The 57327-nt window shown below is 65.7% G+C and carries 49 protein-coding genes, 2 tRNA genes and 2 riboswitches (2 of these 53 only partly in view); of the genes, 27 read left to right on the top strand and 24 right to left on the bottom strand.

Going from position 1 to position 57327, the window contains the following annotated elements; genetic code table 11:
* Both V6N07_RS06640 and V6N07_RS06635 read right to left on the bottom strand, forming a co-directional pair.
* On the bottom strand, window positions 1–1405 hold the 5' portion of the coding sequence (locus tag V6N07_RS06640) for a beta strand repeat-containing protein (RefSeq protein WP_371154972.1). 2465 nt of this gene lie to the left of the window's left edge; 1405 of the gene's 3870 nt are visible here — the first part of the coding sequence; its start codon is at window positions 1403–1405; its stop codon lies beyond the left edge, outside the window.
* A gap of 562 nt (window positions 1406–1967) precedes the next feature.
* Window positions 1968–2057, bottom strand: a tRNA-Ser gene (locus V6N07_RS06635).
* Window positions 2058–2283: 226 nt separating this feature from the next.
* A riboswitch (TPP riboswitch) is annotated at window positions 2284–2379 on the top strand.
* 49 nt (window positions 2380–2428) lie between these two features.
* Between V6N07_RS06635 and thiM the strand changes: the two genes are divergently transcribed.
* The 4 genes from thiM to V6N07_RS06615 are packed head-to-tail and all read left to right on the top strand — an operon-like array spanning window position 2429 to window position 5398.
* On the top strand, window positions 2429–3223 hold the full coding sequence (gene thiM / locus V6N07_RS06630; protein WP_371154970.1) for a hydroxyethylthiazole kinase: 795 nt from the start codon (window positions 2429–2431) through the stop codon (window positions 3221–3223).
* Complete coding sequence (gene thiE / locus V6N07_RS06625; protein WP_371154968.1) at window positions 3220–3828, top strand: thiamine phosphate synthase; 609 nt, start codon at window positions 3220–3222, stop codon at window positions 3826–3828. The genes thiM and thiE overlap by 4 nt, the downstream gene beginning before the upstream one ends.
* Complete coding sequence (gene thiD, locus V6N07_RS06620; protein WP_371154966.1) at window positions 3825–4637, top strand: bifunctional hydroxymethylpyrimidine kinase/phosphomethylpyrimidine kinase; 813 nt, start codon at window positions 3825–3827, stop codon at window positions 4635–4637. Before thiE ends, thiD begins: the two co-directional genes overlap by 4 nt.
* The gene (locus tag V6N07_RS06615) at window positions 4634–5398 is read left to right on the top strand and encodes a 3-oxoacyl-ACP reductase (RefSeq protein ID WP_371154964.1); all 765 of its coding nucleotides are present in this window, start codon (window positions 4634–4636) and stop codon (window positions 5396–5398) included. Before thiD ends, V6N07_RS06615 begins: the two co-directional genes overlap by 4 nt.
* Before the next feature lie 255 nt (window positions 5399–5653).
* Here the strand turns inward: V6N07_RS06615 and V6N07_RS06610 are convergent.
* Window positions 5654–5730 (bottom strand) — tRNA-Met (locus V6N07_RS06610).
* A 103-nt stretch (window positions 5731–5833) separates the two neighbouring features.
* Here V6N07_RS06610 and V6N07_RS06605 point away from each other — a divergent pair.
* Window positions 5834–7213, top strand: a complete 1380-nt coding sequence (locus V6N07_RS06605; protein ID WP_371154963.1) for an FAD-binding oxidoreductase — start codon at window positions 5834–5836, stop codon at window positions 7211–7213.
* A 20-nt stretch (window positions 7214–7233) separates the two neighbouring features.
* Here V6N07_RS06605 and V6N07_RS06600 read toward each other — a convergent pair whose 3' ends face one another.
* The 3 genes from V6N07_RS06600 to V6N07_RS06590 all read right to left on the bottom strand — a co-directional run bounded on the left by V6N07_RS06600 (window position 7234) and on the right by V6N07_RS06590 (window position 9391).
* The gene (locus tag V6N07_RS06600; RefSeq protein ID WP_371154962.1) at window positions 7234–7677 is read right to left on the bottom strand and encodes a DMT family transporter; all 444 of its coding nucleotides are present in this window, start codon (window positions 7675–7677) and stop codon (window positions 7234–7236) included.
* The gene (locus V6N07_RS06595; RefSeq protein WP_371154961.1) at window positions 7662–8378 is read right to left on the bottom strand and encodes an alpha/beta fold hydrolase; all 717 of its coding nucleotides are present in this window, start codon (window positions 8376–8378) and stop codon (window positions 7662–7664) included. Before V6N07_RS06595 ends, V6N07_RS06600 begins: the two co-directional genes overlap by 16 nt.
* 110 nt (window positions 8379–8488) lie before the next feature.
* Window positions 8489–9391 (bottom strand): rhodanese-related sulfurtransferase, encoded by a 903-nt coding sequence (locus V6N07_RS06590; RefSeq protein WP_371154960.1) that lies wholly within the window; start codon window positions 9389–9391, stop codon window positions 8489–8491.
* Between the two features lie 149 nt (window positions 9392–9540).
* On the opposite strand from V6N07_RS06590, the gene pncA reads away from it, so the two are divergent.
* The 5 genes from pncA to V6N07_RS06565 all read left to right on the top strand — a co-directional run bounded on the left by pncA (window position 9541) and on the right by V6N07_RS06565 (window position 15710).
* Window positions 9541–10149 carry a bifunctional nicotinamidase/pyrazinamidase gene (gene pncA, locus V6N07_RS06585; RefSeq protein WP_371154959.1) on the top strand — a complete coding sequence of 203 codons (609 nt, stop codon included), beginning with the start codon at window positions 9541–9543 and terminating at the stop codon, window positions 10147–10149.
* 116 nt (window positions 10150–10265) lie between these two features.
* Window positions 10266–11981: a BCCT family transporter gene (locus V6N07_RS06580; RefSeq protein ID WP_371154958.1), complete on the top strand. Its 1716-nt coding sequence runs from the start codon at window positions 10266–10268 to the stop codon at window positions 11979–11981.
* A gap of 168 nt (window positions 11982–12149) precedes the next feature.
* Window positions 12150–12893, top strand: coding sequence for a YkgJ family cysteine cluster protein (locus V6N07_RS06575; protein ID WP_371154956.1), 744 nt, complete (start codon window positions 12150–12152; stop codon window positions 12891–12893).
* 45 nt (window positions 12894–12938) lie between these two features.
* Window positions 12939–14231: a nicotinate phosphoribosyltransferase gene (gene pncB, locus V6N07_RS06570; protein WP_371154954.1), complete on the top strand. Its 1293-nt coding sequence runs from the start codon at window positions 12939–12941 to the stop codon at window positions 14229–14231.
* Between the two features lie 15 nt (window positions 14232–14246).
* Window positions 14247–15710: a P-loop ATPase, Sll1717 family gene (locus V6N07_RS06565; protein WP_371154952.1), complete on the top strand. Its 1464-nt coding sequence runs from the start codon at window positions 14247–14249 to the stop codon at window positions 15708–15710.
* Window positions 15711–15751: 41 nt separating this feature from the next.
* Here the strand turns inward: V6N07_RS06565 and arfB are convergent, their stop codons facing one another.
* The 3 genes from arfB to V6N07_RS06550 form a co-directional block, all read right to left on the bottom strand.
* Entirely contained in the window at window positions 15752–16171 is a 420-nt protein-coding gene (gene arfB, locus V6N07_RS06560; protein ID WP_371154950.1) for an alternative ribosome rescue aminoacyl-tRNA hydrolase ArfB, read from the bottom strand.
* Between the two features lie 309 nt (window positions 16172–16480).
* Window positions 16481–17077 carry a queuosine precursor transporter gene (locus tag V6N07_RS06555; protein WP_371154948.1) on the bottom strand — a complete coding sequence of 199 codons (597 nt, stop codon included), beginning with the start codon at window positions 17075–17077 and terminating at the stop codon, window positions 16481–16483.
* A gap of 66 nt (window positions 17078–17143) precedes the next feature.
* Window positions 17144–18190, bottom strand: a complete 1047-nt coding sequence (locus V6N07_RS06550; protein ID WP_371154946.1) for an NAD(P)/FAD-dependent oxidoreductase — start codon at window positions 18188–18190, stop codon at window positions 17144–17146.
* Between the two features lie 29 nt (window positions 18191–18219).
* Between V6N07_RS06550 and mnmD the strand changes: the two genes are divergently transcribed.
* Together mnmD and V6N07_RS06540 are read left to right on the top strand one after the other, a co-directional pair.
* Window positions 18220–18894: a tRNA (5-methylaminomethyl-2-thiouridine)(34)-methyltransferase MnmD gene (mnmD, locus tag V6N07_RS06545; RefSeq protein ID WP_371154945.1), complete on the top strand. Its 675-nt coding sequence runs from the start codon at window positions 18220–18222 to the stop codon at window positions 18892–18894.
* Window positions 18891–19763 carry a DMT family transporter gene (locus tag V6N07_RS06540; protein WP_371154944.1) on the top strand — a complete coding sequence of 291 codons (873 nt, stop codon included), beginning with the start codon at window positions 18891–18893 and terminating at the stop codon, window positions 19761–19763. The genes mnmD and V6N07_RS06540 overlap by 4 nt, the downstream gene beginning before the upstream one ends.
* A gap of 12 nt (window positions 19764–19775) precedes the next feature.
* Here V6N07_RS06540 and V6N07_RS06535 read toward each other — a convergent pair whose 3' ends face one another.
* Window positions 19776–21734 (bottom strand): lytic transglycosylase domain-containing protein, encoded by a 1959-nt coding sequence (locus tag V6N07_RS06535; RefSeq protein WP_371154942.1) that lies wholly within the window; start codon window positions 21732–21734, stop codon window positions 19776–19778.
* A 144-nt stretch (window positions 21735–21878) separates the two neighbouring features.
* On the opposite strand from V6N07_RS06535, the gene dapA reads away from it, so the two are divergent.
* From dapA to V6N07_RS06520, 3 genes are all read left to right on the top strand, one after another.
* Window positions 21879–22751 carry a 4-hydroxy-tetrahydrodipicolinate synthase gene (gene dapA, locus V6N07_RS06530; RefSeq protein WP_371154940.1) on the top strand — a complete coding sequence of 291 codons (873 nt, stop codon included), beginning with the start codon at window positions 21879–21881 and terminating at the stop codon, window positions 22749–22751.
* 80 nt (window positions 22752–22831) lie between these two features.
* Window positions 22832–23308, top strand: coding sequence for an SsrA-binding protein SmpB (gene smpB / locus V6N07_RS06525; protein ID WP_371154938.1), 477 nt, complete (start codon window positions 22832–22834; stop codon window positions 23306–23308).
* A 134-nt stretch (window positions 23309–23442) separates the two neighbouring features.
* Entirely contained in the window at window positions 23443–24585 is a 1143-nt protein-coding gene (locus tag V6N07_RS06520; RefSeq protein ID WP_371154936.1) for an MFS transporter, read from the top strand.
* On the opposite strand, the gene V6N07_RS06515 is transcribed toward V6N07_RS06520, so the two are convergent.
* A complete protein-coding gene (locus tag V6N07_RS06515) occupies window positions 24548–25732 on the bottom strand; it encodes an L-lactate dehydrogenase (protein ID WP_371154934.1) in 1185 nt (394 codons plus the stop codon). The genes V6N07_RS06520 and V6N07_RS06515 overlap by 38 nt on opposite strands.
* Before the next feature lie 206 nt (window positions 25733–25938).
* Window positions 25939–26709, bottom strand: coding sequence for a tRNA pseudouridine(38-40) synthase TruA (gene truA, locus V6N07_RS06510; RefSeq protein WP_371154933.1), 771 nt, complete (start codon window positions 26707–26709; stop codon window positions 25939–25941).
* Window positions 26710–26861: 152 nt separating this feature from the next.
* Here truA and V6N07_RS06505 point away from each other — a divergent pair, with 152 nt between their 5' ends.
* The gene (locus V6N07_RS06505; RefSeq protein WP_371154931.1) at window positions 26862–28259 is read left to right on the top strand and encodes a YcjX family protein; all 1398 of its coding nucleotides are present in this window, start codon (window positions 26862–26864) and stop codon (window positions 28257–28259) included.
* Window positions 28260–28274: 15 nt separating this feature from the next.
* Here the strand turns inward: V6N07_RS06505 and V6N07_RS06500 are convergent, their stop codons facing one another.
* Window positions 28275–29009, bottom strand: coding sequence for a hypothetical protein (locus tag V6N07_RS06500; RefSeq protein ID WP_371154930.1), 735 nt, complete (start codon window positions 29007–29009; stop codon window positions 28275–28277).
* Window positions 29010–29168: 159 nt separating this feature from the next.
* Here V6N07_RS06500 and V6N07_RS06495 point away from each other — a divergent pair, with 159 nt between their 5' ends.
* From V6N07_RS06495 to V6N07_RS06475, 5 genes are all read left to right on the top strand, one after another.
* Entirely contained in the window at window positions 29169–30239 is a 1071-nt protein-coding gene (locus tag V6N07_RS06495) for a YcjF family protein (protein WP_371154929.1), read from the top strand.
* On the top strand, window positions 30240–31880 hold the full coding sequence (locus V6N07_RS06490; RefSeq protein WP_371154927.1) for an FAD-dependent oxidoreductase: 1641 nt from the start codon (window positions 30240–30242) through the stop codon (window positions 31878–31880).
* A 67-nt stretch (window positions 31881–31947) separates the two neighbouring features.
* Window positions 31948–34554: a DUF2339 domain-containing protein gene (locus tag V6N07_RS06485; protein ID WP_371154925.1), complete on the top strand. Its 2607-nt coding sequence runs from the start codon at window positions 31948–31950 to the stop codon at window positions 34552–34554.
* 346 nt (window positions 34555–34900) lie between these two features.
* Window positions 34901–37903, top strand: coding sequence for an isoleucine--tRNA ligase (gene ileS / locus V6N07_RS06480; RefSeq protein WP_371154924.1), 3003 nt, complete (start codon window positions 34901–34903; stop codon window positions 37901–37903).
* Entirely contained in the window at window positions 37863–38195 is a 333-nt protein-coding gene (locus V6N07_RS06475) for a DUF3253 domain-containing protein (protein WP_371154922.1), read from the top strand. Before ileS ends, V6N07_RS06475 begins: the two co-directional genes overlap by 41 nt.
* Here V6N07_RS06475 and V6N07_RS06470 read toward each other — a convergent pair.
* Together V6N07_RS06470 and cobO are read right to left on the bottom strand one after the other, a co-directional pair.
* Window positions 38183–39898 (bottom strand): glycosyltransferase 61 family protein, encoded by a 1716-nt coding sequence (locus V6N07_RS06470; RefSeq protein ID WP_371154920.1) that lies wholly within the window; start codon window positions 39896–39898, stop codon window positions 38183–38185. The genes V6N07_RS06475 and V6N07_RS06470 overlap by 13 nt on opposite strands.
* 78 nt (window positions 39899–39976) lie before the next feature.
* Window positions 39977–40600 (bottom strand): cob(I)yrinic acid a,c-diamide adenosyltransferase, encoded by a 624-nt coding sequence (cobO, locus tag V6N07_RS06465; RefSeq protein WP_371154918.1) that lies wholly within the window; start codon window positions 40598–40600, stop codon window positions 39977–39979.
* A gap of 156 nt (window positions 40601–40756) precedes the next feature.
* On the opposite strand from cobO, the gene V6N07_RS06460 reads away from it, so the two are divergent.
* On the top strand, window positions 40757–41050 hold the full coding sequence (locus V6N07_RS06460) for a hypothetical protein (protein ID WP_371154916.1): 294 nt from the start codon (window positions 40757–40759) through the stop codon (window positions 41048–41050).
* 60 nt (window positions 41051–41110) lie between these two features.
* Here V6N07_RS06460 and cobN read toward each other — a convergent pair whose 3' ends face one another.
* Window positions 41111–44773 carry a cobaltochelatase subunit CobN gene (gene cobN / locus V6N07_RS06455; RefSeq protein ID WP_371154915.1) on the bottom strand — a complete coding sequence of 1221 codons (3663 nt, stop codon included), beginning with the start codon at window positions 44771–44773 and terminating at the stop codon, window positions 41111–41113.
* 88 nt (window positions 44774–44861) lie between these two features.
* Between cobN and V6N07_RS06450 the strand changes: the two genes are divergently transcribed.
* A complete protein-coding gene (locus V6N07_RS06450) occupies window positions 44862–45788 on the top strand; it encodes a pseudouridine-5'-phosphate glycosidase (RefSeq protein WP_371154914.1) in 927 nt (308 codons plus the stop codon).
* Here the strand turns inward: V6N07_RS06450 and V6N07_RS06445 are convergent.
* The 3 genes from V6N07_RS06445 to V6N07_RS06435 form a co-directional block, all read right to left on the bottom strand.
* Window positions 45785–46234, bottom strand: coding sequence for a GNAT family N-acetyltransferase (locus V6N07_RS06445; protein WP_371154912.1), 450 nt, complete (start codon window positions 46232–46234; stop codon window positions 45785–45787). The genes V6N07_RS06450 and V6N07_RS06445 overlap by 4 nt on opposite strands.
* Window positions 46231–47316: a cobalamin biosynthesis protein CobW gene (gene cobW, locus V6N07_RS06440; RefSeq protein WP_371154911.1), complete on the bottom strand. Its 1086-nt coding sequence runs from the start codon at window positions 47314–47316 to the stop codon at window positions 46231–46233. The genes V6N07_RS06445 and cobW overlap by 4 nt, the downstream gene beginning before the upstream one ends.
* 76 nt (window positions 47317–47392) lie before the next feature.
* The gene (locus V6N07_RS06435; protein WP_371154910.1) at window positions 47393–48070 is read right to left on the bottom strand and encodes an energy-coupling factor ABC transporter permease; all 678 of its coding nucleotides are present in this window, start codon (window positions 48068–48070) and stop codon (window positions 47393–47395) included.
* 36 nt (window positions 48071–48106) lie between these two features.
* Window positions 48107–48330, bottom strand: a riboswitch (cobalamin riboswitch).
* 220 nt (window positions 48331–48550) lie between these two features.
* Here V6N07_RS06435 and smc point away from each other — a divergent pair.
* From smc to V6N07_RS06420, 3 genes are read left to right on the top strand one after another with little or no spacing between them, the layout of a single operon-like run.
* A complete protein-coding gene (smc, locus tag V6N07_RS06430) occupies window positions 48551–52012 on the top strand; it encodes a chromosome segregation protein SMC (RefSeq protein ID WP_371154908.1) in 3462 nt (1153 codons plus the stop codon).
* 44 nt (window positions 52013–52056) lie between these two features.
* Entirely contained in the window at window positions 52057–52218 is a 162-nt protein-coding gene (locus V6N07_RS06425; RefSeq protein ID WP_371154907.1) for a hypothetical protein, read from the top strand.
* 51 nt (window positions 52219–52269) lie between these two features.
* On the top strand, window positions 52270–53055 hold the full coding sequence (locus V6N07_RS06420; protein ID WP_371154906.1) for a transglutaminase family protein: 786 nt from the start codon (window positions 52270–52272) through the stop codon (window positions 53053–53055).
* Here V6N07_RS06420 and V6N07_RS06415 read toward each other — a convergent pair.
* Genes V6N07_RS06415 through V6N07_RS06400 form a run of 4 tightly spaced genes read right to left on the bottom strand, consistent with a single transcriptional unit; the run spans window position 53050 to window position 56423 of the window.
* Window positions 53050–54219, bottom strand: coding sequence for a lytic murein transglycosylase (locus V6N07_RS06415; protein WP_371154905.1), 1170 nt, complete (start codon window positions 54217–54219; stop codon window positions 53050–53052). The genes V6N07_RS06420 and V6N07_RS06415 overlap by 6 nt on opposite strands.
* A gap of 14 nt (window positions 54220–54233) precedes the next feature.
* Window positions 54234–55136, bottom strand: coding sequence for an adenosylcobinamide-phosphate synthase CbiB (gene cbiB, locus V6N07_RS06410; RefSeq protein ID WP_371154904.1), 903 nt, complete (start codon window positions 55134–55136; stop codon window positions 54234–54236).
* On the bottom strand, window positions 55136–56059 hold the full coding sequence (locus V6N07_RS06405) for a threonine-phosphate decarboxylase (RefSeq protein WP_371154903.1): 924 nt from the start codon (window positions 56057–56059) through the stop codon (window positions 55136–55138). Before V6N07_RS06405 ends, cbiB begins: the two co-directional genes overlap by 1 nt.
* Window position 56060: 1 nt before the next feature.
* Window positions 56061–56423, bottom strand: coding sequence for a DUF1636 family protein (locus tag V6N07_RS06400; protein ID WP_371154902.1), 363 nt, complete (start codon window positions 56421–56423; stop codon window positions 56061–56063).
* A gap of 184 nt (window positions 56424–56607) precedes the next feature.
* Between V6N07_RS06400 and V6N07_RS06395 the strand changes: the two genes are divergently transcribed.
* Window positions 56608–57051 carry a hypothetical protein gene (locus V6N07_RS06395; RefSeq protein WP_371154901.1) on the top strand — a complete coding sequence of 148 codons (444 nt, stop codon included), beginning with the start codon at window positions 56608–56610 and terminating at the stop codon, window positions 57049–57051.
* A gap of 14 nt (window positions 57052–57065) precedes the next feature.
* Here V6N07_RS06395 and V6N07_RS06390 read toward each other — a convergent pair whose 3' ends face one another.
* Window positions 57066–57327: the final stretch of a glutathione S-transferase family protein gene (locus V6N07_RS06390; protein ID WP_371154900.1), read on the bottom strand. Its footprint extends 719 nt past the window's final position; the window shows 262 of its 981 coding nt (coding positions 720–981); its start codon lies off the right edge, out of view — the gene reads right to left on this strand; its stop codon occupies window positions 57066–57068.

Raw genomic sequence — 57327 nt, 5'->3', positions numbered from 1 at the left:
GGAAGGTATCGTCGCCGTCGCCGCCATCGAGCGAGTCGACACCTGCGCCGCCGTCGATCGTGTCGTTGCCCTCTCCGCCGTCGATGGTGTCGTTCCCACCGCCGCCTGACACGGAATCGTTGCCGCCCACGGCGAAGATCGTATCCGCAACGCTCGACCCGGTGATGGTGTCCGCCTGTGGCGTGCCGGTGGTCGTGCCATCGGTCGGATCGACGGTGATGGCGTCGTCTCGCGGATCATAGATCGCGGTCCGGATGTCGCCGGCCTCGCCCCAGGTAACCAGAATGCGCCCGTCCGACGTCAGGTCGAGCGATGCAGGATCCCCCAACTCGTCGGCCAAGTTGGGATCGATGAAGACGGTAGAACCGACCTGAACACCTTCGCTCTGGCGCAATCCGAACAACCGATTGTTCGTCGTGTCCTCGAACAGGACGAAATACGAATTGTCCTCCAGTGCTATGATGTCGGCCAGGCGAAACTGCAGGGTAGGATTGTTGGTGACGACGAAGTCCGATTGGTTGACCGTTCCATTGGCAGCATAGATGGAACCGCGCAGGTCCCCGTCTTCGTCCCAGGCGACGACAAAGCGACCATCGGGCAGGGCGGCAATGCGCGGGTTCGCATCCGGGCTGCCATCAGGGGTCGAGATATTGTTGATCAGGGTGAAATTGGTGCCGTCGGCATTGCTGATCAGGACCTCGACCGTACGTTCGACTCCGCCGGCTGTGTCGTCGTTGTCCAGATACACGGTTGCAAACCCGCCCCCCGTGAGGGCGACGGTTTGCGGCGAGACAAGATCTTCGTTGGCCGAAATTCCCCCGGCAAACCCATCCTGCCGCAGTGTAACCTCCGCCCCGACGGTCGTCCCATCGGCGGAGATCTTTCTGCCCACGATATTCTGAGTGGTGCCGGAGCTCGTCTCGTAGGTGACGAAGAGGCTATCGTCCGCGCCGACCGCAATGCTGGGGTTGCTGTATTCGACGCCCGAGCCGGAGGTGTCGTTTACGACGAAACCACCACCGATCTCGGGCCCGGTGAAGGCCCCACGCTGGCCATTCTCATCGTAGATGCCGAAGATGACGTCAGTCTCTGTCCCGTTGGAGAACATGTAGACGATCGCAAACCCCCCGTCGGAGCGGGCCGCGACAGTGTGGTCGTCTTCGCTTCGCGTAAAGCCGAAGCCGTCGTTGAGAAACAGCGAACCCGTGAGCGCGTTGCCCAGCGGATCGAAGATCACCCCGATGATATCGCTTCCACCGCCATTGCCCACAGACTCGTTCTCGTCGGTCCAGGACACAAGGAAATTGCCGTTCGACAGCCCTGTAACGACCGGATCGCGCTGATCATCGGCAAGGACGAGGTTGGCGGTGAATTCGGAAAGCCAGAGAAGCGGAGTTGTGGTCATGTAAAATTCCTTCACGGATACAGGCACGGGCACTGATAAATGGTCGTTACCGACGCGGACTTCGCATCGCCGACAAGGGCATAGGCTTCCAGAATCGCGACGTTAACAATTTGCTACACAAAGCGTCGCGATTTAGCCACAACTGCTTGCCGCGGTGCCTGAACACGGCACGAAAGCGTCATCCTCGCCCGGCGATCGCCGGTCGTAGACGGCGTTCGTCACGGTGGTAGCCTGTCCAGCGTATCAAGGTTGGTGGCCCGTAGCGCCCGCTGGCGCCCTGGGGGTCGGTGCGCATCCGAGCGGGGTCATTCCATAAATGCCATCCGCCCGGGCCCGTGGTCTTGATGGCTGCACTGATGAACAGCAGGTTCAGCTGGCATCCCTTACAACGATAGGGAACCTGCAACGCCAGTTGCCTTCGCTCGCGGCACAGGGTCGGCAAATCCGATAACCGTGAGCCCAGAACCTTATCAAAGCACCGGGCAGTCCTAAGAAAACGATCTCTCAAGTACAGAGAAATCCGCGCCGGGCGGATGATTTGATGGTTTCGTAAGGATGATGGTGGCGGAGACGAAGGGATTCGAACCCTCGAGACGGTTTCCCGCCTACTCCCTTAGCAGGGGAGCGCCTTCGACCACTCGGCCACGTCTCCGCCGACGCGTTTAGGGGGCGGGTGGCGGAGAGACAAGCCGAAACTTGCGATCTCGGGATCAGGATGGCGGATGTCTTTTCGGGCGGCGCCTTGCCGGTAGGGTCTGCGGAATCGATCTGATGCGACCGCGGCGTCGATCCGTTGTCCATCGATCGCGACGGTTGCGCGACCGACCCGCAATTCGACCCGGGCAGCATTGACATTCAACCATTTCCGGACATCTTGGCGCCTGCAACAGGGGCGTCCGTCTTGCACGGGCTGAGAAGTACCCTTCGAACCTGAACCGGATCATGCCGGCGGAGGAAGTTGTGGGGATGCCACCCGTGTCGGGATTTGCGTTCGCCATGCCTCCTTCCGTCAAAGGAGGCCAGATGACACAGACCCCCGGAGATAGACTGAGCGCTTTGCGCGATGCCGCGCCGCTTGTGCACAACATCACCAACTTCGTCGCGATGAACGTGATGGCGAACGTGCTGTTGGCCATCGGCGCTTCGCCGGCAATGGTGCATGCCCGCGTCGAAGTCGCGGAGTTTGCGGAGCTGGCGCAGGCGTTGACCGTCAACATAGGTACCGCCGATCCCGAGTGGGGGGCCGCGATGGAAGACGCCGCGCGTGTCATGTCCGACCACGGGCGGCCGTGGGTTCTGGACCCGGTCGGCGTGGCGGCCACAGGCTTTCGACAGGATCTGTGCACCCGTCTCCTGGCCATGAAACCGACCGTGGTGCGTGGCAATGCATCCGAAATCCTGACGCTTGCCGGCCTTGGCGGGCGGGCAAAGGGCGTGGATGCGGGTGACAGTGTCGCGGACGCGGAGGGGGCCGCGCAGGATCTGGCGCGCCGAACCGGCGGTATCGTCGCGGTTTCGGGCCCGGTGGACTACGTCACCGACGGCGCACGGGGCGCGCGGGTTGAAAACGGTCATCCGCTGATGGCGCGGATCACGGTGATGGGGTGTTCGCTGAACGGCGTGATCGCCGCCTTCTGTGCGGGCGGGGATGCCTTCGACGCGACTTGCGCCGCGCTTGCGGCTTACGGTGTTGCGGGTGAGGCGGCGGGCCGGGTGGCATCGGGCCCCGGCAGCTTTCAGCCCGCGTTCCTCGATGCGCTTGCGGCGCTTTCCCCCGAGGATCTCAATGCCGCCGCCCGTATCCGGCAGGCCACATGATCGGGCCTGTCTATTTCATCACCGATCCGGGCGCGAAATTGTCCGTTGCAGAACAGGCGCGCGCCGCGGCGCGGGGCGGGGCCTGGGCCGTGCAGGTTCGCGACAAGACGGGGAGCGATGACGATATCCTTCGGCTGGTCGAGGGTCTGCTTCCGGAAATGGCGGCGCTGGGCGTTCGGCTGTTCGTCAATGACCGGGTCGACGTGGCCTGTGCAACGGGTGCTGATCTGCACATCGGGCAGGGCGATGGCGATCCGCGCATCGCGCGCAACCGCATCGGGCCGAATGCGATCCTGGGCCTTTCGGTCGAGACGGCGGCACAATGCGCCGCGATCCCGGATTGTGTCGACTATATCGGGGCGGGGCCGTTCCGCAGCACGGCCACCAAACCGGATGCTGCTGCCCCCACGGGGCCCGGGGGCCTTGCTCAGATCGTTTCCGCGTCGCCTGTGCCGACGATCGCCATCGGGGGGCTGTCGGCGGCCGACATTCCGGCCCTGCGAGGCGCTGGCGCAGTGGGCATGGCCGTCGTCTCGGCAATCTCGCGGGCCGAGGATCCGGTCTTGGCCACGCGCACTCTCGTCACGGGCTGGAGGTCCACATGATACCCAATGTTCTGTCGATCGCCGGGTCCGACCCTTCGGGCGGCGCGGGGATTCAGGCCGATCTCAAGGCGATATCGGCCAATGGCGGCTATGCGATGGCGGCGGTAACCGCGCTGACGGCGCAGAACACGCAAGGCGTTCGTGCCGTGTCCTTGACGGATCCGCAGATGCTTTCCGATCAGATCGCGGCGATCCGCGACGACATTCGGATCGATGCAATCAAGATCGGCATGCTCGGCAGCGCGCAGAATGTCGCGACCGTCGCGAGCGCATTGTCGGACATCGATGCGCCGATCGTTCTGGACCCGGTGATGGTGGCCAAGGGCGGCGACCGGTTGCTTGATCCGGACGCGGTCGCCGCTCTGCGCGACCTGCTTGCACCGATGGCAACGGTCCTTACGCCAAACCTGCCCGAGGCGGGGGACCTGCTGGGCCTGCCTGCGGGGACCGATCGGGACGCGATGGCCGAACAGGCGCAGGCGCTTTGCGCCCTCGGGTGCGCCGCCGTGCTGTTGAAAGGCGGTCACCTCGACGGGCCAGACAGCCCCGATTTCCTGCTCGGCGCGGACGAGGCGGTCTGGTTCGAAAGCCGGCGGCACAGCACGCGCAACACCCACGGGACCGGCTGCACCCTGTCGTCCGCGCTTGCGGCGCAGCTGGGGCAGGGGAAGGCCCTGCATCCGGCCGTCATCGCAGCCAAGGCCTATATCTCTGCCGCGATCCTGAGGGCGGATGATCTGTCGGTCGGGTCAGGTCACGGCCCTGTTCACCATTTTCATGCATTCCAGAGAGGATCTTCCCAGACATGACACATGCCATCGATACGCAAACCGTACTGATCACCGGGGCCGGTCGGGGCCTCGGCGCCGCGATCGCGCGGGCTTTCGCGCAACAGGGCGCGAAGGTCGCGATAAACTACCGCGCCAGTGCGGAGGCCGCGCAGGCGCTTGCGACGGAACTGGGGCCCAGGGCGATTGCCGTGCAGGCGGACATGACCGACAAATCGGCCGTGGACGCGATGGTCGAGGAGGTCACGCAAACGCTCGGCGCGCCTACGACGCTGATCCACAACGCCCTGGCAGACTACAGCTTCAACGGGGACGCCCGCGCGACGCTCGACACCCTGTCCTGGGCGGATCTCGCCCGACAGTCGGAGGTCGCCGTGGGCGGCGCCCTTAACGCGATTCAGGCCATGACGCCGCATTTCCGGACGGCGGGTGGGGGTCGTGTCGTGACGATCGGCTCGAACCTCGTGCAGAATCCGGTCGTCCCCTATCATGACTATACCGCTGCAAAGGCGGCATTGATGGCCTTCACCCGCACGGCCTCCAAGGACCTCGGCCCATTGGGCGTGACCGTGAACATGGTGGCAGGGGGGCTCTTGCGTACGACGGATGCCAGTGCGGCAACGCCCGAGGCGGTGTTCGACCTGATTGCGGGGCAGACCCCGCTCGGCCATGTCACCACGCCTGAGGAACTGGCCGATGCCGTTCTGTTCTTCGCATCCCCCTGGGCGCGCGCAGTGACGGGACAGACCCTGATCGTCGACGGCGGGCTCGTGTGCGGATAAGCCGACAGGACCCCCGGTCGGTCATCTGACACGGACCGCAGGGACAGCCGGCGCAAACCGCTGGCTGTCCCTGCAAGGTCCGGATCCTCGCCGGATCAGGTTGCAGTTCGAGCAGCCGCCTCGGGTTGTTGGCATCGCAGGGGACAGCAGGGCGCCGTGTGCCGGGGATCGCGATTTCCCCGCCAGCCGCGCCATGTCGTGCCCACGCAGAAGGTGGCTCGACCCGCGGACGCAAACCTCAATGTCTATCCTGAATGGTGGCGGTGCAGGGACTTGAACCCCGGACACGCGGATTATGATTCCGCTGCTCTAACCAACTGAGCTACACCGCCACTGGCGCGCGGAATACGCAGACTGAACGGGGGCGTCAAGACGTTCCGGCGCGCTTTTCATTTCTTCTCCTGCATGACACCTTCCGCGCCAAGAGGAGAGCCCATGTCAGACCATTCAACCGCCCCCTTGGCGCAACTACGTTCCCTGTTGGGGGACACGCATGTCCTGACCGGCGAGGCGACTGCCGGATTTCGCAAGGACTGGACAGGAAAGTGGACTGCGGATCCGCTTGCCGTTGTCCGGCCTGCCGATACGGCCGAGGTTCAGGGCTGCGTGCGAATCGCGGCGACCCATGGCCTTTCGGTCGTTCCGGTCGGGGGCAATACGGGCCTGGTCGGGGGCACGGCCAACAGCGGCGCGCTCATGATCTCGCTGGAGCGGATGAATACCGTGCGCGAGGTGCGGCCCGAGGCGGGGCTGGTCGTGGTCGAGGCGGGGGCGATCCTGTCCGACATCCATGATGCGGTGGCGCCCCATGACATGATGTTCCCGTTGACCTTCGGCGCGCGGGGGTCGGCCCGCGTCGGCGGGTTCCTTTCGACCAATGCGGGCGGTTCCAACGTCGTGCGCTACGGCTCCACCCGCGGGCTGTGCCTCGGGGTGGAGGTGGTGCTGGCCGACGGTCGGGTTCTCGACCTGATGAGCGAGCTGCGCAAGGACAACTCCGGCTACGACCTGCGCGACCTGTTCATCGGGGGCGAGGGGACGCTGGGCATCATAACGGCCGCTGTCCTGCGCCTTGTCCCCGCGCCGCGCCACCACGCAACCGCGATTGCCGCCGTGGCCGACCTGCCTGCGGCGCTGCGTCTGCTGCGCGCGCTGCAGCTGGCGACCGATGGCGCGGTCGAGGCCTTCGAATACATGCCGCGCAGCTTCATGACCGCCCTCGCGACGCACCGTCCGGACCTGCGTCAGCCCTTTGGGATCCATGACCACGCGGTGATGATCGACCTTGGCGGCCTGTCCCGTCCCCTGACCGACACGATGGAGGAGGTGCTCGCCGAAGCGCTGGAGGCGGGCGACGTCCTTGACGCGATGGTGGCGCAGAACGACAGCCAGCGCGCCCATATCTGGGAGATGCGCGAAGCGGCGGCAGAGGTGACCTTTACCCGCCTGCCCATCGTCGACAACGACGTCGCCCTGCCGTTGGATGGTGTGGCGCAATTCATCGACCGGATGCATGCGCGTCTTGCCGAAATGGATGCCGGGGCCGATACCCTGATCGTGGCGCATCTGGGGGACGGCAACGTGCACCTGACGGTCTACCCAACGAACGACGACGTCATAGAGCCGATCCGCGAAATGGTGGAGGATGTGACGGTGTCCCTCGGTGGATCCATAAGCGCGGAACATGGCATTGGCCTGTCGAAACTGGGCACGATGGCGCGACGCAAGGATGCGGTCGCCCTCGATGTAATGCGGGCGATCAAGATGGCGCTGGACCCCGACAACCGCATGAATCCCGGCAAGGTCATCCCCTAGCGGAACACCCGCGCGCGGTCCTAGGACCCGCGCCCCGCAAGTTGCGTCAGCAGAAGCCCAAGCGCCATCGTGCCGAGACCGGCAAGGCGCAGGGGGGACAGCGGGACGATCCGCGCACCGAACAGGCCGAACTGATCGATTGCGGCGGCCGAGATCATCTGACCCAGAAGCACGAACAACACGGCATTTCCGATCCCGAAGACCGGCGCGATCCACGTGATCGACAGGACGTAGAAAGCGATCAGGCAGCCGGCGAGGAACAGGTGCGGGGGCTGATCCGCAAGCCGGGCGAATCCCTGTGGCCCCGTGATGGTCGCTGCAACGCCGGCACAGATGAAGGCCACGGCAAACAGGACAGTCGCCGCCGCGGCAGGGGCCCCGATGCCTGCGCCCAACCGCGCGTTCAGGGCGGCAAGGATCGGAATCCCGATACCCGCCGCCAGCATGATCAGCGCGTGGTGCATTCCCGCGCCTCCACCGACGACATCCAGTCCTTCATCGCGGCGGTGGTCTCTGCCGGTTTCTCGAGGGTGGGAAGGTGCCCGGCGTCCGGGATGACGCAGAGGGACGCATCCGGGATCAGGTCGCGCATCACCTCGTGCCGGTGCAGCGGGCAAAGGCGATCCTCGGCCCCGCACAGAACCATCGTGGGCACGGTCACCTTGCGCAGGGCGTCGCGCTGGTCCGGTCGTGTCTGCAAGGCGCGCGACTGTCGCACGAAAACCTCGGCGCCCATCGTTTCGGCCATCGCCATGCAGGTGTCGAGGATCGCGCCGCGATGCGGGCCATCCGCAAGATAGGTGGGTTTCATCTCGTCGCGCATCACGCGTCGCAGGTCGCCGTCCTGCACGGCGGCGATATGCGGCTCCCGCAGGGCCGCGACGGCGGGGGATTCCGGGCTTGCGTTCGTGTCCATCAGACACAGTCCCGCAATGCGGTCGGGTGCGCGGGCGATCACCTCCATCGCGACGATGCCGCCCATGCTCAACCCGGCGAGGGCAAAGCGCGCGGGCGCCACGCGCAGCACTTCGTCGGCGAGGGCGGTCACGGTGTCATGCCTGTCGATGGGGGCAACCATCACGGCGCGACTGCCGAAAGCGGCGATCTGTGGCGCGAAAAGCCGGGCATCGCACATCATGCCGGGCAACAGGACCAGAGGCGTCATGGCGTAATCCGTGCGGCGGGGCGGGGGGCTTGGAAACTGTCTGTCATCGCGCAAACGAAACACCGCATCCGTCCCGGGCACAAGCGTTCAGGCCCTGCGCGCCGTTGCGATCAGCTGCCCAGATGGCGGGTGCCCCGCGCGCGCGCCAGTTCGATCTGCTTGACCCGTTCACGAAACCGGGCGCGGTCCTCGGGGGCATAGGTGTCGACGCACAAGGGGCATTGCACCCCGGCCTCGTATTCGGGCGCGGTCACTTGCGCCTCGGTCAAGGGACGGCGGCAGGCATGGCAGAGAACGTGCTCTCCCACGGTCAGGCCGTGTCCGACGCTGACGCGATCATCGAAGACGAAGCAGTCGCCGCGCCACAGGCTTTCCTCCTGCGGGATGTCTTCCAGGTATTTCAGGATGCCGCCTTGCAGGTGGACGACATCGTCCACCCCCTGACCACGCAGATAGGCCGTCGACTTCTCGCAGCGGATACCACCGGTGCAGAACATGGCGATGCGCTTGCCCTGCAGCTTGCCGCGATTGGCCTCCCACCAGGCCGGAAACTCTCCGAACGCCTCGGTCCCCGGGTCGACTGCGCCCTCGAAGCTGCCGATCGCCACCTCATAGGCATTTCGCGTATCGATCACGACCGTGTCGGGATCACGCACGACGTCGTTCCAGTCCCGTGGAGGAACATAGCGTCCGACCCCGGCAAGCGGATCGACGTCCGGTTGCCCCATGGTCACGATCTCCCGTTTCAGGCGAACCTTCAGCTTGCCGAAAGGCATCGCCTCGGCGCTGCTGTATTTTGCCTCCATCTCCGCGCAGCCGGGCAGGGCACGCAGACGCGTCAATACGGCGTCGATCCCGTCGGCGGGGCCGGCGATCGTGCCGTTCACGCCCTCGGGTGCCAACAGGATGCTGCCGCGCACCTGCGAGTGTTCCGCCACGGACAGCAGGGCAGGGCGCAGGGACGCGGGGTCATCGAAGGGGGCAAAGCAGTAGAATGCGGCAATCGTGATCATGCCTGCCGCCATAAAGCGCACCGACCCGCCCCTGCAACTCCCCTGTCTTCCTCTGACCACAAATACCTCGGGGAGCGCGAGGGGTTGACCCCCCGCTCCGACGGTGGCCCCATCGGACGCCTGTTCCATGACAATCCAAGGTCTGCTCCATGCCCCATCCCGCCTCACATGCCCTGATCGTGATCGACGTGCAGAACGGCTTCTGCCCGGGCGGCGCGCTTGCCGTACCCGGCGGCGCGGAAATCGTGCCGGGCATCAATGCGGCGATGGAAGATTTCGCTCACGTCATCCTGACGCAGGATTGGCACCCCGCCGGGCATTCGTCGTTTGCCTCGTCCCACCCCGGACGAACCCCCTACGAGGTGATCGATCTGGCCTACGGCGCGCAGGTTCTCTGGCCGGATCATTGTATCCAGGGGACCGAAGACGCGGCTTTTCACCCCGACCTTGCCACCGACCGGGCGCGGGCCGTGATCCGCAAGGGCATGACGCCCAGCGTCGATAGCTATTCGGCCTTCTTCGAGAACGACCGGACGACGCCGACCGGTCTGGATGGGCTTCTGCGCACCCTCGAAATTACCGATCTGACGCTCGTCGGGCTCGCCACCGATTTCTGCGTCAATTTCTCCGCGCTCGACGCCGCGCGCCTCGGCTATCGCGTCCGGGTGGAGGAAGAGCTGACACGAGCCATCGATCTCGATGGCTCGCTTGCGGGCGCCCGAATGCAGATGCAGGCGGCTGGCGTCGATATCGTCTGAACACGGCGCATTGACGTCGCGAACAGGCCCACAAGTCGCAGGAACAAGCAGATTCACCCTTCCAATACGGCGCGAGACAACCACAGTTAGCGGTAGCAGCCACCGGAGGGCCAATCATGGCAGACCTGCAACCACCACTTACGGAACTCCCGATACGCACGCGCGACGGGGGTTTCTACAACGGGTTCGCGACGCGTGTCGCCGTGCCCGCAAAGATCATCATTTCCATCCTCTGCGTTTGGGCCATCTTCTGGCCTGTGCAGTCGGGCGCCGTCCTGAACGGGTTCAACGCCTTCATCCTTGGCAACTTCGCGGCATGGTATGTCTACGTCGTGGCCCTGTTCATCCTCGTCTGCCTCGGCCTTGCGATCTGGCCGACGGCCGGGCGCATGAACCTCGGGCTCGAGGGGGAAGAGCCAGAGTTCGACAACTTCTCATGGTTCTCGATGATGTTCGGTGCCGGCATCGGCGTCGGAATGCTGACGTGGGCCGTTGCCGAACCCGTCTCGCATTTCCAGAACAACCCCGAGGTCATTCAGGGCCTGACCACCGCCGGGGCCGAAGATAACATCCTGACCGCCTACAAGTGGTCTTACCTGCACTGGGGCCTGTCGGCCTGGTCGACATACGCAATCTGCGGCCTGTCGCTGGCCTATTTCACTTATCGCCGGGGCCTGCCGCTGACGATCCGCTCGGCCCTGACGCCCCTGTTCGGAGAGCGCCTTTCCGGCGTGCTGGGGCATGTCATCGACGTGGTCGCCGTCGTTGCGACGATTCTCGGCGTGGCGCAGACGCTCGGCTTCGGAGTGGAGCAATTCGCCGCCGGCCTCGGACGCATCGGGATCGGGGGGCTGACGGATGCCGAAGGCGCCGTGACGACCCTCGGGATCATCGTGGCCTTGGTGTTCATCATGGGGGCATCGACGATCTCTGCCCTATCCGGCGTCGGCAAGGGCATCAAGTGGCTATCGAACATCAACATGACGCTGTCGATCGTCCTGCTGGGGTTCTTCATCCTGTTCGGTGCGACGTTCTTTGGCCTGAACGCCTTCTTCCTCGGGATATGGGAATACCTGATCGCCTTGCCGGGGATGAGTTTCAACGTCTGGCGCTCTGACGGGGTCGAGGGATCCGAAGCGTTCCTGCTGGCACAATGGCAGGGGTGGTGGCCCGTCTTCTACTGGGCGTGGTGGATCGCCTTCGCGCCCTTCGTCGGCCTGTTCCTCGCGCGAATCTCGCGCGGGCGGACGATCCGCGAATTCGTGCTGGGCGCAATGATCGTGCCTGCTCTGATGTGTTTTGTCTGGTTCGCATGGGCCGGAGGCACGGCCATCGACCTGGAGCTTAACGGCAACGCCAATGGCGTGATCTTCGATGCCGGCAATGGCGACAAGATCTTCGCGATGACGGCGCATATGCTCCAACCCATCAGCGAGGTTCTGTCTTGGTTGATGGCGCTGATGATCGTCGTTCTGTTGATGACGTTCCTTGTTACCTCCGCCGACTCGGCCGTTCTGATCGTGAACACGATCAACGCTGCGGGCGACGAAGGTCCCAAGGCGCGGCCGCATATCATCTTCTGGGGCGTTGCACTCGGTACCGTGGTTGCGGGCCTGCTGATTTCCGGGGGCACATCCGCCATTCAGACGGCGATGGTGATCGGCGCCTTGCCGTTCTCGATCGTGATGGTGCTGATGTGCATCTCTCTCGTGAAGGCCATCTACAACGATGGTCGCCGCGAAAAGCACGGGGTCCCGACCACCTTCGACGAGATTCCGGGCGCCACGCCACCGTCCCTGCCACCGGCACCGGGGATGGAACCGGCCGAGTGATCGGGCGACAGACAATGCAAGGGGGGCGTCATCTTCGGCGCCCCTTTCTCGTTCCAGCAGCGGCCAGATCGCGTCCACTCCGGCCCTGTTGCGCCTCTGACGCGGCTTTGATCTAACCGGACGGCGCGGGCAGGGCGTCCGCGTTCTTTTCGCGCCCCGAGGTATCAGATGGTCAGATCCCCCCGCGCGGCCCGCCGCGCCGCACAGGCCAAGGGCGTGCCCGCCGATCGCGATGGCCTGCGTGCGGCGCTTGCCATGGCCCGGTTGCCGGGCCATCCGGCCGCCGTGACCGCGCAGGCGCGTGATTTGCTGCTGGCCTGGTTTGATGCCAACCGCGATCCCCATGACGCCATCTTGCGGCAACTTTCCGATGGATCCGCCGCAACCCGTATCGGCCACGCCCTGCTGGCGCGGTCGCCTGAACCCGAAGGGCTCGCCTGCGCCAAGGGCTGTGCCTTCTGCTGTATCCTGCCGGGCGATGACGGAGGCACGATGACGGGGGTCGAGGCACGCAGGCTGCATGCGGCTTTGCCCCCCGCCGACGGCACCGCGCCTTGGCACCCCGAGGCATGTCCCGCCCTCGACCCGGACACGCGCCTGTGCCGTGCCTATGATGCGCGGCCCATGATCTGCCGCACCTACGTCAGCCGGGATGTCTCTGCCTGCGAGGCCATTGCGCAGGGCGAGGCGCGACCGGGCACCGGCACGCTTGCGCCGCAACTGGCCTACGTGACGGTGCACGCCCTGATCCGGGCGGCGCTGGGCAAGGGTGCGCCGACCTTCGCGCTCAAACGCATTGCGCAGGCTGCGGCTAACGGCATCGACATCGACGCGGCCCTTGCAACGGCCCGACACGCGCCCCGCAACCTTGAGGACGAGCGCAAGCGCCTCGCCCGCGGGATCCGCCGCTAGACACCCCGTGCGCCCCGTGGCTTAACCGTCACCGGAGGACCGCCCATGCAGGACATCGCCACACGCGTCTGGAACCACAAGTGGAAGATCGATCCGATCGTCCGCTCGCTGATCGACACGGATTTCTACAAGTTGCTGATGTGCCAGTCGGTGTTCCGCAACCGGCCCGACACGCAGGTGACCTTCAGCCTGATCAACCGCTCCAAGCACATCCCGCTTGCCGACCTGATCGACGAGGGGGAGCTGCGCGAACAACTCGACCACGTGCGCACCCTGTCGCTGACGCGCGGTGAGAGTACGTGGCTGCGCGGCAATACCTTCTACGGTCAGCGACAGATGTTCCGCCCCGACTTCATGGAGTGGTTCGAGAACCTGCGCCTGCCGCCCTACGACCTGCAACGCAAGGGCGACCAGTACGAGCTGACCTTCGAGGGGGCATGGCCCGAGGTCATGCTGTGGGAGATTCCGGCCCTCGCCATCATCATGGAACTCCGTTCCCGCGCCGTGCTGGCCGACATGGGCCGGTTCGAGCTTCAGGTCCTCTATGCCCGCGCCATGACCCGCGTCTGGGAAAAGGTCGAACGTCTGCGCGGGCTCGACGGGCTGCGGCTGGCGGATTTCGGCACCCGGCGGCGGCATTCCTTCCTGTGGCAGGATTGGTGCGTGCAGGCCCTGCACGAAGGCTTGGGCGACAACTTCGGCGGCACCTCCAACTGCCTGATCGCCAAGAACCGCGATCTTGAGGCGATCGGCACCAACGCCCACGAACTCCCCATGGTCTACTCCGCGCTCGCGGGCGACGACGCGGCGCTGGCCCGCGCGCCCTACGACGTGCTGGCCGACTGGCACGAGGAGCATTCGGGCAACCTGCGCATCATCCTGCCCGACACCTACGGGACCGAGGGCTTCCTCGCGAACGCCCCCGACTGGCTGGCCGGCTGGACGGGCATCCGCATCGATTCCGGCGACCCTGCGACGGGGGCGGAGACGGCGATCCGCTGGTGGCAGGAGCGGGGGGAGGACCCCTCGGAGAAACTGGTGATCTTCTCCGACGGTCTCGACGTCGACGTGATCGAGCGCCTGCACCGCCAGTTCGCAGGCCGCGTCCGCGTGTCCTTCGGCTGGGGCACGCTTTTGACCAACGATTTCCGAGGCCTCGTCGCCGACGACGCCCTCGCCCCGTTCTCGCTGGTCTGCAAGGCTGTCTCGGCGGACGGGCGCCCGACGGTCAAACTGTCGGACAACCCACGGAAGGCGATGGGGCCAGAGGATGAGGTTGCGAGGTATAAGCGGGTGTTCGGGGTAGGCGAGCAGGTTGGGATGGAGGTTGTTGTTTAAATGAAGAGCGGAAACATGACGACACTTAGAAATCTCGACAACTTCGGTGATATTGCTGCCGAAGATGAACCGGTAATTGAATACTTTCTGACCACGCCAGCTGTTGAACAAATTCTTTCAGGAAAGACGTTGCTAGTTCTTGGAAGGAAAGGAAGCGGTAAAACAGCGCTTGTGAAACACTTTACGCAGGTATTGTCGGAAGATCATGGCAGTCCTCTAAGTCTACGAAATTACCCGTGGCTGGCACATGGTGAGCTCATAGACAAAGGCGCTTCGCCTTCCGAAGCATATGTTGCTTCTTGGCGACTTTTGATCGCCATCAGGATGGCGAGTCATGTAGTCAGAAAAGGAAATGGCAAGCACTATACAGATGGAATCGCTGCGCTCACGAAATTCTTGCAAAAGAATTTTGATAGCATTGATCCCGATACCCGCTCGATAGTGCAACAGGAGAAAATCCGAGTTGAAGGCCTGTCGCTAGGCCCGCAGATATCCGGTGTGGCTTTGGGGTTTATTAACTTGAGAAGAGGGAAAGAGAACACAGTTCTCGGCGCTGAACTCAATGCCCTGACAAACTCTATTTTAAACGACGTTTCAAACGCGATTTCTGAGTTGAGGATTGAAAGGCTGTATCTGCATTTCGATGAGCTTGATCAAGGTCTAGACAAAGTGACCGACGAGCGTGCAAATATGCTTATTGGATTAATACTGGCTGCACGAGAGATAAGTCGCTCAACCGAACTTCGGGCTAATATATGCCCAATCGTTTATCTAAGAACTGACATTTGGGAGCAAATAGGCTTCTCCGATAAAAACAAAATAACGCGTGGGGCTGCTATATCGTTGACTTGGGGTGCAGACGCTCTTCGAGACCTCATTGATGTACGATTGCAAAAGAAACTAGGTCCGAATGTCTCGTGGGAGAACATCGCTGACGCTGCAAAGATGCGAGGAAGCCAAGCCAAGCTTGATCATATCTTCGCGAGAACTTTTATGCGACCACGAGACGTTATTCAGTTTTTAAACGAGGCTCTCCACCTTGCGAAGGGGCGACCTGATGAACCTCTTGTTCTCACCAACGAAGATATCAACGGATGCCGTGCTTCGTATTCCGATTACCTAAAGGAGGAACTGGATGATGAGATCGCTCCGCACTGGGATAGCTGGGATGATGCCCTCGCAGTTTGTTCAAAAACAGAAACACTTACATTTGATCGTGTAAGCTTTGTGTCAAATTATGGAAAGATGAAATCCTCAAAGAACAAGATGTCGGCTGAAGAGGCGCTCGAGAATTTATATAGGTTTTCTGTAATTGGTTATCAAACGAGGATGGGGACAGGTGGTTCAGGGTGGGCATTTCGATATCTTAACCCGAACGCGAAATGGGATCCAAGCGTAAGTAAATTGAAGGTTCACATTGGACTGAAAGAATTTGCCAGATTGAAAGAAGAGCGGGCCGACTCCAAGCAACAGCCCTGATTTAAAAGATTAAAAATAGAGTGGGCACCGAAAGGCCCACCTTACAGATCCACCCCACCCCGGAGCGCCTTGACCTCCCCCCGCTTCTTCTTCGCCTCCACCCGCTTTTTCTTCTGGTTGGCGGACACCCGCGTCTTCACGCGTGGCTTCGGCTTCACCGTGGCCGCGCGCACCAACTCCACCAGCCGCTCCCGCGCCACGGCCCGGTTGCGGGCCTGTGATCGTTCCTCGGACACTTGGATCACCACCACGCCCTCCTTCGTCCAGCGCCGCCCCGCCAGACGTCGCAGCCGCGCCTTGACCGGTCCGGGCAGCGACGGCGACCGCTCAGCCTCGAAGCGCAGCTCCACCGCGCTCGACACCTTGTTGACGTTCTGACCGCCGGGCCCGCCCGCGCGCACGAACTGCTCGGTCAGTTCCCAGTCCTGCAGGGTGATCGTGGGGGTGATTTCGAGGGACATGGGCACCAAACGCGAAAAAGCGCACAAATGTTTCCGGGGTGCGACGCACCGATGGGCGACGACGTGGGCGGAGGTGCCCCAATTAAGAAGGCCGCGCCCGGCAACGGGAACGGCCTTCCGAAAGGTCAGGAGGTGGCGACGGTTAGACGCATCCACCTCGGAGATACACGCCCAAGGGCTGCCTCAGACGCGGACCACCGAAGTTGTCCCGCACGCATTCTCCAGGTTCTTTCTAGACACTGGGTCACCTCCTTTCAGTTGTTGCCGATAAGGTGAAGGTGCCACGTATTTTGTGTGGGTCAAGCCCCTTTACGCAACGTGTGGTGCAAACTTCATCGTGATGACACGGAAGGGCACCAGCGCCAGCAGCGCCACGCCCAGTTTGACCGCCCAATCCGCCAGCGCGAGACCCACCCAGAGCGGCCCCACGGCCGTCGCCTCCTGCGCCCAGGACACGTCGCCCCAAGCTGCTGGAAACGCAAGGAAACCTGCGAATGCGATGGTGAAGAACAGCGCCGTATCAACCACCGACCCGATGATGGACGAGGTTAGCGGTGCCGCGTACCAGACGCGGTTGCGCAGCGCGGAAAAGACCGACAGGTCAATCAGTTGCGCGACAAGGAACGCGGTGCCCGAGGCCAGTGCGATGCGCAGCGTGACCAGGGGTCCGAATTCGCCCATGATCTGCGTGCCGATCAGCGAACAGATCAGGCCGACGCCAAACCCCGCAAGAACCACCTTGCGCGCTTTTTCAGCACCGAAGAGACGGTTGGTGACATCGGTGACAAGGAAGGCCAGCGGATAGCTGAACGCCCCCCATGTCAGCCAGCCGTCGGCGATGAGAAATTGAACGCCGATGTTGGAGGCGACGACAATGGCCCCCATGGCGAGGATGGCAATAAGCATGAGTGTGTACCCGTTTTTGACATGGTGGTCGGAGACATGGCCCCGGAACCGGGGCAGGCGCGCCGTCTAGTCCTGCGTGGCGCCGGGTGCAAGCCCGTCGGTGGTGAAGGCCTCGGGGATGGCATCCTGTCCTTCGAGGATCAGGTCGGCCATGACCTCGGCGACTTTCGGGGCCATTCCGAAGCCGATCTTGAAACCACCATTCGCGATGAAATGACCGGATCGCCCCGGCCAGTGGCCAAGCAGGGGTGCGCGGGACCGCGCGCGCGGGCGCACCCCGGCCCAGCGCGCAAGGACCGGGACGTCGGCCAGCACCGGCATGGCAGCGACCGCGCGGGCCAGAACATCGTCAAGTTGCTGGTCTGTCCCGTCAGGCGTCGTGAAGTCCCGTTCCGAGGTCGAACCGATGGCCGTCGTGCCATCCGCATGCGGAACGATGTGAAGGCCGTCGATGTAGAGTTGCGGCATCCGTCGCCTGTCGAAATCGAGAAGGGCCGCCTGTCCCTTGACGCCGTTGCCTGCCGCACGGCCCTGCGCGTCCTGCATCCCGGCCAGCCCCTGCCATCCGGTCGCATGAAGAACCGTTCCGCTTGCCTTTCCATCGACGCCGATTTCCGCACCGGCGCTGCGCAGGGCCTCGGCCAGGGCGGCGCAGGCCTGCGCGGGGTGTATCCGGGCGGACAGGGTGTCGTGGATGACCTTGCCGGTGGCGCTCGGCGGGGCCCATTCAGGCGCGTCCGTCACCGTCCAGTGAATGTCGCTCGGCCAGAATTGCCGGGCAGAGGCCGCACGGGTCTCGGCCCGGATCAACGCGTCTTCGTCGGCAATCGGTTGCAGCCGCCCGGTCCGGCCATAACCCGAAGGCTTGCCGCCCGCCGCTTCGACGGCACCCCACCACGTGTCAGCCATAAGAAGGCTGTCGAGCTGAAACGCCTTCTTGTCGTTCCATTGTTCAGGCACATGGGGGGCGAGGGCGCCGACCACGCCGCCCGAGGCGCCGGCCCCCACACCATGCGGATCGATGATGCGCACGCGGGCGCCGCGCCGCGCCATGGCCCAGCCACAGGAAAGACCGAAAATCCCGGCACCCAGAACGGTTACATCGATTGCCAAGGTCTGCGCCCTCCACCATAGCTGCGGCCATGGGCATAGGGCACGACGACGACAACGAAAAGCAGGCGGTGATCGACTGGACCGGGGGCGTGCCCGTCGCACGCGCCTTCGATGATCCGTATTTCTCGCTCGGGGATGGTCTGGCCGAGACGGAACATGTCTTTCTGAACGGAAACGATCTGCCTGCACGGCTGCGGGCGGGCTTCCATGTCGCGGAACTCGGGTTTGGCACGGGCTTGAATGCGCTGGCCCTTGCGCGCGCATGGACCGGGCCGGGACGCATCGCGATGACCTCGTTCGAAGCCTTTCCCATGGCCCACGATGACATGGCACGCGCGCTGTCGGCTTTCCCGGAACTCGGCGACCTCGCGCGTCAGCTGCTGTCGGCGTGGCCGGGGCGCCGCATTGCCATTGGGGGCGTCGACCTGACGATCGTCCAAGGCGATGCCCGACTCTGCCTGCCCGGCTGGCAGGGGCAAGCCGATGCTTGGTTCCTTGACGGGTTCGCACCGGCCCGCAACCCGCAGATGTGGGGCGACGATCTGCTGGCAGAAGTCGGTCGCCATACCGCCGCGGGGGGCACCTTCGCCACGTATACGGCCGCGGGACATGTGAGGCGGGCACTCTCGGCCGCGGGGTTCGTGGTCAGCCGGGTGCCGGGGTACGGGCGCAAGCGACATATGACCAAAGGGGTGATGGCATGACGAATGACAGGCTTGGCATTGCCCTGATGGTTCTCACGATGCTTGTCTTTTCGTTGCAGGATGGGGTCTCGCGGCATCTGGCCGGGGAATACAACGTCCTGATGATCGTCATGATCCGCTACTGGTTCTTCGCGGCCTTTGTCCTGACGATCGCCTCGCGCAAGGCAGGTGGCCTGCGGGCGGCGGCGGCGACGTCGCAACCCGGCCTGCAGATCACGCGCGCCCTGTTGCTGGCCGCCGAGATCTGCGTCGGGGTCTGGGGCTTCGTCCTCTTGGGACTGGTCGAGGCGCATGCGGTCTTTGCCGCCTGCCCACTGATCATCGCGGCCTTGTCCGGGCCGGTGCTGGGCGAACGGGTCGGCTGGCGGCGCTGGATCGCCATCGGTGTCGGGTTCATCGGGATCCTCGTGGTCCTTCAGCCGGGCAGGGGCGTCTTTTCGCCCGTCGCACTGGTGCCGATGGCCATGGCGCTCATGTTCGCGCTCTACTCTCTGCTGACGCGCTATGCCGCGCGGCGGGACAGTTCGGCGACCAGCTTCTTCTGGACCGGCACCGTCGGCGCCGTTGCGATGACAGCCGTGGGCCTTTCCTTCTGGGAGCCGATGGTCCTGGCGGACTGGGGCTGGATGGCGGTCCTGTGCGGCCTCAGCTCATTGGGGCACTACCTGTTGATCCGGGTCTACGAATTGACGGAAGCAAGCGTCGTTCAGCCGTTTGCCTATCTGCAGCTCGTCTTCGCCTCGATCGTCGGCGTGACGGTCTTTGGCGAGGTTCTGGAAACGCATGTCGTGATCGGGGCCATCATCGTCATGGCCGCCGGGCTGTTCACCCTGTGGCGCACGCGCGCCGTCGAGGCCGCCAAGGGCTGAAGGCGGGTCGGATCACCGACCGTCCAGCAGATCGCCGTAGCCATCGCGCAACCACGTGCCGAGGCGCAGGGCGCCTGCCTCGCCGGACAGGCGCGCGCGATAGGGCAGCAGGCTTTCGCTGACGCGCATGATATAGTTGCGCGTCTCACTGAAATCGACATCCTCGATCCAGTCGACGAGGTCGCGGTCGGTGGTGGCCGGATCGCCCAGCTCCTGTATCCAGCGTCGCGCCCGTGATGGCCCCGCGTTGTAGGCGGCTGGGACAAGGATGGGCGACGGGCCGAACTCTCCCTCCAACTCTCCCAGATAGGCGGTGCCGAGCAGGGCGTTGTACATCGCGTCCTGTGTCAGACGGGGCTGCTCATAGGTCACGCCGATCAGCTGGGCCATTTCCGCCGCCGTTCCCGGCATCAGTTGCATCAGGCCGCGCGCGCCTGCGCCCGACACGACGACGGGGTCGAACTCGCTCTCGCGCCGGGCGATCGCGAGGGTCAGCTCGGCAGGGACCGTCGCAGACAGCCGGGCCAGCGGCGTCAGCGGGAAATAGCCCTTGTGCAATTCATGGCCGGACTGTGCCGCCCGCTTGGCAATCAGCAAGGCGATATGCGGCTCTTCGAGGTCCAGCGCGACGTCGATCAGCGTGCCGATCAGGGGGCGGGGCAGGGTTTCGGCCATATGTGTCATGAAACGTTCGGCCAGACTGCGCTCGCCGATGGATTGCAGGGCCAGGGCGGCCTCCAGAACGCTGCTTTGCACAAGGTCCGTTTCGGCCAGCGCGGGGAATTCCTCCGTTCCGGCAAGGCGTGGATCCGCGGTGAGGCCTGCGCGTTCGGCGGCAAGCTGTCCGTAGAAGCTGGTCTGCCACTGACCGCCTGCGACATAGGCATCCCGTGCACTGGCCGGATCGCCCGCGGCCTCATGCGCGCGACCCAGCCAATAACCGGCCCGCCCCTTGGATATGGGCGAGGCGACGTTGGCATCGAACCGGGTGAAATGTGCAATCGCCAGATCCGGACGGTCGAGGAACCGCAGCGCGACATACCCGGCCAGCCATTCGAGGCCGGCCACATCCGGCGACCCGTCCGGCAGGTGATGCCGCGACGCGACGCGGTATGCCTCCTGCGGGCGCCCGTCCTGTTTGAGAAGGCGGGCAAGCCGTTCCCGATGTTGGCCCCAGGCCGCAGGATTTCCAAGCGTGTCGGCGGTGTCGTCATAGGCGAACAACAGTTGCAGCGCATCGTCCCGGCGGCCCTTGTCCAGGCGCCACCGGAACCGCTCGTAGGCAAGCCCCTGATGATCGCGCCAGTCCTCGGGCACCGCGTCGATCAGGGTATCGACGCCCGCATTGCCTTGACGCAGGGCGATCCGTGCACGCGCCAGGGCCACTTCCGGCCCATCCGGCAGCATCGGAATCACGCGGGCGGCCGAGGCGGCGTCACCGGACCATGCCAAGGCATCCAGCCGCGCGGCGTGATATGGGCCGATGACTGCGCCGAACAGTTCGACGAATCCCGCGTGGCTGGAGGAGGTCATCGGCTCGCTCAGCCAATAATCGATGATCGCGACCTCCGCCTCCGTGTGGCGGCCCTGTGCCATGAGGGACGTGGCATTCAACAACGCCCCCCGCGAGGTGCGCGGGGACATGTCATCGAAGAAGGCAAGGATGCGGCTGGGCGGCGTGGTTGCCGGCATGGTCAATTCGACCCGCGTGCGCAAAAGCGGCAGGCCCGGCCAATCCGCGTTGCGGGCCAGAAAGTCCTCCGCTTCGGCGAAACTGCCCTGCCTGTCGCGCAACAGGTGCCACATCACCACATCCGCCACCGCCGGGCGGTCGATCCGCGCCATCGCAGCGCGGGCGGAATCGGTGTCCCCGGCCCGCAGATGCGTCAAGGCCAGCTGCAGATCGGGGTCGGCGCGGACCGGGGCCACCGCCGAGATGACCGCAAGGATCAGACCGATCAGTATACGCATGGGGTGTCATCCCTCCTGATGGCCGACATTCCGCGGAATGATGACCTTTGCAGATTTCTTGATGCACCCATGGCTTGCCGCCGGAATGGCCTGCGCATAGGGTCCGCCACGATTTCACTAACGCATCTAGGGGGGATACGTCCGATGTTCAAAGGTTCCATGGTGGCGTTGGTGACACCCTTCAAGGATGATGTCGTCGACTATGACGCGCTGAACGCGCTCGTCGACTGGCAGATCGAGGAGGGGACGGACGCCATCGTTCCCGTCGGCACGACCGGCGAAAGCCCGACATTGACCCATGCCGAACACGAGGCTGTGGTCGAGGCCGTGGTCAAGCGCGCGGCCGGCCGCGTTCCGGTGATCGCCGGGGCCGGATCGAACAACACGACCGAAGCGCGCCGGCTCGTCCAGCACGCCAAGGATGTCGGTGCGGATGCGGCGCTGGTCGTCACACCCTATTACAACAAGCCGACGCAGGCGGGGTTGATCGCGCATTACACCGCATTGGCCGAGGTCGGCCTGCCGATCGTGATCTACAACATTCCGGGCCGGTCCGTGGTCGACATGTCGCCGGCCACCATGGGCGAACTGGCCAAGTTGCCGATGATCGTCGGGGTCAAGGATGCGACGGGCGACCTGGCCCGTGTCAGTGCGCAGCGCCTGACCTGCGGCAAGGATTTTGCGCAGCTTTCCGGCGAGGACGGGACTGCGCATGGGTTCAACGCCCAAGGTGGCGTTGGCTGCATCTCGGTCACGTGCAACGTCGCGCCCCGTCTGCTGGCGCAACTGCACGACGCCACCGCGGCGGGCGACTACGCCACCGCGCTGGACATTCAGGACCGGCTGATGCCCCTGCATCATGCGATCTTTGCCGAGCCGGGTCTGGTCGGCGCGAAATACGCCCTGTCGCTTCTGGGGCGTTGCAGCGATGATGTGCGCCTGCCGCTTGTCCCCGCGACCGAGGGCACCAAGGCCCGGATAGCGGACGCGATGCGGCACGCCGGTCTTCTGAACTGATCCCGCGGGTGCCGGACGATCTTGGATCGCATCGCACGGCACCCGTGGACAGGGACGCCCCGCATCCCTAAGTGAGCAGGATGGCCAAGAAACCCGAAGAAAAGAACTACAAGGTCGTCGCCGAAAACCGGCGCGCGCGGTACGATTACGCGATCGAGGACGACATCGAATGCGGCATCATGCTGGAGGGGTCGGAGGTCAAGAGCCTGCGCCTTGGCGGCGCCAACATCGCCGAAAGCTATGCCGAGGTGAAGGACGGGGAGCTGTGGCTGGTGAACGGCTACATCGCGCCCTACACCCAGGCCAAGACCTTCGGTCACGAGGAGCGGCGGCGGCGCAAGCTTCTGGTTTCAAAGAAGGAAATCAGCAAGCTTTGGAATGCCACGGCGCGCGAGGGTTATACTATCGTGCCGCTGGTGCTGTATTTCAACCATCGCGGCAAGGCCAAGATCAAGGTTGGGGTCGGCAAGGGCAAGAAGACCGAAGACAAGCGTGAAAGCGTCGCCAAGCGCGACTGGCAGCGTCAGAAGGCCCGCTTGATGAAGGATCACGGATAAGCGTGGAGGAGGGAGGGGGCTCTGCCCCCGGTCTTCGACCCCCCCGGAGTATTTCGACCAGGAAGAAACAGGACTTGCCAGCGCCGGTTTCGTCCTGTTGACCGGTCGTCGAACCGCCTTGGGAAGTTCCGATCATGTCTATCCTGTCCGCCGTCGCCCTGAGCCGGGCGCCCGTCGCCGCTTTCATGGCTGTCGGGTTCACCTGGGGGTGTTTCGCCGCCATGGCGCCGGTTCTGAAGGCGCGGATCGGGGTCGATGATGCAACTTTCGGTCTGCTGCTGCTGGCCACGGCGATCGGATTGACGACGACACTCTATGCCGCGCCGCGCTGGGACAAGGCGCTGGGTGCGTTCGCGATGCCGCTGGGTACGCTGATGCTGGGGGCGATGGTCTTCCTGCCGGGATGGGCCACGACCGTGCCCGTCTTCTTCGGCGTGCTGCTGCTGATGGGGGCCACGTCAGGCCTGACGGATGTGGTGATGAACGCCCGCGTGTCGGAGATCGAGGCACGCACGGGGCGCAGCCTGATGAATGTGAACCACGCCATGTTTTCCGTGGCTTACGCTTTGTCGGCCCTGCTGACTGGTGCCATGCGCGAACTCGATTGGCAGCCGCAGGCGATCTTCGCGGTCACGGCCCTGCTGGTCCTGTCGACCGCGCCCTTCCAGAAGATGGCCGTTCAACCCGTCGAGGAGGGACCGCAAGCGTCGGGCGGGTTGCCCTTGGGGCTTGTCGCGATCTGTGGTGCGATCGTCCTGATCGGCTTCATGGCCGAAGCGACGGTCGAGGCGTGGTCCGCCCTGCATATCGAGCGGACGCTTGGCGGCGGCGCGGCAGAGGGCGCGTTCGGGCCCGCCATGCTGGGTATCACGATGGCCATCGGGCGGTTCTCGGGGCAGGCGGTCGCGGCCCGTTTTTCCGAGCTTTGGGTCATCCGTCTTGCGACCGGCCTGGCAGTGGTCGGCGTTCTGATCGCAGCCACGGCCCCCACCCCCGTAGTCGCCTATATCGGGTTTGGACTTCAGGGGCTTGGCATTTCAGTCATCGGGCCGATGGGGCTGGCCCTTGCGGGCCGTCTGGCCGATGCGTCGAAACGCACGGCCGTGATCGCCCGCGTGGCCGTGATCGGGTTCACCGGTTTCTTCATCGCGCCCGCCCTGATGGGGATCGGGGCGGACACGTTCGGCTTGCGCTGGGCCTTTGCCTCCGTGGCGTTGCTGCTGGCGGTGATCTGGCCGCTCAGCCGTTCCGCACGGGTGACTCCCACTCACCTGTAAAGCCCTTGGGCACCAGCAGGTTGTGCGGGCCGACATCGTGGATGTTCTTTTCGCCGCATAGCGCCATGGTCGTGTCCAGCTCCTTGTGGATCACCTCCAGCGCGCGGGTCACACCCTTTTGGCCCATGGCCCCGAGGCCGTAGATGAAGGCGCGGCCGATGTAGGTGCCGCGCGCGCCGAGGGCGATGGCCTTGAGCACGTCCTGCCCGGACCTGATGCCGCCATCCATGTGCACCTCGGTATCCGCGCCGACGGCGTCCATGATCTCGGGCAACATGCGGATCGACGACAGGGCGCCGTCCAGCTGTCGCCCGCCGTGGTTGGACACGATGATCGCGTCGGCCCCGACCTTAAGGGCCATGCGCGCATCCTCGGCGTCGAGGATACCCTTCAGAATCAGCTTGCCGCCCCACTTTTCCTTGATGCGGGCGATTTTCTTCCAGTCGAGCGCGGGGTCGAACTGTTCCGCCGTCCAGGACGACAGGGAGGAGGTGTCCTTCACCCCCTTGGCGTGACCGACGATGTTGCCGAATTTGCGCCGCGGCGTCTGCATCATCTCGAGGCCCCAGCCGACCTTGGTGGCGAGGTTCGCAATGGTCGCGGGCGTCAGCTTGGGCGGGGCGGACAGGCCGTTCTTGAGGTCCTTGTGCCGCTGGCCGAGGATCTGCAGATCCAGAGTCAGCACGAGCGCATCGCACCCGGCCGCGCGCGCGCGTTCGATCAGGTTGTCGATGAACGCCTCGTCCTTCATCACGTAAAGCTGAAACCAGAACGGCTTGGAGGTGCGGCTGGCCACGTCCTCGATCGAACAGATCGACATGGTGGATAGGGTAAAGGGCACGCCGAAATCCTCGGCGGCGCGTGCGGCGAGGATCTCTCCGTCGGCGTGCTGCATGCCGGTCAGGCCCACGGGGGCCAGGGCAACGGGCATGGACACGTCGCGTCCGATCATCGTCGAGGCGACCGAGCGACCCTCCATGTCGACGGCGACGCGTTGGCGCAGACGCACCTTGTCGAAGTCGGTCTCGTTTTCGCGGAAGGTCTGCTCTGTCCAACTGCCCGACTGGCAGTAATCATAGAACATCTTGGGCACGCGCCTGCGGTAGATGGCATGCAAATCGTCGATGTTGGTTATGACCGGGGGCATGGCGGCGTCCTTTGAAAAGGCAGTATTGGTAAGAACATCTAACCAATACCGGCGTTTCGTGCAACGTTCATTCACGCTGTTCGGGGCCCCGTGCATGGCGTGTCCGCCCCGCAGACAGGCAAGCGGTCCCCTCCGGGGCCGGCACCCTCGTGGCGTGATCGCTGACGCGGCCTGGACAGGCCCGCGACGTCGAGCGAGCGTCGTGGCTAGGCGGTGAACGGATCGGTGGGATAGCCGACCCCGGTCAGGATCAGCCCGTCGGGCGGGGCGACCGGGCCGCAACGGGCACGGTCCCGCGCCTCGAGCGCGTCTTTCACGCGCGACGGCTCCCACGCTCCGGCGCCCACCCGTTCCAACGTGCCCGCAAAGCTGCGCACCTGGTTGTGCAGAAAGCTGCGCGCGCGCAGGTGGATGCGAATATCCTGACCGCCGGGGTAGGGGTGTTCATCGAACGTCACCTCGTCCAGCGTCTTGACCGGGCTCTTGGCCTGACAGATCGAGGCACGGAAAGTCGTGAAATCATGTTGCCCGATCAGGAAACGGGCCCCCGCCCGCATGGCATCGACGTCGAGGGGGCCGATCACCCGCCACGCCTTGCCCGCGTCCAGCGTCAGGGGCGCCCTGCGCGCGATGATGCGGAAGGTATAGCGCCGTTCCCGTGCCGAAAACCGCGCGTGCCAGTCATCCGAAACGCGGGCGCAGGCCGTGACTGCGATGGGCATCGGTTTGAGGTGCCAGTTGACGGCCTCGGACAGGCGAAACGGGGTCCACTCCTTCGCCATGTCGGCATGGGCGACCTGTCCCGTGGCGTGGACCCCCGCATCGGTGCGTCCGGCGGCTGCGATGCTGGGGACGTTCGGGTCGAGGGCGCGAAAGGCTTCTTCCAACCGTTGCTGAACGGAATCGGGGCCGTCCTGTCGTTGCCACCCGGCAAAGGGACGTCCGTCGTATTCGATGCGCATGGCGTAGCGGGGCATGCCGCTGACTACGGGGGGCGGGCGGCAAAGGGCAAGGGGGGAGATGCCGTGCGCACCCCTCCGGGCGGGGGGCTCGGCCCGGCATCCGGGCCACGGCTTTCCCTTTTGCCCCGTCGTGCCTATCTTCCGCCACGACAGTGGAAGGGTGCGCGATGATCGGACGATTGGCGGATGCGGTAACGCGCGGCGTGGGGGATGTGGCGTCCAGCGTGACGGATGTGTTCGACCCCACCGTCCGTCTGGGCGTGACGGGCCTGTCGCGGGCGGGCAAGACCGTGTTCATCACGTCGCTGGTGGCGAACCTGATGGACCGGGGCCGCATGGCCGGGTTCAGCGCGACTTCGCGGATCGATACCGCGTTCCTGCAGCCGCAGCCGGATGATACCATTCCGCGCTTCGACTACGAACGGCATCTCGCGGCGCTGACCTCGCGGACGCCACATTGGCCCGACGGCACGCGCGCGGTATCGGAGTTGCGCCTGTCGCTGAAGGTGCGGCCTGCCGGGCTGTTGGCGGGTTTGCGGACCGCGCGCGTCGTGCATCTGGATATCGTGGATTACCCGGGCGAATGGCTTCTGGACCTCGGGCTGATGGAAAAGACCTACGATCAGTGGTCCGAACGCGCCTTGCGGCGCCTGACCGATTGGGGCGCAGACACCTACCTCGACGAGATGAATGCCGCCGACGGCGAGGCCCGTTTGGAGGAGCCTGTGGCCCAGTCGCTGGCCGCGTCCTACACGACCGCCCTGCGACAGGCGCGACAGGCGGGGGCCTATGACCTGACACCGGGCCGCTTTCTGTTGCCCGGCGATCTGGAGGGGTCGCCCGCCCTGACCTTCGCGCCCCTGCCACCGGGGGCCGCCCCGCGCGGGTCGTTGCGCCGAGAGATGGAGCGACGGTTCGAAGCCTACAAATCCAAGGTCGTGCAGCCGTTCTTCCGCGACCACTTTGCGCGACTGGACAGGCAGGTGGTCCTTCTGGACGTGCTGGGCGCGATCCGGTCGGGCCCCCGCGCGGTCGAGGAGATGCGGGCCGCGATTGCCGATATCCTGTCGGCATTCAAACCGGGCGCGTTGAACTGGTTGATGACGCTGCTCGGCGCCCGCCGCGTGGACCGCGTCCTGTTTGCCGCGACGAAGGCCGATCATCTGCATCACACGCAACACGCGCGCCTGACGGCCATACTGGAGGCGATGGTCTCGGACGCCCGTCGCAAGGCCGCTTTCGCCGGGGCCCAGACCGAAGCCCTGTCGATCGCGGCCCTGCGCGCCACCGTCGAGGAGATGCGCGAGCATCAAGGAGAGACCCTGCCGGTCGTGCGGGGGCGGTTGCTGGATACGGGCAAGGACGCCGCGCTCTACCCTGGGGAATTGCCGCCGGACCCCAGCCACGTCCTGACACCGGCGATGCAGGGGGCCGAAGCGTGGCTGGACGGCGATTACGACATCATGGAGTTCGCGCCCGCGCCCCTGACCCTGCGACCGGGGGAGGGGCCACCGTTCATCCGGCTGGACCGGGCGGCAGAGTTCCTGCTGGCAGACAGGTTGTAGGCCGTCGCCCGGGGCTTAACGGCTTCCGTTCTTGAACGCGACGTTGTCCAGACCGATGATCTCGCCGCCGCCATAGGCCTGTTCGATGCGCAGTTCCGATTGCGACACATCGGACAGGATTGCCTCCATCTGGCTTTGCGTTGCGGCGGTGCCGTTGATCATCCAACCGGCGTCCGCAGTTACATCGGCGGAAAAGCTGCTCCATTCCGAATTGACGGGCGCATAGGCATCCGCAAGTTGCATCGTCTCGCCGTTCGCACCCGTGATGCGCAGGATCGGATAGCGTGCTTCGTTGTCCGCGATCGCCCGCCCGCCAGAGATCATCTGCATGTCGAACCCGATGGTTCCGCCCAAAAGCTTGCTCTGGTCGCCGGTGTAGGGCGTGCTCATGCCGAGATAGGCGGCACCACCGTTGCCGGTGTCGACAAAGCGCATGTAACCGGGCGCGCCGTCCGATCCGGGATCGGAGGAATGGAACATCTGCGCCGATCCGATGCCGGCAGACAAGGCCCAGCCACTGACGTCATTGGCAAAGTCGGTCACAACGCTGCCGTAGCGGGACGAGAACGAGGTATGGATAAGAGAACCGCGCAAAACGGTGTCGATATCGTCCGATTGTGCCTCGATGCCGGTCGAGACGACGCCGCTGACGGCAAGGCCGATGCCGACCAGAGAGGCGGTCAATACGACCCAATCGACCGTGACGGCGGCGCTTTCGTCGGAGGCGAAACTGGTAAGAAACTGTGTCATCTCATGATCCGAAATGCGGGAACTGCGCGCTTGTTAACCATATGTGCGGCATCACTTTGCTGCCTTCGTGGCAAGGCAAAGGCACCGCCGCGGCCCAAGGGCGGCATTGCATCGCGCGCGAAAGGTCATAGGTTCGCCTTGTCCGCAGGAGAGCCGTTCATGCCCGTCCCACCAGAAGGTAAACGCCGTCGTGGCGCCGTGCTGTTCGATGTGGAGGCCGATGTCCCGAAGCCACGCGCAGCCGATCGCGCGGCGGATGCAACGACACCGCCACAAGGACCCGTGACCCCCGCAACCGCGCCCCCCGTGCCCGAGGCCGAGGTTGTCCCCCCGCCGTCGGGACGCGCGATGCAGACCGTCGCCCTGTTGGCGGGCCGTCGGGACAGGTCGCTGGCCGGATGGTTCTGGGGCACCTTGGGCGCGGTTCTGACCTTCGTGATCTCGGTCGCCGCCTGGACCTTCGTCACCGACCTGCTGGCCGCGAACCCCGTGCTGGGGTTGATGGCATCGGCCCTGGTCGGGGCGTTCCTGCTGGTCTGCGGGGTCGTCATCCTGCGAGAGGTTTCCGCCCTGTCCCGGCTGGGTCGGATAGATGAACTGCGCCAACAGGCCGCCGCTGCCACCGATCTGGAGGACAGCCGCAAGCTGGCGGACCGGATGGTCGCGTTCTATGCCGGGCGTCCCGATACCCGATGGGGGCGGGAGGAGCTGGCCGCGCGACGTGGCGATATCTTCGACGCGCCCGCGATGGTTGCCGCGATCGAACGCGATCTGCTGGCCCCCCTCGACACGGCCGCCGCGCGTGAGGTCGAGGCGGCGGCCCGTCAGGTCGCCCTGGTCACGGCGGTGGTGCCGCTGGCCTTTGCGGATGTGATCGCGGCGCTCACGTCGAACCTGCGGATGATCCGGCGCATTGCCCTGATCTATGGTGGGCGCGCCGGAACGTTGGGCAGCTGGCGCCTTGCGCGGACCGTCCTGACCCATCTGGCTGCGACCGGCGCCGTGGCGGTGGGCGACGACCTGATCCATTCGGTCGCGGGCGGTGGTGTCCTTGCCAAACTGAGCCGCCGGTTCGGCGAGGGTCTGGTGAACGGCGCCTTGACCGCCCGCGTCGGCCTTGCCGCGATGGAGGTGTGTCGCCCCCTGCCGTTCACGCATCAGAAACCGCCACGGATCACGACCCTCGTGCAACGCTCGCTGACCGGCCTGTTCGGCCAGAAGGACACCTGAATGGAATCTCTTGCCGCCGACCTGCGCACGATGGTGCGCACCCCGCTGACCGATGCGCATGTCGCCCTCATCCGGGAGGTGGCCGAAGAGGTGGCGATACCGGGGGGGACGGTCTTCACGGAGCTTGGCGGTCCGGCGGACCTGTTCCATTACATCCTCGAAGGCGAGGCCGAGGCCATCGATTCCGTGACCGACACCCGATACGGCGGCGCTTCGATGGGGCCCGGCCAGTTTTCGGGCGAGATCAGTTTCCTGACCGGTGGCAGCAGCATGCTCGCCATGCGAACCGTGTCGGATTGCCGGTTTCTCGTCGTGCCGCGCGATGCCATGCTGTCCCTGATGTCCAAGGTGCCGGAGATGTCGGACATCATCGTCACCGTCTTTGCCGCGCGCCGGCGGCGGCTATTGGAAAGCGGCGAGGCTTCGCTGACCCTGATCGGGATGGATCGCGACCGGAACATCCGCGCGATCGGGGCCTTTGCCACGCGAAACCGCATTCCGTTCCGCGCGCTCGACCTCGACGATGCGGAGGCGGGGGATCTGGCGATGTCCTGTTCGCTCGTCCCGCGCCATCCCGCCGTCGTCTTCGGCAAGGACCGCGTCATCCCCGACCCCACGCCGCGCAAGGTGGCGGAACTGTTCGGCCTCGATCTCGATCTTGATGGCGACACCCTCCACGATGTGCTGATCGTCGGCGGTGGGCCCGGTGGAATCGCCGCGGCCGTCTATGCGGGGGCCGAGGGGCTGTCCGCCTTGGTGGTCGAGGACGCCACCATCGGCGGACAGGCCGGCACCAGCAGCCGGATCGAAAACTACATGGGGTTTCCCACGGGCATTTCCGGCGCCGATCTGTGCTGGCGCGGAGAGGTTCAGGCCCTGAAATTCGGAACGCGGTTTGCCGTGCCACGCCGCGCGACCTCCCTGACGAAGGCCGAGGACGGGACCTTCTGCATCACCCTCGACGACACCACGGAGACCTGTGCCCGCGCCATCGTGGTCGCGACGGGTGTGCAATATCGCCGCCTGCCGCTGGACCGGCTGGAGGCGTTGGAAGGCGCCGGGATCTACTACGCCGCAACGGAAATCGAGGCCCGCTTCTGCCGCAACACGGAGGTCGTCATCATTGGTGGCGGCAATTCGGCGGGACAGGCCGCCATGTACCTGTCGCGTCACGCGAAATGCGTGCACCTGCTGGTCCGTGGCGACAGCCTCGCGGCGTCGATGTCGTCCTACCTGTCGTCTCGGTTGGAGGCCGATCCCGCAATTCGCATTCGATACCGGACCGAGGTCGAGAGCCTCGAGGGGGATGATCATCTGAACGGCGTGCGCCTCAAGGGCGCGGGCGTCCGGGAGGGGGACGACCATGTCGACACCCGTGCGCTGTTCATCATGGTCGGCGCCGCCCCGAACACCGAATGGCTGGGCGGGACGGTGGAATGCGACGGCAAGGGGTTTCTGCTGACCGGGGACGCCGTCGGCCGTGACAGCCCCTTTGCCACCTCGCAGGATGGCATCTTTGCCATCGGCGATGTGCGCGCCGGATCCGTCAAGCGCGTCGCAAGCGCGGTTGGCGAAGGGTCGGTCGTGATTTCCAAGGTTTGGGAACACGTGTCCCTGACGCGGGATGCCGAGACCCGTTAGGAAGGACGCCCGGACGCGTCGCGGGTTCCCGTAGCGGGCCGCCACGGTCGAGGGTAGGACGCAGAACATGGGCGGAGAACTTCTCATCCTCATCGTCGTTCTGACGGCAATCTCGATACCGGTCGGGGTGCTGTATCTTCTTGTCCGCGTCGCGGCCCTCTCGCGCCGGTTGGCACGCGCCGAGGCACGGCTGCTGACCCTGACCGAGCGGACCGCTACGGCCGAGCGGGTCGGCACGGGACCGGCGGTGCCCGAGGCCGTACAGGGCCCGTGGCAGAGCTTGGCCAAGGCGGATGCGGCGCCCCCCGCGCCCTTGCCCGAAACACGGCCCCCATTGCCAAAGCCGGATCTGCACCGGCCCGACTGGCGCGCGCGGACGGTCGACTGGCTGGCCGCAAACTGGTTCTACGTCGTCGCCGCAGCGTCGCTTGCCCTCGCCGGTGTGTTCCTGATCCAATACGGCGCGGAGCAGGGCTTGCTGCCGCCATCCGTGCGGGTCGCGGCCGCCGTTCTTTTCGGCAGCGGCCTGATCGCGGCGGGCGAATGGTTGCGCCGCCGGTGGGGCGATGGTCCGCAGGTCGTGACAGCCCATCTGCCGTCGGTATCGTCGGGCGCCGGTATCGTCACCCTGTTCGCGGCGCTTCTGGGCGCGCGCCATCTGTATGACCTTATCGGCCCGAACATGTCGTTGCTTGGCCTCGCGACGATCGCCGTGGTGGCGATTGCGTTGGGGTGGTTCCACGGCCCCCTGCTGATCGCCGTTGGTCTGGTCGGCGGTGCTGTGGCGCCCTTCATCGTCGGGGGCGCATCGCAGGATGTGGCGGGCCTGCATGCCTATTTCACGGTTCTCGGCCTTGCGGGCCTGATGGTCGACGCGGTGCGACGCTGGCCTTGGCGATGGGTCAGCCTTTTGTCCCTCGCCGCGGGATTCGGAGGCAGCGCCGTTCTGGCGGCGGCCGCGCCCCATACGGTCGCCGCGCACCTGTTTGCCGTGACCGCCCTGACACTGGCGACGCTCGCCCTGTCCGTCGGGCGCCTGTGGCCGGATCATCGCGGCGCGATGTTGGGCGAAGCTCTGCTCGCCCGGCGTAGCGGCCTTGTCCGACCAGCCACCCTTTTGTCGGGTTTCGCCGTTGCCGCGGGATGCGCCGCGGTGATCGTTGCGGCCGAGGTCGCCTTCTGGTGGTCGATGGCCGTGGCGACCGTCCTGATCGGGGCGCTGTCCATCTGGGCGCATCGTGCGCGCGCCCTGCAGGATCTGACGCTGCTCCCCCTCGGGGCCATGCTGGCCTGCATCGCCCTGACCGACACGGGGACGCGGGCCGAGGCTCTCTGGGTTCTGGCGATCGGTGGGGTGGCCGCCGGGCTCGCGGCGTGGCGCTCCCTTTCCGCCGGGGATCGCACGCATCCTGTCGGCTGGGCCCTTGCGGCAACGGTCATGGCACCGGCAGTCGGGCTGACCCTGCATCTGACCTGGGCGGCGCCGGACCTGATCGGGGCTTGGGGATGGTCGATTGCTGCCATGATCGTTGCCGCCGGTCTGACCGGGTTGGCGGGTATCTGGGCGGCGCGCGATGGATTGGACCGGCTGCGCCCCTCGCTCGCCGCGGTGATGGCCTTTACGGTGATCGCCTACGGCCTCGCGCAGATCGTGGGGGAAGCGGCGCTGACAGGCGCGATCGCGATCATGGCGGCCGTGGCGGCGATGCTGGATCGGTCGTTCCGCCTGCCATTGCTGGTCTGGTTTGTCGTCCTGGGGGCGCCCTTTACGGCATGGCGCTTGCTTGGTGTGCCGGGGTGGGGGTGGGCGCTGGACGCGCCTCTGACGCCGGTGGTCCTGTCGTTCGGCACCGCGATCATCGGGTTTGGGGTTGCTTGGCATCTCTTGCGGGGACGTGATCGCACCACCGGCGAAGTCGTGGCCGAGACCGCCAGCCTGTCCTTCGTCGGCCTTGCGGCGATCCTGGCACTCTGGCGCGGTGCGGTCGCGTTCGACGGCGCGACGCCGCACCTCGTGACCGGGTTGGCTGGATCGATCTGGATTCTGCTGGGATGGGTGCAATTGCGACGGGCAGGGGCGATCGTGGCGTTGCGCCGGGTTCGCATGGCGCTGGGCTGGGTCTTTGCCGGGCTGGGCGGGCTGCTCATGCTTGTTGTCCTCACGGTGCTGAACCCGCTGTTGGCCGATCTCTTCTCCGGGGTGGTCCGGGGGCCGATCATCGTAAATTCACTGGCGGCGGCCTATCTGCTGCCGGGGGCTCTGCTGATGCTGTATCCGGGGCGCGTGGCGCGCATGCTGGGGGTGGCGCTGGGCGGTGTCTGGCTGGCGCTCGTAATACGTCACTTCTGGAACGGCGCGGCGGGCATGCCTTTGTCGGAGGGGGCGAGCCAAGCCGAGATCACGACGTATACCGTTGCCCTCCTGCTGGTAGGGGGCGGTGTATTCTATCACGGAATAGCGGCCCGGGCCGATGGCTGGCGGCGCGCGGGTGTCGGTTTGCTGGGCCTGACGGCGGCAAAGGTGTTCGTCGTGGATGCCGCATCGCTGACCGGGCTTCTGCGGGTCGGGGCCTTTGTCGCGCTGGCGCTGTGCCTTGCCGGTTTGGCGTGGCTCAACCGCTGGGCCGGTGGGGCGAGGTCCGAGAGTTCATCACCCGAGACGGCTGAGGACTAGGCGTCATCCCCTGTCCGGTCGGGCACCGCCGGTGGCAGGCAGAGGGGTGTCAGAACAAGGATCGCGGTTCCCGCGAAGGCAAGCAGCAAAGTCAGGGTCATGAAATCTCCTCCTGCTTCGTACTATCGGGGCCGGTGATTAAGATTGTCCTAACCGCCGGATTGGCGCACGGATCGGCTTGCCCCCCGCCGTGCGGGCCGCCTATAAGGCGCGCGATGACGGGAAACGCGATCATAGGTCTGCGAATTACCCCCCCGGCGCCCTGACGTGAGGGGCTGCCGGGCAAAGATGCTGGACTGCCCACATCGACATATCCCTGATCCCCTGTTCGCAAAGGACGCCCGACATGAGCGTTGACGCCCCCGACTACAAAGCCACCCTGAACCTGCCCAAGACCGATTTTCCGATGCGCGCGGGCCTGCCCAAGCGCGAGCCGGAATGGCTGGCCCGCTGGGAGAAGATCGGCGTCTACGACCGCCTGCGCGACAAGGCGGCAGATGGGTCGCGGACGCCCTTCACCCTGCACGATGGCCCGCCCTATGCGAACGGCAACCTGCATATCGGTCACGCGCTGAACAAGACGCTCAAGGACATGGTCGTGCGGTCGCGCCAGATGATGGGGCACGATGCGCGCTACGTCCCCGGCTGGGATTGCCACGGTCTGCCGATCGAATGGAAGATCGAGGAGAAATACCGCCAGAAGGGCCGCGACAAGGATGCCGTGGATGTCGTCGAGTTCCGCCGCGAATGCCGCGAGTTCGCTGCCGGCTGGGTGGATGTGCAGCGTGAGGAGTTCAAGCGCCTCGGCATCACCGGCAACTGGGCCGATCCCTACCTGACCATGAACTACCACGCCGAGGCGGTGATCGCGGCGGAATTCCAGACGTTCCTGATGAACGGCCTGGTGTATCAGGGGTCCAAGCCCGTGATGTGGTCGCCGGTGGAAAAGACCGCGCTGGCCGAAGCAGAGGTCGAATACCACGACCGTCAGGTCGACGCGATCTGGGTGAAGTTCCCGATCGTCTCGGCGCAGTCCGATCTTTATGATGCGGAGGTCGCCTACGCCGAAGAGGAAGAGCGTCAGCAAGCCCGCGCCGATATCGTCGAAGCATCGGTTGCCCGCGAGGCACAGCTGAAAGCAGCGCAGGTCTTGATCTGGACGACGACGCCGTGGACCATCCCGCAGAACCGCGCGATCTGTTTCGGGCCCGAAATCTCCTACGGTCTCTATGAGGTCACGGGAACGCCCGAGGAATGCTGGGTCGCCGTGGGCGACACCTATCTGATGGCAGATGCGCTGGCCGAGGCCACGCTGACGGCCGCACGGTTGGAGGCGGGGCAGTGGCGCCGCGTCCGCGACGTGCAGACCGAGGAACTGGCCGCGCTGATCTGCGCGCACCCGCTGCGCGGTGCCGCCGACAATGGCGAATGGGATTACGACGTTCCCCTGTTCCCCGGCGACCATGTCACCGACGACGCGGGTACGGGCTTTGTCCACACGGCACCCAGCCACGGCGACGACGACTATCAGATCGGCCTGAAGCACGGGTTGAAGATGACCTTCAACATCGAGGCGGACGGAAGCTACCGCGCCGATCTGCCGCTGTTCGGTGGTGAGACGATCCTGAGCGCCAACGGCAAGAAGCCGGGCGGCGCCAACAAGGCCGTGATCGCGGCACTGGTCGAGGGTGGCAAACTGCTGGCGCGGTCCCGCATCACCATCTCGGACGCGCATTCCTGGCGGTCCAAGGCGCCCGTCATCCGCCTGAACCGGCCGCAGTGGTTCGCCGCGATCGACAAGGCCGTGGGCGACGGACAGGACAGCTATGGCGAAACAGTTCGTAAGCGCGCGCTTACCTCTATCGATGAGCTGGTCACCTGGACGCCGAAGACCGGGCGCAACCGCCTGTTCTCGATGATCGAGAACCGGCCCGACTGGGTCCTGTCGCGACAGCGGGCGTGGGGCGTGCCGCTGACCTGTTTCGTGCGCAAGGGCGCCAAGGCCGACGATCCCGACTTCCTGCTGCGCGATGAGGCCGTCAACGCGCGCATCATCGCCGCCTTCGAAACCGAGGGCGCGGACGCGTGGTATGCCGAAGGCGCCAAGGAGCGGTTCCTGGGCGAGGATTACGATCCCGCCGAATGGGACAAGGTCGATGACATCCTCGACGTCTGGTTCGATTCAGGGTCGACCCACGCCTTCGTTCTGCGCGACCGCGCAGACGGGTCGGAGGATGGCATCGCCGACGTCTACCTCGAAGGCACGGACCAGCATCGCGGGTGGTTCCATTCGTCCATGTTGCAGGCCTGCGGCACCAAGGGGCGCGCGCCTTACCGCGCCGTGGTCACGCATGGCTTCACGCTGGACCAGAAGGGCGTGAAGATGTCCAAGTCGCTGGGCAACATCATCGCGCCGCAGACGATCGTGGACCAATACGGTGCCGATATCCTGCGCCTCTGGGTCGCGCAGGTGGATTACACCAACGATCACCGCATCGGGCCCGAGATCCTGAAGGGCGTGGCCGACGGCTATCGCCGTCTGCGCAACACGCTGCGCTTCCTGTTGGGTTCCCTGTCGGAGCATGACACCGCCGACGTCGCCGACCCGTTGGAGATGCCGGAGCTGGAGCGTTGGGTCCTGCACCGCCTGTCGGAGTTGGACGACGTCGTGCGCGACGGATACGCGCGCTATGACTTTGCCGCCGTTCTGAACGCCATCTTCCAGTTCACGACCATCGACCTGTCGGCGTTCTACTTCGACGTGCGCAAGGATGCGCTGTATTGCGATGGCGATACTCTGCGGCGGCGGTCGGCGCGCACCGTTCTGGCCCTGCTGCACGAACGGCTGACGACATGGCTGGCCCCGATCCTGCCCTTCACGATGGAAGAGGTCTGGCTGGAGGTGCATCCGGGCGACGACTCCTCGGTCCACCTGCAGGATTTCCCGGCCCCCCGCCCCGGTTGGCGGGACGACGCGCTGGCCGCCAAGTGGGCGCGCATTCGGGCCGTGCGCCGTGCGGTCACCGGCGCGTTGGAGGTGGCACGCCGCGACAAGATCATCGGCTCGTCGCTCGAGGCTGCGCCGGTCGTTCACGTCGACGCCGAGACGGCCGCCATCCTGCGCGAGGTGCCGTTCGACGATCTGTGCATCACCAGCGGCATCGCGATCAGCGACGCACCCGCACCCGCACCCGCGGACGCGTGGCGTCCCGAGGACGGGGGCGATGTCGCCGTGGTCTTTGCCCATGCCGAGGGTGGCAAGTGCCAGCGATGCTGGAAGATCCTGCCGGATGTCGGATCGCATGGTCATGACGGTGTCTGCGGCCGCTGCGACGCGGCCCTGTCGTGAGATTGATTGCGCCGGTTTCGACCGGCGCAATCCGCTTGGCCCCGATGCGATGATGGACGATGTCCGAGATGATCAGATCGCCGATGCCATCCTGACGCTTGCGGCTGAACGTGCCCCCGCCACCCTCTGCCCATCCGAGGTCGCGCGCGCGCTGACCGACGATTGGCGCCCGCTCATGCCCCGGATCAGGGCCGTCGCCGCAGGTCTGCCGCAGATAGAGGCGACGCAAGGCGGAACGGCGGTCGATCCGGTCGCCGCGCGGGGGCCCATCCGGTTGCGTCAGGCCCCCTGAACGGCGGCCTGTCGTCTCAGCTTTCGGGCCAGAAGTGTCGCGCGCTTTTCGAAGGCGGCTGCATGTTCGGCCTCGGATGCGCGGGTATCGCGGCCAAGATCCCGCCCCAGAAGGATCAGGCGTTCGAGAAGGAAGGGCCTGTCCCCCGTGGCCTGCCATGCAGCGGCCAGCGCATCGAACGCGCCGCCCGGATCGCCCGTGCCCTGCAACGCATTGGCGCGCAGGATCATCAGATCCGGATCCAGCTTTTCCGCGCCGGGGTGGGCATCGAGCAGGCGTTTCAAGGCCTCGTAATCCTCCAGCCGGGCAAGAAGATCGGCCAGTTCCTGAAGCCGCTGCAGGTTGGCGACGCGGACCCGCCCCAGCAGGGCATCGACAAAGCCGAGCACCTTGGCCTGTCCGACGGGGCCAAGGGCCACGGGGGCCAGCGATTTGCCCTGTCGATCCTCCAACGCGTCCTGTGGGTCGTCGACATTGTAGTCGGCAAACAGCGAAGTGTAGCGGCAGCCGGACGCAAGGGCATGGGGCATGAAGTCCTGCCATCGATAGAGGCAGGTCTGCAGCGTTCCGACCTCGATGCAATGCGTGTCCTTGCCCGCGAACAGCATGTTGGCGAAACCGGCGCCGTGATAGCTCATCATCACCTCGGCTCGGGCCATGATGGCAACCTGTTCCAGTGGGCTGAGGTCTTCGAAATAGACGACGGAAAAGCCGCGCTTGGCCAACTGCTCGGTAAGGGCGGTTTCCCCCGCCATCTCGCGGTTGCGGTCCGACTTGCGCCCGACCCAGAAGCGCCGGGGCAGGTGGGACCAGTCGCCATCCGCGATCAGGCGATGGGCGGTTTCCCGCAGTCGCACCATCGACTGATCGCAGGAATTCATCGCGAACACTGCCTGCGAATTGCGGTCAGGATCCCGCCCTTTCCAGAAGTGGCTGTCCGGTGCGTGTTGATCCAGAGACGGGATCACCCGCTCCGACGTCTGGTAATAATAGTGGCGAGAGTTCAGGACCGACAGCGCCCGGTCGTAGGAGGCACGCCGGGTCAGATACCGGACCCTGCCACGTAGCCGGGGAAACAGCGCCTCGACCCAGGCCCGGATGAAGGGGCGGACTTCCTCTCCCTTGGTGTGGATGTGGACAGGGCCTGCGAAATCCTGTGTGTCCACCGCGCAGAGCTGACCCACTGTCTCGGTCAGGAAATGATAGAAGTTGGTCCCATTGCGCAGATCGATCACGAAAGGCAGGGTCGAGGGCGGCCGGTTCGTGACGGGTGGGGGCGGCGGATCGTCGGCCTGCAGGCGTGCAAAGTATGCGGATGTTTCGGCGTCCGTGTCCCGGCGGCCCTCGTTCTTCCACGCGTATCGATTGCGCAACCGCGTGCCCGCCGCACCGGTCAGCAACCATTTCCCGCCCACCGACAGAAAATGACCGTCGGCCACGACGTCTTCCAGCAGGACCGGAATGGTCGTCGTCTCGATGCCTGCACGAAAGGCCCGGCGCCGGAAATGCGTATCGATATGGTCCGTGATCCGCTCCGACACTTCGGGGTAGGCGCTGACACTTCCGGCGGCGAGGCGGGCGCGAGGCCGGGTCCGCCACATCGGCGGTAAGGGGGCAAGCGTGGACAGTCCCGGATCAATGCCGGGACAAAAGAAGAAATCCTCGGGCGGCCTGCTCCAGGATTTGCGGATCGCGGCGTTCATCTGTGGTCTCCGGGCGGGCAGGGCGGCGTTGTGGCCCCCGCATGTCTCACGGAATTCGGGCGACAGCTTGGCGCGGCCTCAGAATTCCACCCCGGCCTGTGCCTTGATGCCCGACCGGAAGGGATGTTTGACCAGTTCCATTTCCGTGACCAGGTCCGCCAGTTCGATCAGCGGCTCCTTCGCGTTGCGCCCGGTGCAGACGACATGGGTCATCGGCGGCTTGTGGTCGCGCAGGAAGGTCACGACCTCCTCCACATCCACGTAGTCGTAGCGCATGGCAATGTTGATCTCATCCAGAAGAACCATTCGGTTGCCCGGGTCCATGATCAGTTCCTTGGCCTTGGCCCATGCGGCCTGCGCCATCTCGATATCGCGGGTCTTGTCCTGCGTCTCCCAGGTGAAGCCTTCGCCCATCGTGTGAAATTCGCACAGATCGCCAAAGTTGTTGAGGATCAGGTCGCGTTCCCCGGTGCCCATGCCGCCCTTGATGAACTGGACCACGGCACAGGGCATCTCGTGCGCGATACAGCGAAAGATCATCCCGAAGGCCGAGGATGACTTGCCCTTGCCCTTGCCGGTATGAACGATGACGAGGCCCTTCTCGTCGGTCTTGGTCGCCATGATCTTGTCCCGCGCGGCCTTCTTCTTGGCCATCTTGGCGTTGTGGCGATCGGTATCGGGATCGGTGGGCGTATCGGTCATGGGGGCACTTTCGGAATAGGCTGCAAACGGGGCTGCGGACAGGTGGTCGTGTCACCCCGACCATCGGGGCTCGGTTGTCGGAGGTCAAGGAAACCGCCGCCGTCTGCCGGCCGCCTTCATTAACGTTTTGTTAGCCATCGCAGCGCAAGGTCGGGCATGTCCCGCGTTCTCCTACTGGCTGGTCTGCTTCTGTCGGCCTGCAACAGCCCGCACCCCATAGATGGTCTGCGCCGGTCCGGCACCGCCGAGGCGGGCGGGCACAGCTTCCATGTCAACTGGAACACGTCCGAGGCGCAGGCCACGCGCACGAACGCAACCTGGCGACCCGGATTGGCGGCCGTCACCGGGGCCGCGGTCCAGGCGACGGAGGAGGTGACGGGCTGCTCGGTCGTGCGAGGGTCCGCCATCGGGGATATCGCACTGATCCGGATGCGGCTTGATTGCGGGTAGGCACGGGGATGTCCGCGCGCTCACGGCTCCGCCGGCGTGCAGGTCGCGGTCACAGGCGGCCTATCGCCCCAGTTCGTCCAGCAAGGCGCGCGCGGAGTTCGATTTCGGCCGCCAAAGTCCGCGATCGACGGCCTCGCGCAGACGGTCCGCGATATCGGCCAGCGCAGGTGCGTTGGCCTCAGCGATGAAGGCGCGGGTGTCCTCGTCCTCCAGCACCGCTGCATGGACTAGGTCGAAGTGGTGGTCCCGCACCGCGCCGGTGGTCGCGGCGAAGGCGAACAGGTAATCCACCGTCGCCGCGATCTCGAACGCGCCCTTGTAGCCGTGGCGCTTGACGCCTTCGATCCATTTGGGGTTCACGACGCGCGATCGGACGACGCGGCCGATCTCTTCTTCCAACGTGCGGATGACGGGCCGTTCGGGGCGGGAATGGTCGTTGTGATAGACCGGGCGCGCACTGCCCTGCAACATTTCGACCGCCGCCGCGGCGCCGCCCTCGAACTGGTAGTAATCGTCCGAGTCGAGCAGGTCATGCTCCCGGTTGTCTTGGTTCTGGACGATGGCTTCGACCTGTCCCAGCCGCTGTCGCAGGCCGTCGTGATCGGCACTGCCTTCGCCCGTTCCGTAGGCGTATCCACCCCATTCCACATAGGCGCGGCCAAGATCGGCCGCATCCGTCCAGAGGCGTTCGTCGATCATGGCCTGCAAACCTGCGCCGTATGCGCCGGGTTTGGAGCCATAGACGCGCGCCGCCCCTTCGCCCGCCCGGAAACGGGCGGCTGCCGGGTTGTCCTCGTCGGCCTCATCCAGTGCCTGCACGGCGCGGGCTGCCCCATCCACAAGCGCCATCTGCTGCGGAAAGGCGTCGCGGAAAAAGCCCGAGACGCGCAGGGTCACATCCACGCGCGGCCGCCCCAGGGCCGTCGCCGGGATGATCTCGAACCCCACGACGCGCCGATTGGCGGTGTCCCAGCGGGGTTTGACGCCCATCAAGGCGAGGGCCTGCGCGATGTCGTCACCGCCCGTGCGCATGTTGGCGGTGCCCCAGGCGGTGACCAGCATTGCGCGCGGCCAGTCGCCATGGTCCTGCAGGTGCCGCTCGATCAGCAGGTTTGCGCTTTTCCATCCCAGTTTCCATGCGGTCGGCGTTGGCACGGCGCGGCTGTCGACCGAGTAGAAGTTGCGCCCCGTGGGCAATACATCGGGCCGTCCGCGGGTGGGGGCGCCGGATGGCGCCGGGGCGACGAACTGCCCTGACAGGGCGGTGAGGAGGCCCTCTCCCTCGTCCGGACCACAGCGGCGCAGCGTTGCTCGCAGGGTTTTGGCCTCGCAGAGGACCTGTTCCGTCGCGGACCCGGGGGCATCTGCCTCGGCGCGCAGCAGACGGGCGGCGTAATCCTCGATCCGCTCGACCGTGTCACCAAAGCTGCGCCAAGGCGCCTCGCCCGACAGGACATCGGGGCGCGGACCTTCCCATGGCACGGCCATGTCGCAGTCGAGTGGGTCGAACCCGAGGTCCAGATCGTCGGCAATCGCACGGGTCAGCGAGGCGCGATCGCCCCTCGGCAGGCGCAGCAGGGCCTGTAGCAGGTCGGTCTCCAGCCGCCCTACCGGCGATTGGCCAAAGATGTGCAGCCCGTCGCGGATCTGTGCCTCCTTGAGGTCGCACAGGTACGCATCCAGCTTTGCGAGGTCTCCGTCATCCCCCGAAAAGCCCGCGTCCACGTCCAACCCGGTAACGGAGGCGAGGCTCAGGATCTCCTCGCGCAACAGGTCGATGCGGCGCGGATCGACGCCCGCCGCCTCGTAATATTCGTCGACCAGCGCTTCGAGGTCGCGCATCGGTCCATAACTTTCCGCGCGGGTCAGGGGGGGCGTCAGGTGGTCGATGATCACGGCCTGTGCCCGGCGCTTGGCCTGCGTGCCTTCGCCTGGGTCATTGACGATGAAGGGATAGACATGCGGCATCGGCCCGAGTGCAATTTCGGGCCAGTCCTCGGCCCCTAGGGCAATGGCACGACCCGGCAACCATTCGAGGTTGCCATGTTTGCCCATGTGCACGATCGCGTCGGACTGCGCGCGCAGCCATGCGTAGAACGCGAGGTAGTTGTGCGGCGGCACAAGGTCGGGCGAGTGATAGCTGTCCGTCGGGTCAACGTTGTAGCCCCGCGCCGGTTGCAGGCAGACATGCACGGATCCGAACCTGTGGATCGACAGGGCGAAATGCCCGTTGGCGGCGTCCGCCGGGCTGTCGGGATCCGCAACGAAGAACGGGTCGTCCTCGGGCGCGCCCCATCTGTCCTCGATTTGTTGGCGGGCGATCAGGGGCAGCGTGTCGAAGAAGGCACGATAGTCCGCCAGCGAGAGGGCCTCGCCCCCCTGCCGGTCGGCGCGGTCCGTCAGCCAGTTGGTCGGCCCCGCCATCAGGCGGGCCATCAGGTCGGCGCTGTCGGTCGGCACGTCGGCCGTGGCATAGCCCGCGTCGCCCAAAAGGCGCAGCACGTGAACCGTGGCCGCCGGCGTATCGAGGCCGACACCATTCGCAAGGCGTCCGTCCTTGTTGGGATAATTCGCAAGGATCAGCGCCACACGACGCCGGGCGACCGGCAACCTGCGCAATACGCACCAATTCGCCAGCAGGTCCGCGACGAAGGCGATGCGGTCGCCATGCGCCTTCCACGTCGCGATCGGGCATTGGGTTTCCTCGTCAAAGAAAGCCTCGCCCTTGAAGCCGATGGCCCGCGTCAGGACGCGGCCGTCCAGTTCCGGCAAGGCGACGTTCATCGCGATGTCGCGCGCCGACAACCCCGTCAGCCCGTCCTGCCACGCGCCTTCGGTGCCCGAGGACAGAACGGCCTGAAACACCGGGGCGGCATTGGCCCATGGTTGCGACAAGGGGTTTGCGGCCGCGTCCCCGACCGCAAAGCTGGTCAGGTTCAGGATCGCATCGGGGGGCGCCTGTTCGAACAGCGTGCGCAGGGTTGCGGCGGATACCGCATCCTTCAGGGAGGCCACGAAGACCGGCATCGGGTTCAGGCCCTTGCGCAACATCGCGCGGACCATCCGGTTGACCGGGTTTAGGCCGGCTCCCTGCAACAGCGCGCGATAGAAGATCACCGGCACCACCGGCGCATCGTCCTGCCACTGTGCGCGCAGGTCGGCCAAGGTGGTGTCGCCCGTCATCCCGGGCCAATAAAGGCCTGCCCGCAACAGCGGGCGCGCAGGGGCCGGACGTGCCGTGTCCTCCAGCATGGCTTGCGCATGCGTCAGAAAAGTCGCGGCGTTCTGCGGCCCCCCTTCGACGAGGCAGGACCAGAGCGCATCGTAATCCGCATCCGAAACGGTCGACAGGTCGCGCAGTTCCGCGTCCGGCTTGTCGTCGCCGGGCAGGGCGGCAAAGGGCACGCCGGCCTCGTGCAGGCGCGCGGCGTATTGTTCCAACCCATACGTCCAATAGCCACGCCCCCCCAGCACCCGAGCGATCACGAGGCGCGCCTTCGTCGCACAGGCGTCAAGGTGCAGGTCGACGGACATCGGATGGCGCAGATGCATCAGGCTGGCCAGTCGCAGCGTCGGCGCGTCCGGCATCTGGCCGCGTGCATCCGACAGGGCCGCCAACTCCGTATCGGCGGCCGAGATCACGACCACGTCGGCGGGTGTCTGGCCCAGATCGACGGGCTCTCCTTCGTCGACGGCGCCGGGTTGCGCAGCAAGCAGATGCATGACGGACCTTCCGTTGGGGCCACGTGGGAAACCGGGGTTTGCGGGACCGCGCCGATGGGTGCAAGAGGGGGGCGACAGGAGAGACACCATGACCACATCTATGATTCAGCCCCAGATGACCGACGAGGTGGCGATGGCCATCGCACAGGGCCGCCCGGTCGTCGCGCTGGAATCCACCATCATCAGCCACGGAATGCCTTGGCCCCGCAACGCCGAGGTGGCCCTTGCCGTCGAGCAGGCCGTGCGGGACGAGGGCGCCGTGCCCGCAACCATCGCGGTGATCGACGGGATCTGTTGCGCCGGTCTGTCGCCCGCACAGGTAGAACGGCTGGGCCGCGATACGGATGTCGTCAAGGCGGCGTCCCGTGATCTGGGCGCCTGCCTCGTCCGGGGGCAGACGGCCGGCACGACGGTCAGCGCGACGATGCGCATAGCGGCGCTGGCGGGTATCGACGTCTTTGCCACCGGCGGTGTCGGTGGCGTCCACCGGGGCGAGGGCATGGACATCAGCGCCGACCTGACGGAGCTTTCGGTGACGGATGTCCTCGTGGTCTGTGCCGGTGTGAAATCGATCCTCGACATCCCCCGGACGCTGGAAATGCTCGAAACCCTGCGCGTTCCGGTGGTGACCTATGGCGCGAACGAGTTCCCCGCGTTCTACACGCCGCACTCCGGTATCGACGCGGGCGAACGTTTCGACGACCCCGCCCAGATCGCGGCGGCGCGGTCCGCGAACCGGCGGGTCGGGATGACGACGGGCATGCTGGTGGCGAACCCGATCCCTGCGGCCGATGCATTGGACGCGCAGGAAATCGGCGCGACGATCGAGGCATCCCTGGCCGCGGCCGAGGCACAGGGCATCACCGGCAAGGATGTCACCCCGTTTCTGCTTGGCCGGTTGAACGAGGTGACGGACGGCACGGCCCTTGCGGCGAACATCGCGCTTGTGCTCAACAATGCGCGCCTGGCCGCACGGATCGCGGTGGCTGGCGCAAATCCCGGCGTCTGGGCCTAATCCGCGGGACGCTCGAAGAACAGACTGCCGGGGCCGGATCGGTAGGCCCCGAAAGGCCCGCAGGGAACAAATCCGTGGCGCACATAGAGGCGGTGCGCCGCGTCGAGGCCGGGCCCTGTCTCCAACCGGAGCAGGGGCCGCCCCTCGGCCTTCGAGGTGTCGATCAGGCAGGTCAGGACAGCATCCGCCACGCCAAGGCCGCGTGCCGCCGGCGCAGTGAACATCGATTTCACTTCGCTGTAGCCGTCACGCAGGGCGATGGCCCCGGTGCCCAGCACGGCTTCGCCCTCGGTCGCCGCGAAAAACCGTATGTCCGGCGCGCACAACGCATCGATATCGAGGAAATGATTGTCTTCCTCCGCGAACATCGCGCGCATCAGGGCATGCGACTGCGCCAGCAGAAGGGCGCAGCCGGGCGTGCGGGGATCGGCGCGCGCGACGATCACGCCAGCGCGGCCTCGATCGCTGCGCGGTCCAGTCCCGCCTGACCGATGACGACAAGGCGTGTGCCGCGCGCATCCGCACCCAGAGGACGATCGAAGTAGTGATCGACGCGCGGTCCCACCGCCTGCACCGTCAGGCGCATCGGCTTGCCCGCGACCGAGGCGAACCCCTTGAGGCGCAGAATGCCATGGTCACGGATCACGCCGGACACCTTGGCGGCGAAGGCGGCGGGGTCCGTGATTTCGGGCGTGGTCACGACGAAGGATTCGAAGGCGTCGTGGCCGTGCTCATGTTCGTGCGCGTGGTGATCGTCATGGTGGTGGTCATGGTGATCGTCGCCGTGGTCATCGTCGTGGTGATGGTGGTGATGCACTTCGTGGCGGGCGGCGATGTCGTCCTCTGCGCCTTGACCACGACCCAGAAGGACATCGGCCGGCAAGGCGCCCATCGCAGCCGGCAGGACCTGAACGCCGTCGCGTGCCTCGTCCCGCAGACGTGCGACAAGAGCGTCCGTGCCATCGCCCAGCAGGTCGGCCTTGTTGACGACAATCATGTCGGCGCAGGCCACCTGATCGGCGTAAAGCTCGGACAGCGGCGTCTCATGGTCCAGCCCGTCGTCGGCGGCACGCTGCGCATCGACGGCGGCAACGTTTGCGGCAAAGGTGCCATTCGCGACGGCGGGCCCGTCCAGCACCGTCACGACGCCATCGACGGTCACGCGGGTCTTGAGACCCGGCCAGTTGAACGCCCGGACCAAGGGTTGGGGCAGGGCAAGGCCGCTGGTCTCGATCACGATGTGATCAGGGGGCGTGTCGCGCGCCAGCAGAGTCTCCATCGTGGGGATGAAATCGTCGGCCACGGTGCAGCAGATGCAGCCGTTCGACAGCTCGACGACGTCATCCTCGGTGCAGGATTCGATGCCACAACCGGTCAGGATGCCGCCATCGACGCCAAGGTCGCCGAATTCGTTGATGATCAGCGCGATGCGTCGCCCGCCTGCATTCTGCAGCAGGTGACGGATCAGCGTCGTCTTTCCGGCGCCGAGGAAACCGGTGACGATGGTGGCGGGAATTTTGGTTTGCATGGGGAATGTCCTTGCGCCGCAACGGCAAAGAACGGCCCCCGAGGGGACCGTTCCATCCGTCGCCGGAAAAGAGGGATCAGGCGGCGTTGTAGAGGCGCGGCGTGACCAGTTTGGAACCATCGAGGCCACGCATCGACTTGGCCAATGCCAGCACGGCAAGGTCGGCCACGGGCTCAATGATGACGACCAGCATGTAGGCTGCGCCGAACGACAGGACGGCGGCCATGTTCTCGGCGCCTACGCCCTGACCGTAGATCGCCCAGAAGGCCACCCAGGCAACGACGCCACCCTGATAGGCCGCCGACAGTTTCAGAACCTGTGCGTAGGACAGATCCACGTAAGCCGTGTCCGGAGCGATCACCTTGCGGGCCAGCGCGAAGATCGCGAACATCGGGACCAGCAGGGTCGTCACGTTGACGAAATACATCGGCAGGTCGGAGGGGGCGAAGAGCATCCCCTGGATCAACAGGCCCGCCGCCAGTCCGATCGCCGCAGGGGCGACGCCAAGCAGCAGGAACAGTGTCGTCCCCAGAATGAAGTGAACCTCCGAAACGCCAACCGCGAAATGGGGCATCAGTTCGAAGAAGATGAAGACACCAACAGTGGCGATCACGCTGCGCAGGGCAAGCGCCGGCACGCCATGGGCCTTGATGTCCTGCCACGCCAGCTTGGCGGTATAACCAGCGGCGGCAGCGGCGGTCCCATAGGCCAGCACCATTTTGGCGCCGTGGACGATTCCCGGTTCGATGTGCATCTTTGTCTCTCCTTTGACCCGTCTCCCCGACGGGCTGGAATTGCGTTTGCGCAGGGCTGGTCTCCTGGCTTGCGGGTCGAAGCTTGGTGCCGCCTTCCCAGATCCATCGGACCCAGTGGCATATCGGCACCGCGCTCACCGCTCACAGTCGCGGGGGCGGCTGCGGTCTCGGGTTCCTGTTTGGATCCCCCTCACCGCATTCCCATTTCATTCCCCTGTCGCTTGGGCGCATCGGGGAAACCTTGCCATCCCGTGATGCGCCCGGTCACGGCGGCGGTCAAGCGCGATTGCGACAGGTTGGCGCAAGCGGGCGGCAAGGAAGGGAGCGCTGCCCCTGGCCTTTGGCCCCCCGGAGGTATCTCGGGCCAGAGGGCGGGGCGCGCGCTCCATTCTGCGCCTATCTTGTGGATAAGTCGGTGGTTGCGATGCGAATGGCGGGTCAGGCGGTTGACCCGGTCGGACAGCGGGCGACACTGCGGAATGCGCTTTTCCCGTCTGCGTCTCAATGGCTTCAAGAGCTTCGTTGACCCGACCGACCTGATCATCGGCGACGGGCTGACCGGTGTGGTCGGGCCGAACGGATGCGGCAAGTCCAACCTGCTGGAGGCCCTGCGCTGGGTCATGGGGGAAAACCGGCCCACCGCCATGCGGGGTGGCGGGATGGAGGACGTGATCTTTGCAGGCGCCGCATCGCGCCCGGCCCGCAATTTCGCAGAGGTGACGCTGGCGCTGGACAATGCCGAGCGGTTGGCCCCGGCGGCGTTCAACGATACCGATGCACTGGATGTGGTGCGGCGGATCACGCGGGATGCAGGCTCTGCCTACAAGCTGAACGGCAAGGACGTGCGGGCGCGGGACGTGCAGATGCTGTTCGCGGATGCGTCGACCGGGGCACATTCCCCCGCGCTGGTGCGGCAGGGACAGATTTCCGAGCTGATCAATGCCAAGCCGCAGAAACGGCGCCGCATTCTGGAAGAAGCGGCGGGCATTTCGGGCCTGTATCAACGGCGGCACGAAGCCGAATTGAAGTTGAACGGGACGGTGACGAACCTAGCGCGCGTCGATGACGTGGTCGAGCAGCTGGCGGGGCAGTTGGCCACGCTTGCGCGACAGGCCCGGCAGGCGGCCCGTTACCGCGAAATCGGCGCGGCACTGCGACAGGCCGAGGGGCTGTTGCTGTTGGTGCGGTGGCGCGTGGCCGACAAGGCCCGCGCCGAGGCGGATGCCACCTTGCGGTCCTGCCTGCTTGCTGCGGCAACGGCCGAGCGGGAGGCCGCGGCTGCCGAGGCGCAGCGCGTTGCAGCGGAGGACGCATTGCCGCCGTTGCGCGAGGAAGAGGCGATCGCCGGTGCCATCCTGCAACGTCTGGAGGTCAGCCGCGACACCCTGTCCGAGAGGGAGAAGGCCGCGCAGGCAACGGTCGGTCGGTTGACCGGGGCCCTAGCACGGCTGGCGCGCGACGCGGAACGGGAGGCCGGGTTGAACGCTGACGCGCGCGGAACCATCGAGACACTGCTGGTGGAGCGCGCGACCTTGGAAGCGGCGTCCGACGGTCAGGATACCGCCATCGCAAGCGCCCAGAATGCCGCACAGGACGCCGCTCGTATCCTGGCCGAGCGCGAGGCGGAGTATTCGCAATTGACCGAGGATACGGCGCGCCTGTCGGCCCGGCACCAATCCGTGGCCCGCCTGTCCGAGGACGCCGACGCCCGGATTTCCCGCGCAATCGCCGCACGCAACGCGGCGGAGGCGCAGGCAGAGGTGGCGCGCAGATCGCTGGCGGACGCCGAGGCGGAGCAGGGCGCCGCGCAGACGCGCCTGACACGGGCGCAGGATCAGGTCGACGCGACGGATACCGCCCTGTCCGACGCAGAGGCCGCGCGGGAGGCGGCGCAGGACAGCGAGGCCAAGGCACGGACGGAACGGGCAGAGGCCGACGGGATCGCAGGCACCCTCGGGGCGGAGGTCAGTGCCTTGTCGAACCTGCTGGCGCGCGCGACCGGCGAGGGCGAGCCGCTGCTTGACACGCTGACCGTGGAGCCGGGGTTCGAGGCGGCGCTGGGGGCGGCCTATGGCGATGACCTGCGGGCAGGTCAGATCGGAGAGAACGAGGCGGAGGAGGCAGGCTGGGCCAGCCTGCCGCCCTATGACCGGGTCCCGAGGTTGCCGGACGGGATCGCCCCGCTGGCGGCGCATGTGCGCGCGCCCGAGGTTCTGGCCCGTGGGCTGGATCAGATCGGTCTCGTCGAGGCGGAAGAGGCCGCGCAGATGCAGGCGCGGCTTATGCCGGGTCAGGTCCTCGTGTCGCGGGACGGGGACATGTGGCGGTGGGATGGGTTCCGCGCGACTTCGCAGGCGGCCCCCTCGGCGGCGGCCCTGCGGTTGCAACAGGTGAACCGGTTGGCCTCGCTGAGGCAGGATCTGGAGGAAGCAACCGCACGGGCGGACGGCACCCGTGCTGCGCATGACGCGCTGGGCCGTGTGCTGGCAGATGCGCGTGACGCCGAGACCCGCGCACGCGATGCGCGGCGCGATGCGGACCGGTCCCTGACCGAAGCGGGCCGCGCGCTTGCCCGGGTCGAGGGCACGAAGAACACGGCGGTCGCGCGCCTCGAGACGGCGCAGATGGCCGTCGGTCGGCACGAGGCCGAGATCGGCGAAGCGGAACAGGCCAAGGCGGAGGCCGACGTGGCGCGGGCCGCCCTGCCGCCATTGGACAGCGCGCGCGACACGCTCGAGTCGGTGCGTGCGACTGTCGAAGGCGCGCGGACCGAAATGATGGCCCGGCGGGCCAAGGCGGATGAGATCAAGCGCGAAGCCGCGGCGCGCGATCGTCGGCTGGGCGATGTCGCGGCCGAAATGGCGCGCTGGCAAACGCGTCTGGACACGGCGGATACGCAGCTGGCGGACCTCGAACGACGGCAGGACGGGTTGAGGGCCGAGTTGGAGAATGCAAGGCCGATCCCGGAGCAACTGGCCCAGCAGCGCGCGGCCCTGACGGAGGAGATCCGACAGGCGGAAGACCGCAGGAAGGCCGCGATCGATGCCAGAGCCGCTGCAGAGACCGCGCAACGGGATGCCGTAACCGCCGCACGCGAGGCGGATCGCAGGGCCGGCACGGCACGTGAGGCACGCGCCGCGGCGCAGGCCCATCTGGAGGCCGCGGATACGGGGCGAGCCGCCGCAGAGGCGCGGATCGCAGAGGAGCTGGACTGCTCGCCACGGGACCTCATCGAATCGCTGGGCGACGCGGCGCAGGCAGAGGTGGGTATCGGGGCCGTCGAAGCCGATGTCGGACGCCTGAAGCGCCAGCGCGATGCATTGGGGGCGGTCAACCTGCGCGCCGAGGAAGACGCCCGGGAGGTACAGGCCGAACACGACCTGCTGCTGTCGGAGAAGGCCGACCTTGATCAGGCCGTCTCGGAACTGCGCGCCGGGATCGCCGCCTTGAACAAGGAGGGGCGGCAACGTCTGCTGGATGCTTTCGGAACGGTGAACCGCAACTTCTCGATGCTGTTCCGGCACCTCTTTCAGGGTGGCGAAGCGCGGCTGGAACTGGTCGAAAGCGACGACCCCCTCGAAGCGGGGCTGGAGATCATGTGCCAGCCGCCGGGCAAGAAGCTGTCGACCCTGTCTCTGTTGTCGGGCGGGGAACAGACGCTGACCGCGCTGGCGCTGATCTTTGCGGTCTTCCTGGCAAACCCTGCGCCGATCTGCGTTCTGGACGAGGTGGATGCGCCGCTGGATGATGCGAACGTCACGCGGTTCTGCGACATGCTTGACGAGATGACCCGCCGCACCGATACGCGGTTCCTGATCATCACCCATCACGCCGTCACCATGGCGCGCATGGACCGGCTGTTCGGCGTGACGATGGTGGAACAGGGCGTGAGCCAGCTCGTGTCCGTCGATCTGAAGAAGGCGGCCGCCATGGTGGCCTGAGGTTCGCGGTTGACCGCAGGCGGCCGGGCAGGTCACGGTCGAACATGATTGAAAGGGCAGGCCTGCTCATACCGGCGACGAACCGGTCAAACGTCGTGGACAGCTTGCCGTCCAAACGCCATCTCTTCGGGGTCAGCATCGAAACCATCGACACCGTGCATCTGTCCAAGGCGACCGATTTTAACAGATCACGGTCCAATTATTGAGGAAGTCACAGTTTGGTAGGAACCCTGCAAGGGTATCGCGCGTCTGGCAGCATGATACTCAACATCGAAGCAAAACTGTCCTATCAGCTCGAGGACCTGACCGATCTGCTGTTGCAGGTCGAGGTTGCCCGCATGTCCGGTCAGGAAGTTGCGCAGGACGCCCTGTTCACGACCAACGTCAACGGTTTTCGGCGCATCACCGGCGAAGCTGCCTTGGGCAAACGGGCATGGATGCAGGCCGGGGGACAGTTCGACCTGACCTATCAGGCCGAAGTGTCCGTAACGCGGCCCGACCCGGACCTGACCCGGATGGATGCCGCCGCGCCGCGCAGCCTGACGGGCGAAGCGACCTCGTTCCTCATGCCATCGCGCTATTGCCCGTCGGATGAGTTTCAGGCCTTCGTCGCGGCCGAGTTCGGCGACCTGTCGGGCGGGCGCCTGTTGATGGCGATGCGCGACTGGATCGAAGACGCGTTCACCTATGTGCCCGGCGCAAGCGGGCCGGGCACGACCGCGCGCGATACCTTCGTTCAGCGACAGGGCGTTTGCCGCGACTATTCCCACGTCCTGATCGCGATGGCGCGCGCCGCCGGTATCCCCGCGCGCATGGCAAGCGTCTATGCGCCCTACGTCGATCCACCCGATTTCCATGCCGTCACCGAAGTCTGGCTGGAGGACGCGTGGCATCTCGTCGATGCGACCGGCATGGCCTTGCCGTCGCAGATGGCGGTGATCGGGGTGGGGCGCGATGCGGCGGACGTGTCATTCCTGACGTCCTTCGGACGCGCCGATTTCGTCTATCAACAGGTCAGTGTCGCGGTCGCCGATCCATCATAGACGATCCAGCAGCGCAGGCGTCGGCCACGCGTCGGCCGGCAGACCCAAGCGGCGTTGTTCCGCCTGAACGGCCCTGCGCGTCAATCGACCGAGAATGCCGTCGACCGCGCCCACATCATGACCGCGGGCGATCAACCTTTGCTGCAAGATGCGCATCTGGTCATCGGAAAGGGCGGGCGGCGCAGAGCCTGCGTCGAACACCGGCGCCCCTGACAGGCGGGTCGCAAGATAGGCGGCGGTGGTGACATAGACGAAGCTCTGGTTCCATTCGAACAGCACGTCGTAGTTGGTAAATGCAAGAAAGGCCGGTCCGCGGCGCCCCTGCGGCAGCAGGAGGGATGCGGACATGTCATTCGTCATTCCCATCGCCGGACCGCGGAGGGTGACGCCATCCGCCAACCACGCGCCGGCCGTGCGCTTGGTATCCAGCCCGGTCTGCGCCCAGTCTAGCGTGTCCGGCACGGTCACCTCGATCAGCCAGGGCTGTCCCGGTTGCCAGCCGATATCGCGCAGGAAACGCGCACCGGAGAACAGCGCATCGGGTACGGATGTCTTCAGCGTCACGCGGCCGTCGCCATCCCCGTCCACCCCGCGTTCGAGGATGTCTGCCGGCAGCATCTGAACCTGACCGATCTCGCCCGCCCAGGCCCCTGTCGTCGACAGGTCGAATTGCCCGCGCCTGAACAGCTCCAGCGCGGCGAAAACCTGCGGACGAAACAGCTCGGGGCGGCGGCAGTCATGGGCGAGCGTGACGAGCGAATTGAGCGTGTTGAAATCACCCTGCACCGCGCCGTAGTCCGTCTCCAACGCCCAGAACGCCAGAAGCACACCGCGCGGAACACCGTACCGCGCTTCGACCTCGTCGAAGATCTGCGCGTGGCGGTCGGCGTTGGCGGCACCATTGCGCAGGCGCGCACCCGAGATGACACGGCGCGCAAAGTCCACGAACTCCAACCGGAAGACGCCCTGATTGCGATCCGCGTCCAAGGTCCGCTGATCCTGCCGAACGGGTGCAAAGAATGCGTCGATGGTGCCTGCGTCATAGCCCATTTGCGCGGCCTCGCCGCGCATGCCCTGCACGAAATCGCGGAAATCGCCGCCGCAGGTCTGCGCAAGGGCCGGGGTGGCGCAAGACAGGGCGAAGACGAGGGGAAGAACACGCATGTCTGTTTCCTTCGCTAGAAAAGGCCGATCAGCAGGGCGAGCGCCAGTGCACCGGCCCAGGTGCGCCAAAGCACCTTGCACGCCCGGTCGATATCGTCGGGGCCTGCATCGCGCCGACCGTTCGGGTTGACCCACGGAAATTCCTGCATCTCGCCGTCGTAACTGCGCGGGCCGGACAGGGCCACGTCCAGCACCGGCGCGATAGCCGCCTCGGGCCAGCCGGCATTCGGGGATCGATGCAGCGCGGCGTCGTTCGGAACCCGGGCCCAAGCCGCGAAGGCGCCATGCGTCACGAGGATCAGGATGGCCGTCAGCCGCGCAGGCACCCAGTTGAGCAGATCGTCCAATCGGGCCGAGGCCCAGCCGAATTCCTCGTAGCGGTCGGTGCGGTAGCCGATCATGCTGTCCGCGGTGCTGATCGCCTTGTAGGCCAGCATCGCGGGCAACCCACCGATGGCGAACCAGAACGCGGGTGCGATGATGCCGTCCGACAGGTTCTCGGCCCCGCTTTCGATGGCGGCCCGGCTGATCTGCGACGGGTTCATGCGGGCGGTATCGCGGCCCACGATCATCGCCACAGCACGCCGTCCGGCAGCAACGCCGTCGGCCCGCAGGGCGGTGGCGACCGCGCGGACATGTTCGATCAGGCTGCGCTGCGCCAACAGGATCGCGGCGGCGACAACTTCCAATACACCGAAATCGGGTATCACGGCGATCAGCCCGCCGATCCCCCAGCCAAGAACCAACAGGACAAGGGCGGCGACGACACCCTTGGCGCGCTTCGCAGATCCCCGGTTCAGCGTCCGGTCCAGCCAACCGACCACACGTCCCAGCAGGACCGCAGGATGCGGCACACGGGACCACAGGGCCTGCGGCTCGCCCAGCAGGGCATCGAGGATCATGGCGGCCGCCAGCATCAGGCCAACGCGCCTTCCACACGGTCCCAGCTACCCGAGGGGGGCAGGCCAAGGCGGACCCAGCGATCCGAATAGGGAAAGATCCGCGACCAGATCGCGGATCTGGCAAGCCGGTCCTGAAACGCGCGGGAGTCATCGACCTCGTATAGGCGGAACAGATCGGTTCCGCCCACCAAGGCGCCGTGTCGCGCCATCAGTCCATCCAGACGGCGGGCATCACGGGCCAGACGGTGACGCGTGGCGTCCGCCCAGTCAGGATCGGACAGGGCCGCGGTTCCCGTGCGCAGGGCAGGTCCGGACACTGGCCAGGGACCAAGACGGTCGCGCAACCGTCCGATCGTCGTCGGATCGCCTATGGCAAATCCGAGGCGCAGACCGGCGAGGCCCCAGAACTTGCCGAAACTCTTGAGGATGACGACGTTCGGGCGGCTTGCGGCCCGCACAAGCGACGCCTCGGGCATCACGTCGCAAAAGCTTTCGTCGACGATGGTGATCGGTGCGAAATCGGCCTCCTGCCAGATACGCCCGTCCGGGTTGTTGGGATGCACGAGAACACGCACGTCGGCGGGGCCGGGGGCGGTCTTGTGACCCGCCCATGCGGCGGCATGTTCGTTGTAGGTCGGCGCCGGAATATCGACGGACATTTCGGCGTCGAACGTCGATGGCAAGGCTGCGATCACCGATGACAGGCCCGGTGCGGCCAGAAGGTCCGCGCCCTCGGGCACCTGCCAGAAACGCCGCGCCGCCTGATTTAGGGCGGTTGTCGCGTCGCGGTCCGGCAGGGCCGTCCAGTCGGACGGCGCGAACGCGGGCAGGGGATAGGGATTGGGGTTGATGCCCGTGGACAGATCGAGCCAATCGGTCCCGCCCCATGTGTCGCGGGCCGCATCGAGGCCACCGCCGTGGTCGCGCTGCCTCGCCATATCAGTCGAGGGGCGGGTGACGCGTGACGAAATGGCCCTTGATCGCCACGGGCCATTCGCGGAACGGCACCACGCCCGTTTCGGCAGCCGCATGTTTGGCGGCATAGGCGACGATCCCCTCTGCGGCCTCGGCGTGCGGCTCGAACCGGCCAAGCGTATAGTTCATCTTTCCATGCGCCTGCAGGGTCACGTTGCACCCTCCGCTGCATCCCATCAGGCAGGAATGCCGACGTGTCTCCACGTCCGGTGCGTCCCTGGCGGCGGCTTCGATCAGGGTGGCCAGGCGTTCACCGTCCGTGACGCCCGATGTCGCATCCCAATCGTCGCGTTTGCAGGTATCGCAGATGGTAATGACTGTCGGCATGGGTGGCGCCCCCTTCGATGATGATCGGCACTGCTGACCACAGCGGGCGCTGAAGAGCAACTGCGGCGCAAGAACGCGCAGACGACCGCGCATGCGAGGATGAGCAGTTCGGCCTTAACCGTCTGTTAACCAAGAACTGCGTACCACCACCTGAACGGGCGGGCGATACCATCGAGGACAGACCATGACCGATTTTTGTGCCAATTCCGGGTCTGGCCCTTCGTATGCGGGGTCTGGCCCTTCGCGAGAGAAGCCCGTCGTTCTGTCTGTCGGGTTCTGCCTGTCTGCCGCGGGGCCGGACGACCCGGATCCGTATCGCGATTTTCATGCGGAAGTCGCGCACAGTCAGGCACAGGCGGTCGCGATGATGTTCGAACTGTCGCCGGCGGTCGTGCTGATCGACCTCGGGTTGCAGGACGGCAGCCCCCTCGCGGTTGCTGATTTCGTCAGCTACCGGCACCCGGACGCGCGAGTGATCTTCGTCAGCGATCAGAACCTGTTCATGGACGGGTCGCTGTTCAGCCATTGCGCCAACGTCCATGCCCATATTCCACAGGGCATGGCGGAACCCGACATGATCGCCCTCGTCGGCTATCACGCCGGGATCAGCGGTGGGAATGACCGGTAGGGGCGGGCAGCCCGTCAGATCAGCTGCCGCCCGTGCGGGGCCATCCAGTCCATCACGGGGTTGATCGGGATGATCCGGTTCGGATTTATCGTCTCGTGGCTATAATGATAATGCCGGACGATATGGTCCATGTTGACCGTATCGGCCACGCCGGGCACCTGGAACAATTCCCGCGTATAGGGCCATAGGTTCGGATAATCGATCAGGCGGCGGCGGTTGCATTTGAAGTGCAGGTGATACACCTCGTCGAACCGCACAAGCGTGGTGAACAGGCGC

Origin of the sequence: Jannaschia sp. 2305UL9-9, from assembly GCF_041403465.1 — a bacterium.
GTDB lineage: Bacteria > Pseudomonadota > Alphaproteobacteria > Rhodobacterales > Rhodobacteraceae > Jannaschia.
This window is presented reverse-complemented; position numbering and strand designations above follow the sequence as displayed.

Coding starts and splice junctions, on each gene's coding strand:
- thiM (WP_371154970.1), top strand. CDS start 2,429: ATGACACAGACCCCCGGAGATAGACTGAGCGCTTTGCGCGATGCCGCG.
- thiE (WP_371154968.1), top strand. CDS start 3,220: ATGATCGGGCCTGTCTATTTCATCACCGATCCGGGCGCGAAATTGTCC.
- thiD (WP_371154966.1), top strand. CDS start 3,825: ATGATACCCAATGTTCTGTCGATCGCCGGGTCCGACCCTTCGGGCGGC.
- V6N07_RS06615 (WP_371154964.1), top strand. CDS start 4,634: ATGACACATGCCATCGATACGCAAACCGTACTGATCACCGGGGCCGGT.
- V6N07_RS06605 (WP_371154963.1), top strand. CDS start 5,834: ATGTCAGACCATTCAACCGCCCCCTTGGCGCAACTACGTTCCCTGTTG.
- V6N07_RS06600 (WP_371154962.1), bottom strand. CDS start 7,677: ATGCACCACGCGCTGATCATGCTGGCGGCGGGTATCGGGATTCCGATC.
- V6N07_RS06595 (WP_371154961.1), bottom strand. CDS start 8,378: ATGACGCCTCTGGTCCTGTTGCCCGGCATGATGTGCGATGCCCGGCTT.
- V6N07_RS06590 (WP_371154960.1), bottom strand. CDS start 9,391: ATGATCACGATTGCCGCATTCTACTGCTTTGCCCCCTTCGATGACCCC.
- pncA (WP_371154959.1), top strand. CDS start 9,541: ATGCCCCATCCCGCCTCACATGCCCTGATCGTGATCGACGTGCAGAAC.
- V6N07_RS06580 (WP_371154958.1), top strand. CDS start 10,266: ATGGCAGACCTGCAACCACCACTTACGGAACTCCCGATACGCACGCGC.
- V6N07_RS06575 (WP_371154956.1), top strand. CDS start 12,150: ATGGTCAGATCCCCCCGCGCGGCCCGCCGCGCCGCACAGGCCAAGGGC.
- pncB (WP_371154954.1), top strand. CDS start 12,939: ATGCAGGACATCGCCACACGCGTCTGGAACCACAAGTGGAAGATCGAT.
- V6N07_RS06565 (WP_371154952.1), top strand. CDS start 14,247: ATGACGACACTTAGAAATCTCGACAACTTCGGTGATATTGCTGCCGAA.
- arfB (WP_371154950.1), bottom strand. CDS start 16,171: ATGTCCCTCGAAATCACCCCCACGATCACCCTGCAGGACTGGGAACTG.
- V6N07_RS06555 (WP_371154948.1), bottom strand. CDS start 17,077: ATGCTTATTGCCATCCTCGCCATGGGGGCCATTGTCGTCGCCTCCAAC.
- mnmD (WP_371154945.1), top strand. CDS start 18,220: ATGGGCATAGGGCACGACGACGACAACGAAAAGCAGGCGGTGATCGAC.
- V6N07_RS06540 (WP_371154944.1), top strand. CDS start 18,891: ATGACGAATGACAGGCTTGGCATTGCCCTGATGGTTCTCACGATGCTT.
- V6N07_RS06535 (WP_371154942.1), bottom strand. CDS start 21,734: ATGCGTATACTGATCGGTCTGATCCTTGCGGTCATCTCGGCGGTGGCC.
- dapA (WP_371154940.1), top strand. CDS start 21,879: ATGTTCAAAGGTTCCATGGTGGCGTTGGTGACACCCTTCAAGGATGAT.
- smpB (WP_371154938.1), top strand. CDS start 22,832: ATGGCCAAGAAACCCGAAGAAAAGAACTACAAGGTCGTCGCCGAAAAC.
- V6N07_RS06520 (WP_371154936.1), top strand. CDS start 23,443: ATGTCTATCCTGTCCGCCGTCGCCCTGAGCCGGGCGCCCGTCGCCGCT.
- V6N07_RS06515 (WP_371154934.1), bottom strand. CDS start 25,732: ATGCCCCCGGTCATAACCAACATCGACGATTTGCATGCCATCTACCGC.
- truA (WP_371154933.1), bottom strand. CDS start 26,709: ATGCCCCGCTACGCCATGCGCATCGAATACGACGGACGTCCCTTTGCC.
- V6N07_RS06505 (WP_371154931.1), top strand. CDS start 26,862: ATGATCGGACGATTGGCGGATGCGGTAACGCGCGGCGTGGGGGATGTG.
- V6N07_RS06500 (WP_371154930.1), bottom strand. CDS start 29,009: ATGACACAGTTTCTTACCAGTTTCGCCTCCGACGAAAGCGCCGCCGTC.
- V6N07_RS06495 (WP_371154929.1), top strand. CDS start 29,169: ATGCCCGTCCCACCAGAAGGTAAACGCCGTCGTGGCGCCGTGCTGTTC.
- V6N07_RS06490 (WP_371154927.1), top strand. CDS start 30,240: ATGGAATCTCTTGCCGCCGACCTGCGCACGATGGTGCGCACCCCGCTG.
- V6N07_RS06485 (WP_371154925.1), top strand. CDS start 31,948: ATGGGCGGAGAACTTCTCATCCTCATCGTCGTTCTGACGGCAATCTCG.
- ileS (WP_371154924.1), top strand. CDS start 34,901: ATGAGCGTTGACGCCCCCGACTACAAAGCCACCCTGAACCTGCCCAAG.
- V6N07_RS06475 (WP_371154922.1), top strand. CDS start 37,863: ATGACGGTGTCTGCGGCCGCTGCGACGCGGCCCTGTCGTGAGATTGAT.
- V6N07_RS06470 (WP_371154920.1), bottom strand. CDS start 39,898: ATGAACGCCGCGATCCGCAAATCCTGGAGCAGGCCGCCCGAGGATTTC.
- cobO (WP_371154918.1), bottom strand. CDS start 40,600: ATGACCGATACGCCCACCGATCCCGATACCGATCGCCACAACGCCAAG.
- V6N07_RS06460 (WP_371154916.1), top strand. CDS start 40,757: ATGTCCCGCGTTCTCCTACTGGCTGGTCTGCTTCTGTCGGCCTGCAAC.
- cobN (WP_371154915.1), bottom strand. CDS start 44,773: ATGCATCTGCTTGCTGCGCAACCCGGCGCCGTCGACGAAGGAGAGCCC.
- V6N07_RS06450 (WP_371154914.1), top strand. CDS start 44,862: ATGACCACATCTATGATTCAGCCCCAGATGACCGACGAGGTGGCGATG.
- cobW (WP_371154911.1), bottom strand. CDS start 47,316: ATGCAAACCAAAATTCCCGCCACCATCGTCACCGGTTTCCTCGGCGCC.
- V6N07_RS06435 (WP_371154910.1), bottom strand. CDS start 48,070: ATGCACATCGAACCGGGAATCGTCCACGGCGCCAAAATGGTGCTGGCC.
- smc (WP_371154908.1), top strand. CDS start 48,551: ATGCGCTTTTCCCGTCTGCGTCTCAATGGCTTCAAGAGCTTCGTTGAC.
- V6N07_RS06425 (WP_371154907.1), top strand. CDS start 52,057: ATGATTGAAAGGGCAGGCCTGCTCATACCGGCGACGAACCGGTCAAAC.
- V6N07_RS06420 (WP_371154906.1), top strand. CDS start 52,270: ATGATACTCAACATCGAAGCAAAACTGTCCTATCAGCTCGAGGACCTG.
- V6N07_RS06415 (WP_371154905.1), bottom strand. CDS start 54,219: ATGCGTGTTCTTCCCCTCGTCTTCGCCCTGTCTTGCGCCACCCCGGCC.
- cbiB (WP_371154904.1), bottom strand. CDS start 55,136: ATGCTGGCGGCCGCCATGATCCTCGATGCCCTGCTGGGCGAGCCGCAG.
- V6N07_RS06405 (WP_371154903.1), bottom strand. CDS start 56,059: ATGGCGAGGCAGCGCGACCACGGCGGTGGCCTCGATGCGGCCCGCGAC.
- V6N07_RS06400 (WP_371154902.1), bottom strand. CDS start 56,423: ATGCCGACAGTCATTACCATCTGCGATACCTGCAAACGCGACGATTGG.
- V6N07_RS06395 (WP_371154901.1), top strand. CDS start 56,608: ATGACCGATTTTTGTGCCAATTCCGGGTCTGGCCCTTCGTATGCGGGG.